Below are 46,199 nucleotides of genomic sequence, written 5' to 3' on the forward strand. Positions count from 1 at the left end.
CCCCCAAAAGCCGGCCCCAAGCCACAAGGGAAGGCAAGGGAAAAATGCAAGGCCGAAGGCCACAAGACAGAAGGCCCACAAGACAGAAAGACCGCAAGACCGAAGGACCGCAAGACCGAAGGCTCCGCCTCGGCCATCCCCCAGCAGACCCCCCACCAAACAGACCCAGCAGGGCCCACCAAACGCCCAACACCCAACGCAACCGAGCTGGGTCAGAACACCCCGCACCGTGGGGCCTGCGGGGGTCGCCCCCGCAACAAAATGACGGCCGACCCGGCGAGCTTGCACCGCAAGCGAGCAGGGTCGGCCAGAGGTCGTGGAGGTGCCGGGAATCGAACCCGGGTCCTCTGTCGCTTCAACAAGGCTTCTCCGTGCGCAGTTCACCTTGCCTCTACTCGGCCCCGCCGGTCATGTGAACAAGCCGGTGTGACGGGCCCAGCCGCTGTGGGTGTCCCATCTCGGGTCCGCGGCCGACCCGAGACAGTGAGCCTCCTAGCTGATGCCGGCAGACCGGGTCGGAGGCGACCCCGGGCCGACAGACATCGCTACTCGCTCAGGCGGCGAGAGCGACGTCGCGCTGGGAATTAACCTTGGCGCTTATTGGTTTGCGGCGACGCTTGAGGTGGCCATCCGCCTGCACCTGCACGCTTCCCTTGAATCAACGTCCAGAGTCGAAACCGTTCACCCCCTCGTGGTGACTATGTCCCACTCAGTTTAACCCGCGCGGGCCGCCGGATCATCCCGGTTACCCCGAGGTAGGGAAAACCCCACCCCGAACTCTGCGGTACACCGCATGGTCCCCGCCCTCCCGGCCCGCCATCCTGGTCTCATCACCCCTGAAGGAGACCAGCCATGACCACCACCCAGCGCGACGGCACCCGGCCGAACCCGCCACTCCTGGGCTCGCTCGCGTACCTGGCGATGAACCTGCCGATCGGGATCGGAACGTTCGTCTTCGTGGTGACGAGCATGTCGATCGGCGTCAGCACGCTGATCATCTGGGTCGGCCTCGCCGTACTGGCGGTCGCCATGCTGGTCATGCGCGGCCTGGCGACCCTGGAACGCCTTCGGGTGCACGCCCTGCTGGGCACCTACATCGCCTCCCCGTACCGCCCGGCGCCGGAGAGGGGACGCTGGACCAGCCGCGTCAAGGACCCGGCCACCTGGAAGGACATGGCCTACCTGGTCCTGATGCTGCCGATCGGTATCGCGGAGTTCGTGATCACCCTGGTGCTGTGGTCGGGGAGCCTGTACCTGGCGCTGCTGCCCCTGTACTGGCCCTGGCTCCCGGCGGACTGGCACGGCGTGCTCTGGGATCACACGTTCGTGGCGCCGGACTCCTGGGTCGGGACGCTGCCGTTCGCCGGTCTCGGGGTTCTGTTCCTGGCGCTGGCGATCGTCGTCACGAACGCGCTCGGCACGGCCCACGCGGTGTACGCCCGCACGCTGCTCGGCCCCAGCCAGCGCCGCATCTCGAAGCTGGAGGGCCTGTCGACCGCCGGTGCGATCGACTGGAGCGACCCCTGGCCGCCCAACACCGCGCCGATGTCCTACGGACCGGTGTCCCGATGACGAGTCCCGCCCCGAAGCCACCGATCTACTTGGTCCAACCCAAGGTTCCGGTAGATGCTGACGAGGTGGCACCACACCCCGAGAACCAACCGCCGCCCGCCCAGGAGGTCACGGCTCACACGGAGCCGACCGTGTGGCCGAGCGCACCCACCTTCCCGAGTGGCCCGGCGCCTGCTCAGCCGACCCTGGACATGCCGCCCGCCTTCGCCACGCCGCTCGCCCAGCCCCTGACCCAACCACTGTCCCCGGCCGCGCCGACCCAGGTCGTCCAGACCACCGCCCGACCGGAGGACGGGGCCGAGAAGCCCCGTCCGACGCTGGTCAGCCGGGGGATCCGCGCGGCGGCGTTCATGATCGCCGGGTTCCCGCTCAACCTGGCGGCGTTCATCTTCATCGTGACGTTCTTCTCGATCGGGATCAGCACGCTGGTGATCTGGCTGGGCCTGGTCGTGCTGCTGATCGCGACCAAGACGGTCTTCGGGTTCGCGGCGGCCAACCGGGCGTTGATCCGGGGCACGCTCGGCGTGCACATCCCCACGCCGAAGATCTCCTACGGCGACACGGGCTCGTTCTGGCAACGCTACTTACGCCGGCTGACGCACCCGCAGATGTGGCGCAACCTCGCCTACCTGCTGCTCGCGTTCCCGCTGGCGTGCTTCGAGTTCCCGCTGGCGCTCGTCGGCGCGATCATCCTGCCGGTCGGCGTGTTCGTGCTGCCCGTGGTCGCCGCGGTGCACATCCTGCTGGCGCGGGCGCTGCTCGGTCCGAACGAGAACGAGGAGCTCACGCAGAAGGCCGAGCACCTGCAGGCCTCCCGGGCCCGCGGGGTCGACGCGGCGGAGGCGGAGCGGCGGCGCATCGAGCGGGACCTGCACGACGGCGCGCAGCAGCGGCTGGTCGCGGTGGCCATGGGCCTCGGCCGCGCGAAGACGAAGATGGACGCCGACCCGGAGGGCGCCAAGGCGCTGGTCGACGAGGCGCTCTCGGACGCGAAGCTCGCGGTGTCGGAACTTCGGGACCTGGCCCGCGGCATCTACCCGGCGGTCCTGGGCGACCGCGGTCTGGACGCGGCGCTGTCGTCGCTGGCCGCGAAGTGCCCGATCCCGGTCGAGGTGAACGTCCGGATCGACCCCCGCCCACCCGCTGCGGTGGAGTCCACGGCGTACTTCATCGTCGGCGAGTGCCTCACGAACATCGCGAAGCACGCCGGCGCGACCGAGGTCAGGGTCAACGCGTGGCGGGAGGAGCGGCCGACCGGCGACCTGGTGGTCGTGGAGATCACCGACGACGGTCGCGGCGGCGCCTCGATGCGGGCGGGTGGTGGGCTGTCCGGCCTCGCGGACCGGGCTGCCACGATTGACGGCGTGATGACCGTGGTGAGCCCCGTTGGCGGGCCGACAGTGATCAGGGCGGATCTTCCATGCGTGTGGTGATCGCGGAGGACTCCGTGTTGCTGCGGGCGGGCATCCAGCGCCTGCTGGCCGACGAGAACATCGAGACGGTGGCGGCCGCCGAGGACGGCGACGGGTTGCTGATCGCCGTCAGCGAGCACCGGCCGGACCTCGCGATCGTGGATGTGCGCATGCCCCCGTCGTTCACCGACGAGGGCTTGCGGGCGGCGTTGCGGGCGCGGGAGCAGCAGCCCGGCCTGCCGGTGCTGGTGCTGTCGCAGTACGTGGAGGAGCGCTACGCGGTGGAACTCCTCTCCGGCGGCGCCGGCGGAGTCGGCTACCTGCTCAAGGAGCGGGTGGCGGACGTCGCGGAGTTCGTGGACGCGGTGCACCGGGTCGCCGGGGGCGGCACCTGCATCGACCAGGAGGTGATCGCACAGCTCATGGCACGCGGTCGACGAAATCCGATCGACGTGCTCACTCCTCGGGAGCGTGAGGTGCTCGGGTTGATGGCGCAGGGGCTGACCAACGTCGCCATCGCGAAGACGCTCACGGTGTCGGACGGGGCCGTGGAGAAGCATGTCGGGAATATCTTTTCCAAGTTGGGGCTAGAACCCAGTGCCGAGGAGCATCGCCGGGTCCGGGCCGTGTTGACGTTCTTGGAGCGCGCGTAGCCGCCCCCGCACCCGTCAAACTTTCCGGATCGGAAAGTTTGCAAAGTTGGCAAGTTTGGGTACTGTGGTGGCATGGTCGGGCTTCGGGAGCGGAAGAAGCGGGAGACGCGTCTCGCGCTCAGCTACGCGACCATTCGCCTGGCCATCGAGCGTGGCTGGGACAACGTCTCGGTCGAGGACATCGCCGCCGAGGTGAATGTCTCCGAGCGCACCTTTCGAAACTATTTCGCCAGTAAGGCCGAGGCCGTCGTGGCCACGCATGTCGAACGGGGCCAACGCATTGCCGAGGCACTTCAGGCGCGGCCGGCCGAAGAGGAGATCTGGGACGCGCTCGTCAACGCCGTGCTGTCGCAGTTCGAGTTCGCCAGTCGCCCACCGGAGGATCGTTACGCCGCCGGACTGCAGAAGCTGCTCGCGGAACCCGCCGTCCAGCACGAGGTCTTCCGGGCCCACGCCATGGCGCAGGACGAGCTGACCACCGCGATCGCCGAGCGCACGGGCACCGCGGCCGATGACCTCTATCCGCAGCTCGTCGCCTCGGTCGTCAGTGCCGGGCTCGGTACGGCGCTGACCCGTTGGACCAGGAACCCCGTCGGCACGATCACCCCATTGCTTCGCGAGGTCTTCGACCAGATTCGTGCCGGGCTTCCCGGCGCGCGCTGAACAACACACCCAGAAAAGGGCTGCTTTGCCATGCCCGAATTCGCCATGCGCAAAAGGAGAGTCACCATGGATGTCGTCATCGTCGGTGGCGGACCCAACGGTCTCATGCTTGCCTGTGAGCTGGCCCTCGGCGGCGTTCGGCCCGTCGTGATCGAGCGGCTTACCGGGCCCAGCAAGGATCCCAGGTCGAACGGTCTTGTCGGGCAGGTCGGCCGCATGGTCGACCGCCGCGGTCTGTTCGAGAGACTCGGTGGACAGCCCGGACCGCCGGTGCCCAACAGGGCCTACTTCATGTTCGCCGCTTTTCCGCTCGACCTCAGCCTTCTCGACGACAGCCCGGTCTACAACCTCGCCTCACCGGAGGTCAGGACCGTGCAGGTGTTGGAGGAACGCGCCAGGGAACTGGGTGTCGACATCCGCCGGGGGCACGAGTTCGTCGGGTTCACCCAGGACGGTGACGGTGTGACCGTGACCGTCAAAGGCAACGATGAGTACGAGTTACCCGCCAAGTACCTCGTGGGCGCTGACGGGGCGCACAGCCCGGTTCGGAAGGCCGCCGGTATCGGCTTTCCTGGCATCACCCTCAACCGGCTCACCAGCCGCCACGCGCATGCCACCGTGCCGGCGGAATGGCTCGATCCGGCGAGCGGCACGCTCGACGTCCCCGGTCACGGGCCCGTCCGGCCGTTCCTGCCGGTCCGCACCGACCACGGCGGGTTCACCTACGCCCCGCTCCCCGGTCGCCCGGCCCTGATCGCCACCAGTGAGTGGGACGAGCCGGCATCCGACGAGCCCATGACCCTCGACGAGATGCGCGCGAGCATCAACCGGGTGCTCGGTGCGGACGTCCCCATCGGACCGCCGCCCGGTGACGGACCCCACGTGCTCCGGCGGCTCCAGGGCGGCAACAGCCGCGTCGCCGAGCGGTACCGCGACGGCCGGGTGTTCCTCGTCGGTGACGCCGCGCATGTCTTCGTCGCCGGTGGCACCGGGTTGAACCTCGGCATGCAGGACGCCATCAACCTGGGGTGGAAGCTCGCCGCCGCGCTCACCGGCGGCACGGACGTCCTCGACACCTACGAGACCGAGCGCCGCCCGATCGCCGACCGGACCATCATGTTCTCCCGGGCCCAGACCGCCCTGCTCGCACCGGGCGACGAGGTCACCGGACTGCGCACGCTGTTCGGCGAGTTGCTCGGTCAACCCGCTGTCGTGCGGGCGGTCGCGGACCTCGTCGCCGGGGCGGACGTCCGTTACCCGGTCGGTGCCGGCGCGCACCCGCTCGCCGGGTGGCCCGCACCCGACCTCGACCTCCGCACCGCACAAGGGACCGTTCGGCTCGCCGAGCTGGTCCGTGACGCGAAGCCGTTGCTGATCGACCTCTCCCGAGGTGACCTGAGCGCCGACGGCGTCGACACCGTGCACGCCACCGCCGACACCGAGATCACCGCGCTCCTGCTCCGCCCGGACTCCTATGTCGCGTGGGCCTCGACCGATCCGCACCCCGACTCGCGGGCGCTCCGGCGAACCGCCCGCGAGTGGTTCGGGGTTCCCGTCAACGCATAGGAAAAGGCCCTCGCCGAACCCGGCGAGGGCCTCTCCACCAACTCAGGCGGCCACCGTCGCGGCGGTCGTGGCCGGGCCGAGTGCCACGGCCAGCACCTCACGGACGTCGGTCGCCAGGTGGACGGTCAGCTCGTCCAGCACCGCCGAAGGCACGTCCTCCAGGTCCGGCTCGTTCCGCTTGGGCAGCACCACATCCGTGATCCCGGCGCGGTGCGCGGCGAGCAGCTTCTGCTTCACGCCACCGATCGGGAGTACCCGTCCGGTCAGCGACACCTCACCGGTCATCGCCACGTCCGACCGCACAGGGCGGCCCGACAGCAGCGACGCGAGCGCGGTCGTCATCGTGACGCCCGCCGACGGCCCGTCCTTCGGCACGGCACCCGCCGGGACGTGGATGTGCACGCCCTGCTCGGCCAGTGACGAGACCGGGACGTCCAGGTCGGAGCCGTGCGAGCGCAGGTACGACAGCGCGATCTGCGCCGACTCCTTCATCACGTCGCCCAGCTGTCCGGTCAGCGTGACCCCGGTGGCGCCGGAGTCCTTCGACGCGACCGACGCCTCGACGAACAGCACGTCACCGCCCGCGCCGGTCACCGCGAGACCGGTGGCCACACCCGGCACCGCCGTGCGTTCCGCCGACTCCGGCGTGAACTTCGGCTGGCCGAGGTAGGTCCGCAGCGAACCGGTGTCCACGGTCAGCGGCAGCGACTCCGAGTCGAGCGCGAGCGACGCGGTGATCTTGCGGAGCACCCGCGCGATCGACCGCTCCAGCTGCCGGACACCGGCCTCCCGCGTGTACTCGCCGGCCATCAGCCGCAGCGCGTCGTCGGTCAGCTTGACCTCGTCGGCGCCCAGCCCCGCACGTTCGAGCTGCCGCGGCAGCAGGTGGTCGCGGGCGATGACGACCTTCTCGTCCTCGGTGTAGCCGTCGAGCCTGACCAGCTCCATGCGGTCGAGCAGCGGCGCCGGGATCGACTCGATGACGTTCGCGGTCGCGAGGAACACCACGTCCGACAGGTCCAGCTCGACCTCGAGGTAGTGGTCGCGGAACGTGTGGTTCTGCGCCGGGTCGAGGACCTCCAGCAGCGCGGCGGTCGGGTCGCCCCGGTAGTCGGAGCCGACCTTGTCGATCTCGTCCAGCAGCACCACCGGGTTCATCGAGCCGGCCTCGGCGACGGCCCGCACGATCCGGCCGGGCAGCGCGCCGACGTACGTGCGCCGGTGCCCGCGGATCTCGGCCTCGTCGCGGATGCCGCCGAGGGCGACGCGGACGAACTTGCGGCCCATGGCCCGCGCGACCGACTCACCCAGGGACGTCTTGCCGACCCCGGGAGGACCGGCGAGCGCCAGCACGGCGCCGCTGCGCCGTCCGCCGACGACACCCAGGCCACGCTCCTCGCGGCGCTTGCGCACGGCCAGGTACTCGATGATGCGTTCCTTCACGTCGTCGAGCCCGGCGTGGTCGGCGTCGAGGATCTCCCGCGCGCCCCTGATGTCGTAGGCGTCGTCGGTCCGCGTGTTCCACGGCAGCTCCAGCACCGTGTCGAGCCAGGTCCGGATCCAGCCCACCTCGGGTGACTGGTCGGACGTGCGCTCCAGCTTGTCGACCTCGGCCAGCGCGGCGTCGCGCACCTTCGCCGGCAGGTCGGCGGCCTCGACGCGGGCGCGGTAGTCCTGCTCCTCGGTCTCGGGCTTGCCGTCCAGCTCGGCCAGCTCCTTGCGGATGGCACTGAGCTGCTGGCGCAGCAGGAACTCCCGCTGCTGCTTCTCCATGCCCTCCTGGACGTCCTTGCGGATGGTCTCCGCGACGTCCATCTCGGCCAGGTGGTCGCGGGTCCATTCGAGCAGCTTCTCGAGCCGTTCGGTGGTGTCCAGCGTCTCGAGCAGCCAGAGCTTCTTGTCGTTCTCGAAGTAGGGCGCGTAGCCGGCCATGTCGGCCAGCGCGGACGGGTCGGACTCGGACTGCACCGAGTCGATCACCTGGTACGCGCCACGCTCCTGAAGCATGGTGATGACGAGCGCCTTGTACTCCTTGGCCAGCTCGTTCGTGCGGCCGGTCGCCGGGGCCGGTTCGGCCACCTCGACCTCGACCCACAGCGCGGCGCCGGGGCCGGTGGTGCCGGCGCCGATGCGTACGCGCTCGGTCCCGCGGACCACGGCGGCCCGCTCGCCACCCGGCATGCGGCCGACCTGCTCGACGATGCCGAGCACACCGACCTTCGCGTACTTCCCGTCCAGGCGCGGCACCATCACCACGCGTGGCTTCTCCCCCGCTGCCTGGCCGGTCGAGCCGGCCTGCGCGGCCTCCACCGCGGCGCGGACGTCGGTCCCGTCGGTGCCGGCCATGCGGATCGGCACGACCATCCCCGGCAGGAGCACCGTGTCGTCCAGCGGCAGCACCGGGAGCGTCAGCGACTCTGCCATGAGTTCACCCTCCAAAGTTGAGTCTGTTCTGCTCAACCTCCGGCGGGCCGTGGTTGTTTCCTAGATCCGTTCGCTGTGAGCAAAGCCCGGCATCAGGACAGGGCGAGCAGCCGTCGCGGGGTGTCCCACAGCACCGCGCGCAGGAACGGCTCACCCAGCCGGTCGTCGGCGAAAGCCCAGGTGGCGATGGCCCTGAGCTGGGTGGCGTAGTCGTACGGGATGCTCGGGAAGTCGGTGCCGAGCGCGACCCGGTCGGCGATTCCGGCCAGCCGCGCTGGCCAGTCCGCCGGCAGCTGCTCGGCCGCCCCGTTGAACGGGACGCCGACCATCGTGGTGTCGATGTGCACGCCCGGATACCGCGCGACCAGGTCCAGCGCGAGCCCGATCTCCGGGGTGCCGGCATGTGCCAGCACGGCCACGAGCCGCGGGTGCCTGCGCAGCACCTCCTCGAACACGTCGAGGCCCGTGTGCTTGCCGGGCACCGGCCCGTGCCCGCAGTGGATGACGACCGGCACACCCGCCTCGGCGAGCAGTCCCCACGCGGCGTCGAGCAACGGGTCGCGCGGGTCGTAGCCACCGACCTGGACGTGCGACTTCACGCAGCGAACGCCCTGGTCGAGGGCCTGTGCCAGGTAGTCGCCGACGCCGGGTTCGGCGAAGAACGTGGCGGTCGGCACGGCCTCCGGCACGGCCGCGGCGAAGTCCCGCACCCACTCGTTGAGCCACGCGGCCATGTCCGGCTTGTGCGGGTAGACGAGCGGCGCGAAGTTCCGGACGCCCAGGTCACGGAGGACCCGCAGGCGCTCGTCGACCGGCAGCCGGTAGTGAATGGGCCACTCGGTGCCGTAGTGCGCGGCGGCCTCGTCGAAGTACGCCCAGACCTTGCGCTGGACCGGGTCGGGCAGGAAGTGCAGGTGCAGGTCGGTCAGCCCGGGAAGTCCCAGCGACTCGGTGAACGCCGGCACCTCCTGGTCGGCCCCGGGAGTCAATACCGCCCCTTGAGCGCCCGCCCGTGCGCGCGCGAGATCTCCCGCTCCGCGTCCCGCTTGGCGAGCGACTGCCGCTTGTCGTACTCCTTCTTGCCCTTGCCCAGCGCGAGCTCGACCTTGACCTTGCCGTCCTTGAAGTACAGGGACAGCGGCACCAGCGACAGGCCACCCTCACGGGTCTTGCCGATGAGGCGTTCGATCTCGCCCCGGTGCAGCAGGAGCTTGCGGGTGCGGCGCGGTGTGTGGTTGGTCCACGTGCCGAGCACGTACTCCGGGATGTGCAGGTTGCGCAGCCACACCTCGCCGTCGTCGACCGTGGCGAACGCGTCCACGAGCGACGCCCGGCCGAGGCGCAGCGACTTGACCTCGGTGCCCATCAGGGCGATCCCGGCCTCGTACGTGTCCAGGATCGTGTAATCGTGCCGAGCCTTGCGGTTCTGCGCGATTACCTTCTGGCCACGTTCCTTCGACATGATGACAACTCTACGTGTCCACGCACGCCGTTATCACTGGCGCACGTACAGGCGCAGGGTGACATAGCCGGTGACCGCCGAGATGCCGATGGCGGTGAGCAGCAGCCACGGCGATATCAGCAGGATGTCGATCCCCTCGATCGGTCTGATTACCCCGGCCGCGAACGGTCCTGCGAGCAACGAGTCGAGGAACCAGAGCTTCGCGAGCACCAGCAGCCCGATCGCGAGGACGGCGCCGATGACGCCGGCGACCACCGCTTCCAGGAGGAACGGGAGCTGGGTGTACCAGCGGGTCGCGCCGACCAGGCGCATGATGCCGACCTCGGTTCGCCTGGTGAAGGCGGAGACCTGGACGGTGTTGGAGATCAGCAGCAGCGCCGCGACGGCCTGGATGAGCGCGACCACGAACGTCAGGTTCCGGACGCCGTTGAGCGCGTCGAAGAAGCGGTCCAGGAACTCGCTCTGGTCGGCGACCGACTCCACGCCGACCCGGCCGGAGAACGTCTGGATGATCACCTGCGGCCGGTCCGGGTTGACCAGCTTGACGTTGAACGACGCCGGCAGCGCCTGCGGCCTGGCGAGCTTCACGAGCTCCGGCTGCGAGGCGAAGATCTCCTTGAAGCGCTTGTAGGCCTGGTCGCGGTTCTCGTACTGGACCGTCTCGACCGCCGGGTCGTTCTCCAGGGCGGATCGCAGGCCCTTGCACGGGTCGTCGGCGCAGCCCTTGTCGTTCGCGCTGATGTCGTCGGTCAGATAGACCTGGACCTGCAGTTTGTCCTCGTAGACAGCCTGGGTCTTGTCGATCATCCGCACGACGAGGAGGCCGCCCCCGAGCAGGAGCAGCGAGACCATCGTGGTGAGGATCATCGCGACGGTCATCGTCACGTTCCGGCGGAGGCCGGTGAGGACCTCACTGAGGACGAAGCTGGCACGCATCGGGAGAAAGCGTCCTTAGTTCGGGGCGGGAGGGGGTGTGGGGGTCCAACTAACGGCCTACGCCGTAAACCCCTCGTGAGTCGTCACGCACGACCTGGCCGAGGGACAGTTCGACCACCCGGCGCCGCATGGAGTCGACGATCGAGTGGTCGTGGGTCGCCATCAGCACGGTCGTGCCGGTTCGGTTGATCCGCTCCAGCAGCAGCATGATGTCCTGGCTGGTGTCGGGGTCCAGGTTTCCGGTCGGCTCGTCGGCGAGCAGCATGAGCGGCCGGTTGACGAAGGCGCGCGCGATCGCGACGCGCTGCTGCTCACCACCGGACAGCTCGTGCGGCATGCGGTTGGCCTTGCCCTCGAGCCCCACCAGCTCGAGCACCTCGGGCACCACCTTGCGGATGGTGTTGCGCGGCTTGCCGATGACCTCGAGCGCGAACGCGACGTTCTCCGCGACGGTCTTGTTGTGCAGCAGCCGGAAGTCCTGGAAGACGCAGCCGATGGACTGGCGCAGGCGGGGGACCCTGCGCCGGGACATCCGGACGACGTCGAAGTTCGCCACGTAGACCCGGCCCTTGGTGGGCACCTCCTCACGCAGCAGGAGGCGGAGGAAGGTCGACTTTCCCGAGCCGGACGCGCCGATGAGGAAGACGAACTCACCCTTGTCCATCTCAACGGAGACGTCCTCCAACGCGGGTCGCGTGGAGGTCTTGTACACCTTCGAAACGTGCTCGAGCCGAATCACGAGGCGGGAGTCTACCTCCGACCGTTATCGAGCTGTTGCATTGGTAGTCCCCTGCCGTGACCAGCGACGATCGCCGGTAATTTACCGGCCGTGCGCACGGACGACTGGTTGGCCGACACCCGCACCTCCTACGACACCGTCGCGGCCGACTATGCCGACGTCGTGCGGGCCTCGCTCGCCCGCGACCCGTACCTGCGTGGGGCACTGGCGATGTTCGCCGGCATGGTCGAGGACGGGCCGGTCGTCGACGTGGGATGTGGCCCAGGTCACGTCACAGCCCATCTGCGGGACCTGGGCGTGGACGCGTTCGGTGTCGACCTCTCCCCCGGGATGGTGGCGGTGGCCCGCCGGAACCACCCCGGCCCGCGGTTCGAGGTCGGCTCGATGACGGACCTGGACCTGCCCGACGCCTCGGTCGCGGGCCTGCTCGCCTGGTGGTCGCTGATCCACGTGCCCGACGAGCTGGTGGCGACCGTCTTCGGGCAGTTCCGGCGCGTGCTGCGACTCGGCGGCCCGGTGCTGCTCGGCTTTCACGTCGGCGACGAGTCGCGGTTGAAGACCGAGGGTTATGGCGGCCATCCGATGAAGGTGCACGTCCACCTCCGCCGGCCCGACCGGGTGGCCGGCTGGCTGCGTGACGCCGGGTTCACGGTGGAGGCCCGGCTGCTGCTCGGCACCGATGAGCAGCCGAGTGCGTTGCTGTTCGCGCGGCTATGAGTCGGAGCTGGTGCGGCGCCAGCGGATGCCCGCCTCCAGGAAGCCGTCGATCTCGCCGTCCAGGACGCTGGAGGGGTTGCCGACCTCGTACTCGGTCCGCAGGTCCTTCACCATCTGGTACGGGTGCAGCACGTAGGAACGCATCTGGTTGCCCCACGACGAGCCGCCGTCGCCCTTGAGCGCGTCCATCTCGGCGCGCTCCTCCTGCCGCTTGCGCTCCAGCAGCTTCGCCTGGAGGACCCGCATGGCGGCGGCCTTGTTCTGGATCTGCGACTTCTCGTTCTGGCAGGACACCACGATGCCGGTCGGCAGGTGCGTGATGCGGACCGCGGAGTCGGTCGTGTTCACGCTCTGCCCACCGGGGCCCGACGAGCGGAACACGTCGATCCGGATGTCCTTCTCCGGGATGTCGACGTGGTCGACGGCCTCGACGAACGGCAGCACCTCGACCCCGGCGAACGAGGTCTGGCGGCGGCCCTGGTTGTCGAACGGCGAGATGCGGACGAGCCGGTGCGTGCCCTGCTCGACGGACAGCGTCCCGTACGCGTAGGGGGCGTCGACCTTGAACGTGGCCGACTTGATGCCCGCCTCCTCCGCGTAGGAGGTGTCGTAGACCTCGGTCGAGTAGCCGTGGCGCTCGGCCCAGCGCAGGTACATGCGCAGCAGCATCTCCGCCCAGTCGGCGGCGTCGACTCCGCCGGCCTCGGAGCGGATGGTGACGATGGCGTCGCGCTCGTCGTACTCGCCGGACAGCAGCGTGCGGACCTCGATGGAGGCGATGTCGGCACGCAGCCGCTCACGCTCCGTGTCGGCCTCGGCGTGCGTCTCACCGTCAGCGCCCTCTTCCTCGGCGAGCTCGTAGAGCACCCAGAGGTCGTCGAGACGCTGTCGCAGTTCTTCGATTTTTCGCAGCTCACTCTGCTTGTGCGAGAGCTGGCTGGTGACCTTCTGCGCTGACTCGGGGTCGTCCCACAAGTCGGGACGGGCAGCCTGCTCCCCCAGGTCGGCGATCTGCTTGCGCAGGCCGTCCAGGTCCAGGACCGCCTCGACACTCGCGAGGGTCTCGGACAGTTGGGTCAGGTCAGCTGCGACGTCCGGGTTCACGTTATGAGAATCTACCGTGAACCCGCACGCCGCCCGCTTGTGGCGACCGGTTCAGGAGGTCGGGATGGAGTCGAGCAGCTTGAGCACCGCTCGCGCACGAGCCACACCGAACTCCGCGATCGCCTTCGAGTAAGCGCCGTCAGCCGACTTGACCGCGGTCTTCGCCGCCTCGTGCTCGTCGGAGTAGACCTTCTTGGCCGACTCGATGAGCGCGGCCCGCTGCTTCGCCGTCAGGGCGTCCGCGTGGACGAGACGGAGGATCAGCGGGCTGCGAAGGTGGTCGGGGCCGGGCTCGCTGCCGAGCCAGGCCTTGAACGCCTTCTTGCCTGCGGCGGTCACCAGGTACTGCTGGCTCGACCGCGGCCCCTGCTTGCCGAGCCGGACGAGGCCGGCGTCGGCGAGTGCGGGGAGCTCGCGGTAAACCTGAGACCGGGTGACACTGAAGAACGACCCAAATCGATCACGGGCAGCCGAGACCAATTGCCCACCAGTAGCCGGACCTTCGTGCAGCAGCCCCAAGAGGGCCGCCGCAGTTGCATTCAGTTCAGACACCTTACCACCGTGCCACGAATGGGCGGCGCTGTCCACAGTGGCCGAGCATCTGTCCACTGTGGCTAGTAGGCCGTTTGACCGTCTGTTGAGCCGTGTTCTAGTCGCACAGTATGCCGGCGGAGACCGATCCCCAAGGGAGCCAAGGAATCCTTCGCATCGCAAAGCACCTTGCCCTTACACACCACCAGCAAGCCTCGTACCAGGGCAAACAACAAACCACGGTCGGCGGCGAGGTCGCACCCGAACCCACAAACGCGACGAACGAGCCTTGATCAGCGGTGGGATCCCTTCGCACATTTTGGACTTCCTCGACCGTTCCGAGACCGATGATCGGCCCAGAATTCAGCGCTACTCCATCCGGGTAAAGATGTATGAGATGCCGAGAAGAGAATGCTCCGTTCGCGACAGATCCGGCCACCACACCGGACCCCGGGTAACGTCGAGTCCAGTGTGGACTCCGGGTGGACAGTCCTGCACGCAGACAGGTGCACGTGCAGGCGACGCGTGCAGTGAGCGAAAGAACCCAAGCGGCAGAACACCTACACCGCCAAACGGTCTACAGAGCCGGTTGTCCAAGCCGGACTGGAAAATCGCGAGTACCAAATTCCGCGTTAAGTCGAGACTTTCGGACCACCAGGTCCGCCCAGGACAACACCCATCACCCGGAGAGACCCGATCCATCCGGGTGAGACAGACCATCTTGGGACGAACCCGGCCCGCGAGTGGTTCAGACCTCCCGAAACCCGTCCCGGGACCACCCAACTGGACGCTCGCGACCCCCTCCCGACTACGCGTCCCCTCATCTCCCCCTCCCCCACCCGGCTGTTCACCTCTGACACCCCCATCCACTCGTCCGTCGACACCACACAGCGATCACCGCACAGCGCCCAGCCAGGCATGTTTGCCCAGGTCAACCCCAATAAGACCCCCCGGTGAAACCCCTTCGTCAACCCCGCGTATAGTTACAAACACAACGACGCGGGGTGGAGCAGCTCGGTAGCTCGCTGGGCTCATAACCCAGAGGTCGCAGGTTCGAATCCTGTCCCCGCTACAGAGTAAGAGGGCCCGATCTGCAGGTGCGCAGACCGGGCCCTCTTTCTATTCCTGTGGGAGCGCCCCCTCTGCCCCACCCTCTGCCCCCGGCCGACGCCTTCACCCTCGAACCCCTCATCACCGCGTCTGCCGATCCACCCCAGCGTCCCTTTGTCGCCGTCCCCTCATGACGCCTCACAAGCCGGGATAGGCAACTCTCCTCATCCACCCAAAGCGCCAGCACCTTCATCCCATCCGGGCACTGCCCGGGGGTGATGACGCACGCTCAGACGTCCGTGACCCGCCTCCGTCCCATACGCCGACTCCCATACCCACCCCGACTTCCCCACCGCGGCGCCCTCGTCCGATATCCGGCTCCTCTGCCGCCTTCCCCAGTGCGCCCGTCCCCAGCTCCGGTGTGGTCCCTTCTCAGGGGTCCGTTCCATACCCCGATCCGCTCCCTTCCCTCTTCTCTCCCGACCGGTCTTCCAACGCTCCGCTCGCATACCGCGATTTTCGCTTTCGATGCCTCTCATTCCCGCCGCCCGCGCGATCCTCTCCACCGCGGATCAGGCCAGCCGGAAGGCGTCTTCTCGACCATGTCGACGGATCTTCCTTCGACACACATCCTCACCGGCGATTCGGGCTGGTCAGAGGGCTTATCCACCCCCGACCACCCTTCCGGGATCCCCTCGACCAATTCAGCCGCGCCCGGGAAATGACCTGGACAGCCACCCGTCCCATTCCGGGTGCGTCCCCACTCGGTCGCGTCTCTCCGCTGGAGGGCTCAACGGACGTTCATTGGTATCCATGCCGCCGAACAGCCGCACGTTCGCCGGGTCTCCCACCCCCATCTACCAGCACCTATCCCCTCGTTGAGGTCGACAGGTCGCCGTCGCCGGAGCCCTTTACCCGCCCGGTCGGTGCGCAAGGTCACAGTCCCTCTCCTTTGGACTCGACCGAATTGAGGCCCTGGTGAATTGAATGCGCCAGGCAGCCGAAAACGACTGCGGGGAGCGCTCACGTAGGCGAGTCGCGATCGGACTGACGGGGGCACTGGTCGTCCCGTTCGTTTCGGGCGCGGCACCATTCTTTGCTAGTGTGCCGACACACAAACCAACGGGGTTGCACGTATCACGTATGTCGTGGTGCAACGGCGTCCAAGGGAGAGCAGCCAGATGGCGCAGAAGGTATTGGTACAACTCGTCGACGACCTGGACGGCACCAGCGCGGAGGACGTCGCGACGGTCCTGTTCGGGTTGGACGGCGTCAGCTACGAGATCGACCTCTCGGACACCAACGCCGAGCGGTTGCGGGACAGCCTGGCCGAGTTCGTCGACTCGGCGCGGCGTACCGGCGGTCGGGTCAAGCGGGGCGTCCGGCCGGCGCAGTCCGGCAAGGCGAGTGGTTCTGGCGAGGCGGGGCAGATCCGCGAGTGGGCCCTGGAGAACGGCTTCGAGCTGGCCGGACGCGGCCGCATTCCATCGCACGTGGTCGAGGCCTACAAGGAGGCCCAGGAAGAGGCGAAGGCGACCACCAAGGCCGCCCCGAAGCGGCGGACTCGCGCGAAGAAGAGCTGAACTGACGAGCGCGGATGCTGGGAGCCGCGCTCGTCAGCCACCTGACACCGGTTGTCGCGGTGTCACGGCGCCGATCGTCCACAGTGGATAACTGGCTCTCCCCGACCACCGTCGCGATAGCGCCCGATGTCCCATGACGCGAAGCACGGTCTCCTGACTGCTGGAGACCGTGCTTTTTTTGCGCTCCCGAAAACTTGCGCTCGGCAAATGTCGGACCGCCCTGATCGACACCCCGTCGCCGGACGCTGGACCATGCGCTTGGAAAGCCGCACTCAACGCCTTCGACCTCGCCTTCGACGGACGCCCGTCCACCAGCGTGGCCGAGTTGATGGCCCAGGCCTTGGTCCTTGCGGACGAAAACGCGGTCTTCCCGATCAGGCTCGGGAAGACCGCGCATCCGGTCAAGGCTCAGCGGCCGCTCTTCGCCGCCTGGTAGTCGTTGATGGCCTTCTGCAGTGCCGCCAGCGCTGTGCCCTGGGCGCCGAAGTCACCGGACTGCTGCGCCGCCTTCAGATTGTCCAGCGCCTTGCCGATGTCCGCCACCGCCTGGTCTAGCGCCGGGTTGGCGCCGCCGCTGTCCGGTGGCGGAGTCGTCGTGCTCGACGGCGGCGGCGTGGACGTGCTGGTGCCCGACTGCCCGTCCGGTGGTTCCGTGGTGTCGGAGTTGGACTGCTGGAACGCCTCCTTTATCGCGCCCTCCAGCGTCGGCTCGAAGCCGACGTGCCCCGCGAAGTACACCAGCACCCTGGCCAGCTGCGGGAACGCGTTCTCGTCCCTCTGCTCGATGTAGATCGGTTCCACATAGAGCAGCCCGTCGGCCACCGGCAACGTCAGCAGGTTCCCATATCTGACGTTGACGTTCGGGTTGTTGAACAGCGTCCGGTTCTCGGTCACCTGGTCCGTGGTCTCGAACTCGTTCTGGACCTGGACCGGCCCCTTGGGTTGTTCGTTCGTGGGTAGTCGTAGGACCTTGAACTGCCCATAGCTCCCCGGATCCGATGACACGGACACCCATGCCGCGAGGAACTGCCGGTTCAGCAGGGTCATCGCGCTCGTGAGCTGGAACGTCGGTTGCGAGTCGCCGGGTGCCTGCGCCAGCACGTAGTACGGCGGTTGGTTCGGCGCCGTCCCGCCGGCCTCGTTGTTGTTGACCGTCGGGTCCGGCGGCACGCTCCAGAACGTCCGCGTCGAGAAGAACTGCGCCGCGCGGTCCTTGCCTTCCACGTGGTACTGCGCGAGCAGGTCGCGCTGCACCTTGAACAGGTCCTCCGGGTAGCGGAAGTGCTCACTCAGCGACTTGGGGATCGCGCCGTGCTTCACGGTGCCGGGGAAGATGCTCTCCCAGGCCTTGAGCACCGGGTCCTTGTCGTCGATCGAGTACAGCGTCACCGTGCCGTCGAACGCGTCGACGGTGGCCTTCACGGAGTTCCGGATGTAGCTGATGTCCCGGTTGTCCTGCCGCGCCACGCCGGTCAGCGTGTCGGAGGTGACCTCGCCGAGCGGGGTGCGCTGCGCGTACGGGTAGTTCTCGAGCGTGGTGTAGCCGTCGACGATCCACTTGATGCGGCCGTCGACCACCGCCGGGTACGGGTCGCCGTCGACGGTCAGCCACGGTGCGACCTTGCTCACGCGGGTCCGCGGGTCACGCTCGTACATGATCTTGGAGCCCGGGCCGATGTCCCCGTTGAAGAGGATGTTGGGCTCGCCGTAGTGCGCGTAGAAGACCAGGCGGTTGAACCAGCCGTCGATCGGCACGCCGCCCTTGCCCTTGTAGCGGTAGTCCTGGTCGGTGGACGTGTCGTACTCGCCGCGGGCGTTGACGATCGCGTAGTCGGTGGCGAGCTCGCCGTAGTAGACCCTCGGCTCGGTGACCGGGATGTCCATCTTCTGCTTGTTGTTGAGCGCCTCGAGGTCGCTCACGGTGAAGACCGGGTAGCCGCCCTCGCCGCTGCCGCCGGACTCCTCGCTGTAAGCGCGGTTGATCTTGTTCGCCGGTGCGGCGACGAACCCGTTGCCGTGGGTGTAGACCATGTGCTTGTTGATCCACGACGTCTGGTTGTCGACCAGCCGGGCAGAGTCGAGCTCGCGCGCGGCGACGATGTAGTCCTGTGTCTTGACGCTGCCGTCGTCGCCGCGGACCGCGTAGCGGTCGACGTCGAGCTTGGTCGGGAAGCCGTAGAAGTTCTCGCCACCCTCGCGCTGGGTGAAGGTGCGGGACAGGATGCTCGGGTCGAGCAGGCGGACGGTCGGGTCCGGGGTGTCGAGGCGTAGGTCGCTGCTGACCTGCTTGAAGGTGTTGGCGCTGACGGTCGCGTCGCCGGCGTAGTCCTCGAACTCGATCTTGTCGTCGCTGAGCCCGAACGCGTACTTGGTGGCCGCGATGTTCCGGTCGATCGACTTGGCTTCCTTGGCCGCCTCGTTCGGCTTGACGGAGAACTGCTGCAGCACCGTGGGCCATGCCCAGCCGACGAGGATGCTGGACAGGATCAGCAGCACGATCGCGATCGCCGGCAGCTGCAGGTTGCGCACGAACGCGCCGACGAAGAACGCGACCGCGCAGAACGCCGCGATGAACATCAGGATCAGCTTGGCCGGCAAAACCGCGTTCAGGTCGGTGTAGGTGGCGCCGTCGAACAGGGAGTTGCGGGTGGAGAACAGCAGCTCGTACCGCTCGAAGAAGTAGTCGACGGCGAGCACGACGACGAACAGGCCGGCAGTGACCGACAGCTGCACGCGGGCGGGCACGGAGAAGTTGTCACCCTTAACGCCGAGCCGGATGCCGCCGAAGATGTAGTGGGTGATCAGCGCGCCGATGCCGGCGATCGCGATCGAGACGAACAGCCACGTGATCAGCCAGCTGATGAACGGCAGCGTGAACGCGTAGAAGCCGATGTCCTTGCCGAACTCGGGGTCGGTCTGGCCGAACGGCACGGCGTTGAGCATGAGCTGCACCGGCTGCCAGTCCCCCTGGCCGGCCGCTCCCGCGATGGCGCCGACGACGACGGGGATGCCGATGCCGAACAGCCGCACCCGCTGCACGATCGTCGACCGGTACCGCGCGAGCGGGTCGTCGGTGCCGGAGACCGGCACGAACACCGGCCGCGACCGGTAGGCGATCCCCAGGCTCACCGCGAGCAGCCCGCCGACGAGCAACCCGAGCGCGAAGAACAGGATGATCCGCGTGACGATCACGGTGCTGAACACCGACCGGTAGCCGACCTCGCCGAACCACAGCCAGTCGACGTAGGTGTCGAGCAGCCGGGCGCCGACGATCAGCACCAGGATGAGCACACCCGCGATACTCAGCAGAATCTTCGCACGCCGGGATAGTTTGGGCATACCGATCGGGGGCCTGGTGGCCACGGTGTACTCCCTGTGTTGACCAGTGTTCTCCGCTGGACAGCTGTCCTAGATGTCCAACTCTATTCCGAGCCTGTCAGGTTCCCGTTCGGGTAGGTCGAAATAGCCGAACGCGAGAATAGGTGAGGATGGCACGCATGTCCGCGAGCCATGCCCAACACCTGTCCGCCGTAGCCCGTGAGGTCGAGGACTTCGTGTCCACGGCCGGGTGGGACCAACCGCCACAGCTGTTCGCCCTGGTCCCGACCGCTGAGCTGCTCGATGCCCAGCCCGAGTTGGCGGGCCAGGTCGACGTGGGTGCGCCGCTCACCCCGGTGGCGCAGGACGCGCTGCCGAGCGAGGACCTCGCCGAGGCGCTCGGGGGCATCATGTGGCCCGAGGCCGTGCAGGGGTGTGCCATCGCACAGGAGATCGTCGTGCTGCCGCCCGAGGTGGAGGACCGGTTGCCGGCCGGCGAGGAGACGGGCGACCAGGCCGTGCTCCAGCGCATCGCGGCCGAGCACCCCCGGCGGCGTGAGGCCCGCCTGGTGGCGGCCGTCCTGCGGGACGGCACCGCGGCGTGTGTGCTGCGCATCCGTGGCGTGAACGGCGAGGACGAGGTTGTCGAGCATCCGGAGCTGGCCCCGAACCTGACGGACGCCCTGCTGGCGACCCTGCGCTGACGGCGGTCGGGTGGCGCCGTCGCCCCGAGGGGGCGGCGACGCCGCCGACTGGTTGATCGAACGTGTGTTCCATGGCGCTCAGTCAACCAGCGATCGCCGACATGCGCGACGAAGGCGGTCCTGGTTGTGGATAACTGGGTCGGCTGTGGATAACTCAGCAGTGCGGTGGAGTGCGCCCCGCGTCGATGTCCTTCAGTGCCTCGACCGCACCGGCCAGGTTCTCGACCTTGACCAGGTCCATGCCGTCCGGCGCGTTCGACTCGGCCTCCGCGCAGTTGTCGGCCGGCACCAGGAAGGTCGTGGCGCCGTCCTCGTGGGCGGCGATGAGCTTGAAGGGGATGCCGCCGATGGGCTGCACGTTGCCCTTGACGTCGATGGCGCCGGTGCCGGCGATCGTCCGGCCGTCCTCCATCGCGCCGGGGGTGAGCGAGTCGACGATGGCAAGCGCGAAGATCAGCCCGGCCGACGGCCCGCCGACGTCCTCGAGGTGGATGTTGATCTCGAAGTCGACGTCCGCGCGGTCGGCGGGGGCGAGCCCGAGGAAGCCCTCCGGCCGGTCGTCGCTGCCGAAGTCGCTCGCCTTGCCGAGCTTGATGTCGACGGTCTTCTTCGGCTCGTTCTCGTGCTGGAAGGTGACCTTGACGGTCTGCCCGGGCTTGGTGCCCTTCAGCGCGTTGCGCACGTCCTCCTGGACGTTGATCGGGTGGCCGTTGATCTCCCACAGGCGGTCGCCAGGTTGGACGATGTTGTCGACGGGCGCCTTGCGGGTGATCTCCTGGGCGATGACCTTCACCGGCTTGTCGAGGTACCGCAGGGCCGCGGTCTCGGCGGCGCTCTGCGAGTCCTGGAACATCTTGGTGTTCTCGCGCTCCAGGTCCTCCTGCGTCTGGCCCGGGCCGAAGTACTCGTCGCGCGGCGCGAGCGCGTAGCGGCCGCTGACCCACTTGCCGAGCGCGTCGAACAGCGTGACCTCGTCGTTGATCGACACGGTGGTCATCCGCAACTGCCCTGTCGTCGGGTAGGTCTTGGTGCCGTCGACCTCGACGATGAGCTGTTTGTCGACCCTGCCGAGCGTGTTGTAGGTCGGGCCGGGTCCCAGCGACACGTACGGCACCTTCACGAACCCGCCGACCAGCGCCAGCACCGCGACGACCGCGAAGCTGGTCACCATGGTCCAGCCGCGGCGGGTCAGTCCGCGCGGCCTGTCCGTGCCCGGTTCATAACCGATTGTCCGGGGCGCTTCGGCCTGGGGCTGCGGAGAGTCACTCACGGGGTGACAGGGTACGGCCTGTTCTCCAGAAGCGAATCACCGCGCGTTACTCACGTGGCCCACCCGCGTACCGTGGACGTATGACCGAGTTTCCGTTTGGCTTCGGACCACCGAACCCGGACGACCGTGGCAAGAAGGAGTCCTCCGGCGGGGAGAACCCCGCGGAGGCGTTCAACCAGCTCGGCCAAATGCTCAGCCAGCTCGGCCAGATGCTCAGCCAGGCGGGTACTTCGGCCGGCCCGGTGAACTACGACCTGGCGAAACAGATCGCCATGCAGCGCCTGACCTCGGGTGACGTCGGGTTCAAGACGTCGACGGAGTACCAGGCCGCGGTGACCGACTCGCTGCACCTCGCCGAGATGTGGCTGGACCCCGTGACGATCCTGCCCGCCGGCGCGACGGCGGTGAAGTCGTGGACCCCTCGGGACTGGGTGGAGAACACGCTGGCGACCTGGCAACGCCTCTGCGACCCGGTGGCCCGCCGCGTGTCCGGGGCGTGGGTGGAAGCACTGCCGGCGGAGGCGAAGCAGGCAGCCGGTCCGCTGCTGTCGATGGTCGGCCAGATGGGCGGGATGGCGTTCGGCTCGCAGTTGGGCAACGCGCTGGGCCAGATGGCGTCCGAGGTCCTGACCTCGACCGACATCGGCCTGCCGCTCGGTCCCCCCGCGACGGCCGCCCTGCTGGGCGCGAACATCGAGGAGTTCACCAAGGGCCTGGAGCGTCCGAACAGCGAGGTGATGGTGTTCCTCGGTGCCCGCGAGGCCGCTCACCAGCGCCTGTTCACACACGTGCCGTGGTTGCGCCAGCGCCTGCTCGCGACCGTGGAGGAGTTCGCGAGCGGCATCCGGGTCGACACGTCCGCCCTTGAGCAGCTGGCCACCTCGATCGACCTGGAGAACCCCCAGTCGATCGAGGAGGCAATGCGCTCGGGCATGCTCGAGCCCCAGACCACCCCGGAACAGCAGACGGCTCTGACCCGGCTGGAAACACTGCTGGCCCTGGTCGAGGGCTGGGTGGACGTGGTGGTCGGCGACGCCGTGACCGATCGTCTCCCCGGCGCCGACGCCCTACGCGAGACGCTGCGCCGCAGGCGCGCCAGCGGGGGGCCGGCGGAGCAGACCTTCGCCACGTTGGTCGGCCTGGAGCTCCGCCCCCGGCGCCTTCGCGCGGCGGCGGCCCTGTGGCGTCTGGTGGGCGACCAACACGGCCTGGAGGCCCGCGACGGCATCTGGGCACACCCGGATCTCGTCCCTACCGCCGAGGACCTGGACGATCCGATGGACTTCGCGGACCGCATGGGCCGGAAGCCGGGAATCGACGACGACCCGATCGCCGCTCTGGAACGCGAGTCGAAGTCCGACGAACCCCGCACCGAGGACAAGACGGACGACAGTCAGGACTGAGCCTGCTCTGGAAGGGGTCTTTGGGCATTGCCCAAGGGCCCCTTCACGTCATTGCAGGACCCCTCACACACCCCGCCTCCAGCAGTCCCACCCAGATCCATCTACTCCCCCATCCCCCGCCGAGCAACGGATCAGTCCTCGGCCACCACTCCCAGCCCGGCAGCCGCCGACAACCCCTCCAGGTAGCCGATCGCCCGCTCGGTCCTCGGGTACTCCCGAACCAGCTCCCAGAACTTCGCATTGTGCGCAGGCACCAACAAATGCGCCAACTCGTGCACGAGTACGTAATCGAGGACCCATCCCGGCACCGACCTGAGGTGCTCACTCACCCGAATCGTCCCGTCCCCGGGCGTGCAGGATGCCCACCGCGTCCGCATCGGCGGCACCCAGCGCACGCTCTTGGGCATGGCCAGCCCTCGCAGGTGCTTGGCCGACAGTTCGGCGCAGCGACGTAACAGCGTCTCGTCCGACTGCTTCGTCGACGGCAGCTTCCGCGGTTCACCCTTCAGCAGTTTGCGCTGCATCTCGGCGACCCAATGAGCCTCCTCGGCCTTGGACAGCCGGGCAGGGATCAACACGACCAGCGTGTCGCCGTCGCGGTACGCGGTCACGGTGCGCGTGCGGCGCTTGCTGCGCCGCACCTCGACTCTGGATTCGGCCACGGCTGTCACGTTACGACTCCCCGCCGACAATTCGGAGTGGCTTCCCCGACATGGCCTTCGGTACCTGGGCAAGCCTGTGGATAACGATTTCGTCGCCGCCGGATCGTGGGTGAACCTGTCCACATGACGAAACGACTGCCGGCCCGTCCGCGTGTGGTGGGCGGTCTGCCGGTCCTCCGCCGCAAGCAGGGCGAGCTGCAGATCGGGCTCGACCCGCGGCATGCCACGGTGGTCGGCGGCCTGCCGGACACGGTGGTGGCGGCCGCCCAGCGGCTCACCGGTCACCGCACGACCACCGACCTGCTGGACGGCTTGGCCCCGGCTGATCGCGACGGCTTCACCGCGCTCCTCCAGGTCCTGTTCGAACAGGGGTTTCTCGAGGACGCGGCGGGAGTGCCGCCACGCCGTCCCGGTGAGGCGTGCGCGTCGGCGGTACAGGCGCTGCACACCGACGTCCCCCCGATCGAGCGGGCCGACCTGGGGCTCGTCGTGCGTGGTGACGGCCGGCTGGCCGTCACCGTCGCCTCCCTGCTCGCCGGCGCCGGTGTCGGCTGGGTGCACGTGTCCGCGTCGGGCTCGGTCCAGCCCGAGGACGTCGGCACGGGTTACCTGCCCGACGACGTCGGCGTGCCGCGCCGAGTGGCCGCGCGGCGGGCGGTGCGCCGGGCGTCGCCGAACGTGCGCACCGCCCCGTTCGGGTCCGCGCACAGCCCTGATCTGGTGGTGCTCACCGATGCGCTCGTGCCGCGGCCGGAGGAGGTCGACATGTTGACCACCGCGATCATGCCGCACCTGCTGGTCCGCGTCCGGGACACGACGGGCATCGTCGGCCCGTTCGTCGTACCCGGGCTCACGAGCTGCCTGCGCTGCGCTGACCTGCACCGATGCGACCGCGACGAGTGCTGGCCGCAGCTGGCCGTCCAGCTCGCGGGCCAGGCGCAGCTCACCGATGTGGCCGGCACGCACGCGACGGCGGCGTTCGCGGTCACGCAGGCGCTCGACGCGGCGGCCTGGCTGCGTGGCGGATCACAGCCGCCCGCGACGTGTGAGGTGAGCATAGAATTGGATCTACGGGGCGTGACCGTGCGGCATCGTGGCTGGTCACCGCATCCGGGATGTGGGTGTGGGGTGGCCAGCAGACGGTCCGGCGATCAGTCGCACTCCACCAAAGTTGCTGCGGACACTGCCGAGGAGTTGAGACAATCGGATCGTGACGGAGATGCCTCGTAAGACGGCGGCGCGTACCGCGCGACTCGCCAGCATCCCGCTCGGAGTGGCCGGCCGAGCGGTCGGCGGGTGGGGAAAGCGCCTGGTCGGGCAGAACGCCGACCAGGTGAGCGCCGAGCTGTCCGCCAAGACCGCCGAGCAGTTGTTCGCCGTGCTGGGCACCCTCAAGGGCGGCGCGATGAAGTTCGGCCAGGCTCTGTCCGTTTTCGAGGCGGCGATCCCGGACGAAATGGCCGAGCCCTACCGGGAGGCCCTGACCAAGCTGCAGTCGGCGGCCCCGCCGATGAGCAGCCAGACCACGCATCGGGTGCTCGCGGAGCAGCTCGGCCGCAAGTGGGCCGAGCGGTTCAGGTCCTTCGAGGACACGCCGGCGGCGGCCGCGAGCATCGGGCAGGTGCACAAGGCGGTCTGGCACGACGGCCGCGAGGTCGCCGTGAAGGTCCAGTACCCGGGCGCCGACCAGGCCTTGATGTCCGATTTGCGGCAGTTACAACGCTTCAGTCGGTTGTTCCAGGCGCTGGTGCCGGGCACCGAGGTCAAGCCGCTGTTGCAGGAGCTGACCGACCGGATGAGCGAGGAGCTCGACTACCGGTCCGAGGCCGGGCACCAGCGGGCGTTCGCTAAGGCGTTCGACGGTGACCCGCACGTCGTGGTGCCGAAGGTGGTGGCCAGCGCCCCGAAGGTACTGATCACGGAGTGGATCGACGGCAAGCCACTGGCGGCGGTCATCCGCGACGGCGACCGCACGGAACGTGACCTGGCCGGTTACCGGCTCGCCGAGTTCCACTACTCGTCGCCGGCCCGGGTGGGGATGCTCCACTCCGACCCGCATCCCGGCAACTTCATGCTGACCGAGGACGGCCGGCTGTGCGTGATCGACTTCGGCGCGGTGGCGCAGTTGCCGGACGGTCTGCCGCCCGCGCACGGCCGCATGATGCGGCTCGCGCTGGAGGGCCGGTCGTGCGAGCTGCTTGACCTGCTGCGTGAGGAGCACTTCATCCGGGCGGACGCACGGCAGCAGCCCGAGGCCGAGCACGTGTACGCGTACCTCGCGCCGTTCGTGGAGCCGCTGCAGTCGGAGACGTTCCACTTCACGCGGCGGTGGATGCAGAAGCAGGCCTGGCGGGTGAGCAACATGCGTGGCCAGGACTTCCGCACGGGCCGGTCGTTGAACCTGCCGCCGCAGTACCTGCTGCTGCACCGGGTGCTGGGCGGGTCGACGGGGATCCTGTGCCAGCTGGACGCCGAGCTGCCCGTACGCGAGTTGATCACGCGCTGGCAGCCGGGCTTCGCGGCCTGACTCGCACGAAAGTCCCATTCGCTCGCACTCGTCATCCCCATCCCCGCCCCACCCCTTCAGCCCGCACCCCCGCACGCCGACGACCCAGGCATGCACGACGACCTCTCCCCCGCCGACAAGGTGATCACCATCGCCGAGCTGCGGGCACACGGAATGACCAACCACGCGATCAGCACACGCTGCCGGCCGTCCGGCCCGTGGCAACGCATCCTCCGTGGCGTCGTGCTGATGAGCGCCACCCAGCCGACGCGCCGCCAGCGGTTACGGGCCGCGGTCGCGTACGCGGGTCCGGAGTCGGTCGTCTCCGGAGTCGACGCCATGCGCGCCCACGGTGTCGATGTGCCGCCGTCGGCGGACGTACTGGTCCTGGTTCCCGCCCGCCGGCGGCTCGCCAGCAGCTCGTATCTGGCGGTCGAGCGCACGATCAGAACACCGAGGCCGGTGATCCTGGCCGACCTGCCGTACGCGCCGCTGCCCCGTGCCGCGCTGGACGCGGCAAGACGGGCGGCCAACTCCGAACAGCTGCGCGCACTGCTGGCCGCGGCGGCGAGCCTGTGCCCCGTGGCCGCCTTACGTGCCGAGCTGAACGCGGGCAGCCAACGCGGCACGGCCGAGGTCCGCAAGCTAATGACCGACGACCTGATCGAGACGACCGACGTGCTCCCAGTGGCGGACGCGCTGGCGAAGCGAGCGCTGCGGTCGACGGCGTTACCGCCACCTCGCTGGCACGTGCCGGTCTACGACCACACGGGGATGCTGCTGGGCATTCCGGATGCGTGGTGGCCCGAGATGTCGGTGGCGTGGAACGTGGTCACGCAGGCCCGTCACCACGACCCACGCATCTGGGCGGCGGGCGGCGTCACCCTCGTGCGCACCGACCCGCAGCACCTGCACGCCAACCCGGCCAACGCGACCTCGGAACTGCTCGCGGCCTACGCGAAGGCCGCGGCGAACACCCGACGCCGTGCGAGCTAACGCTGTGACCGGTTGCGTTCACCGCCTTGTCGGTGTGACTGGTCGGCATGGCTTGCCGGTGTGGCTGGTCGGGGTGGCGGTGTGGCTGGTCGGTGTGGCTGGTCGAGCCGGTGGCCAGCGCGGCCGTGCGCTCAGCCGCTTCCGCGGGGCGCGATGCTCTGACGGCGCCTGGTCGGTTGGGAAGTGGGCCTTCCGGCAGCCCTTGGGTGGCAGGCGGCCGGGACGGATCAGGCGCAAATACCGCCAGATCACTTGGAGGAACTCCGGCATCGCTTCCGCGGCGGCGAACGGTCGAAGACCGAGACCGCGTCTCGGGCCGACCCAACCGACTCGTCAGCATTCTCCACGGATGCCTAACCCGACACCGTCTACGACAAAGGCCGCCGCATGCCTAATCGCACCAACAACGCCACAACTTGACGTCTACACCCCTTTGAAAGACGAAAGCCCCACCGGTTGCGCGTAAGGGCCGGGCGCACAGCTGAATTGCGCGACTGCCCAGCTGTCCCGGACAACGACCAGACCTGATGAACCTTCGCGATCAAGCACTATCCGTTGCCTGTTCTCACGATTGGAGACGACATGATTCACCAGTACTCGTCGGGGAGCTTTCCCTCGATGTTGCGCACGTGGGTGCGCGCACACGCCAGGCACAGCCAGCTGAGACCGCCCTCGTCGTGGGTCATCACCCAGGCGAGCGCCTCCGCTGGTGGCGCATCGGCGCGGGACCGGTCGCACCGTGCGCAGCGCACGGGTGCCGGGTCGGGCTCGTCGACCATGGCATGCAAGCCTACGTCAGCCGGCCTTCTGTCCGAGGTAGACAGTCGAGGCACCGAGAATGAACACGTCGTCCCGGGCACCGACGTACGCATCGTCCGCGGGGTCGAGCAAGCGGGCCACCGTCGCGTGGTCGGACTCGGAGAGCCCGTCCTCGCCAACCCCGGACATCCAGGTCAGCCAGTCCACAACGGACTGCCGGACCTCCGCCGAGGCAGGGGCGGGGTGGTCGATGACGTAGCTGAACGAGGACACCCCGGTCAGTCCGGCGGCTTCGAGTGCCTTGTTCCAGCCGACCGGAAGAGACTTCACACCGGGCATCTCGGCACGCATGCCGACGAACCAGACGTCGCGTGCCGCGGTCAGCCGGCTGCCGAGCCCCGGCTCGCCGATACCCAGGTCCCATGGCAGGCACCTGGTGGCGAGCCCACCCTCGGACAACGCCAACCAACCACCCGGCGCGAGTACCCGCGCCAACTCGTCAATGGCCAACTGCTGGTCAGGGAGGTGATGCACCACTCGTGATGCCCACACCAGGTCGGCCTTGGGCAACAAGTCCGCCAACTGGTCACTTGACGCGTCCGCGCGAACGGCGTCGACGGCCACCGGCGTGCCGGCGGCCACGTCGCGCACGTGTGCCGTCGCGGCGTCGAGCAGTTCGGGGACCGCATCGCTGAGCACGACCCGGCCACCGCCATGAGCGGCGAGCGCACCGGCGAACGCGGCACTCATGCCACCGCCACCCGACCCGATGTCGACGATGACCGGTTCGGCGGTGGCGGCGAGGATGCCGACCAACCGGCCCGCGACCTGGCGGTCGGTCTCGGCGTCGATGTCGTCGGCCCGCCGCATCGAGGCGAGTCGGGTTGGCCAGTCGATGTTGTCGTGGGTATGCGCCATGAGCTCGACGCTATCGGGCACAGCGTGGCGACCGTGTCTCAAAAACGACGCGGTAGAAGGGTGACGTCACACAACGACGTCGTCAGAGGCCGCGCAACCCGACGAGTACGCGCCGCATGAAGTCGAGGTCGGGCGCACCGTCACCGGTAGACCCGGCGGTCGGGTGCACGACAACGAGACCGGCGGCGGCGAGGTCGCCCAGGAGCACGCGTGCAACCCCGAGCGGCACCGACAACAACGCGGCAACCTCGGCGACCGACCGCGGCTGGAGGCACATGTCAACGATCATGCGCCGGTGGTGGGTGGTGAGCACCTCGTCGAGCGCGGCGAGGCTGGGCTGCCCACTGGTGGACACAAGTGCCTCGAGAGCGAGGTCATGGCTGGACCGGGTGCGCCCACCGGTGTGCGCATAGGGGCGAACCAACGCCCCGGCCCAGGGCATGACGATCTGGACGGTGCGCTCCGCGGACTGCTCCGGCGTGGGCTCGCCCGGCGGCGTTGGAGGCGGCGCGTCAACGACGACGGGCGTGCTGCCGGTGTCGTTCTCCTTGGCGTGCCTGGCTTTACGCCCGGAGTAAGGCCCGAACCGAGCCCCAATGGGTCCGGCGACGTCCTCGTCGCCCGCACTGCCGGCATCACTGCCGTCCACGCCGGCGGACGAGCCCGAGGCGTGCCCGGAGGCGGCAACAACCTCAGAGGCAGAGGCGAAGACGGAGGCGGTGGTGGAGGAGGGGGGCGGGGCGGGGGCGGGGGCCCGGTGGGAAGTCGAAACCGCAGGGGTCCCGGTCGGCGAAGAAGTTGCGGAAGCCGGATGGGTCTCGGAAGCCGGATGGGTCTCGGGAGCCGGGTGAGTCCCGGAAACCAAGTGGGGTGCGGAAGCCGAGCCGGTTGTGGCGGGAGGGTGGGTTGCCGAAGCGGGGTGGGGTACCGAAGCAGAGCGGCTTGCGGAGGCAGTGGGGGTGGCGAAAGCCGATTGTGTGGCGGAACCGGCGGACGGCGGGTCTGACGTGCGAGCCTGCTCGGCGATCCAATCGGCGGCCGGAGTGGGAGCCCACTCAGGGGTTGGTGCCGAGACCTGGCCGGCTGGTGCGGTCCGATCGGCAGGTGGCCAGTGTCCCTGCGGTTGAGGGCCGGGCCGGGCTTGGGCGCTGTGCGTCTCCGCGGCGGGCGGCTGCCAGTCGGTGTCCGCCGTCGGACGGTCGTCGGCGGTGAGGGCGGTCGGGTCGGTTTGCTCCAGTACGTGTGCCGACGGGAATCTGGCTCCGGTGCGGCCCACCACGGTGGTTCGCTTCTTTTTGGTGTGCCGCCGGTTGGCGGTCGTCACGTCTCGAGCACTGTCGTCTCGTGTCATCCCCGCCCCGCTGGGAGCAAACCTCGAGCTTCGAACCAACCCGCACGATACGGGCGATGGGTCCTCGGTCGGTGACGGGAATGTTTCCGGCGCGTTCCGCGCCCGAAAACGGGCCCACGAAGCGGATCGCCCGCCCCGGGCCGGAGCCGGGGCGGGCGATCAACTTTTCTTTGGCCGTACTGGTTGAACTAGAGCAGGTCCTCGGCGCGCTTGGCGCGTCTGGCCGCCCATGCCGAAAGCCTTTCCCAGCGCTTGGCTGCGTTCAACCGGCGGACCAGGCGCTGCTCAGCAGCTTCCTGTTCCGCCTCGCGCATTCGTTCTCTTGCTAGATTTTCGTAGAGCAACATTGTCCTGTTTCCCTCTGGGTTCATCAGGTTTCGATGGTTGGTCGGCTGGTCGACTCGCCGCGGGTTCATGCCGCCGCCTCCTGGGCGCGGGCCGCACGCTCGGCCGCCTCGCGGGCGACGTCCTCCTTGCGCGGACGGCCACGTGGCCGCTTGCGGGCGATCACGACCCCACGCTCGAAGATCTCGCCACCCCACACGCCCCACGGCTCCTGCCGTGCCAGCGCGCCGGCCAGGCACTCCGCGCGGACCGGGCAGTCCACGCACAGTCCCTTGGCCTGCTCGAGGTCGGCCGGGGTGTCGGCGAACCACAGGTCGGGGTTGTCGCCCGAGCGGCAGGGCAGGTCGAGCCCGGCCGTCTGGGCGGCGTCGAACAGCTCACTCACTCCGAGCAGATCCGGTGGTGCCCCACCCGAGAGTGGAACAGTCGCGGTACTCATCAGGGTTGACTCCTTGATCGGTTTTCTTCTCTTGTCGCGGTTACCTGAAAAAACACGAAGGCCGCGGATCCGTTTCCGGGTCCGCGGCCTTCGTGAGCCTTGGGTCTTGACCTGTCGGTCAAGGCCTTCGCTCATGAGTTGGAGCGGACGCATGTGACGGGTAATCGATGGCCTGGGTGTGCACCCGAACAACGGTCAGTTCCGTACGGAACCGCTTGCGCTCGACAGCCTTGGCACCATTACCGAGGACGGCGCCGGACACACTGGTCCCCCAGAACGCGGGCATGGGCGGCGTGGTCATGGGGTGACCCGGGGTGCACTTGATGAGAGTCAAGTTCCTCACGATGGCCACCTCCCCACTGTCCTCGATGATCTTCAGGCCTCCCGGCCTGGCTACTGTAGGCTATTAGGCCCGGTCAGGTCCGTGCAACCAGTTTTTCGAGACTTCGCACAAATCTGTTACTCGTCACCCGATGGGGCAGCGCCGGCCAGCAACGCCAGGACCTCGGAGCCGAACTTCTCCAGCTTGCTCGCGCCGATACCGGCGATGGTCACCAGCCCGGCCGAGTCGGTTGGGCGCTGCTCGGCGATGGCGGTCAGCGTGGCATCGGTGAACACCACGTACGCAGGCACTTTGAGGGTCCGCGCCCGCTTGGCCCGCCACTCCTTCAGCCGCACCAGCAGCTCCTCGTCGACGTCCGCGGGGCACGACGAGCACCGGCCGAGCTTCGTCGCGAGCGTGCCGACGAGCTGTCCGCCACACACTCGGCACCGCGCGGGTTCGACACCGCGTTGTTGACGGGCGCGTGTCAGTCGCGAGGTCGGGTGGTCCTCCGGGATGAGCCCGTAGAGGAACCGGCTGCGCCGCCTCGGCCGGCGGTTACTCTCCGAACGCGCGATAGCCCACGAGAGCGACAGGAACTGCCGCGCCCTGGTGACCCCGACGTACAGCAGGCGCCGCTCCTCCTCGATCGCGGCGTCGTTGCCGTCGGCGTGCAGGATCGGCACCGTGCCCTCGACCAGGCCCACGAGGAACACCGCGTCCCACTCGAGGCCCTTCGCCGCGTGCAGGGACGCGAGCGTCACGCCCTCGACGGTCGGCGGGTGCTGCGCGCGGGCCCGCATGTCCAACTCGACGACGTACTGCTGAAGGTCCGCACCCTCGACGGTCGCCGAGAGCTCCTCGGCCAGCTCGACCAGCGCCAGCAGTGACTCCCACCGCTCGCGGGCCGAGCCGCCGGCGGGCGGCTCGTCGGTGAGGCCGAGCGGCGTGAGCAACTCGCGGACCAGCTTCGGCAGCTCGCCGGTCGGCGTGCGTGCGCTCGCGGTGCGCAGCGCGGCCATCGCCTGCCGGACCTCCGCGCGGGCGAAGAACCGCTCGCCGCCGCGCACCAGGTAAGGGATCTCCAGTTCGGACAGCGCCTGCTCGAAGCTCTCTGACTGGGCGTTCACCCGGTACAGGACGGCGATCTCGCTCGCTGGGGTACCGGCGTCGAGCAGCTCGGAGATCTTCCTCGCGACCGCCGCGGCCTCGGCCGCCTCGTCCTCGTGCTCGGCGAACGCCGGGTCGGGCCCGGGCGCGCGCTGGCCGATGAGCCGCAGCCGCGACCCGGCGGGCCGGTCACGCGCGGCGCCGATCACCCGGTTGGCGAGCGACACGACCTCGGGGGTGGACCGGTAGTCACGTTCCAGCCGCACGACGGTGGCGTGCGGGAAGCGGCGCGCGAAGCCCAGCAGCGGCTTCGCGGACGCGCCCGCGAACGAGTAGATGGTCTGGTTGGCGTCGCCGACGACGGTCAGGTCGTCCCGCTCGCCGAGCCACGCGTCGAGCACGCGCTGTTGCAGCGGCGTGACGTCCTGGAACTCGTCGACGACGAAGCAGCGGTAGCGGTCCCGAAACTCGTCGGCGACCAGCGGGTGCTCCTCCAGCGCGGCCGCGGTGTGCAGGAGCAGGTCGTCGAAGTCGAGCTGGTTGGCCTTGGTCTTGAACGACTCGTACCACCGGTAGACCGAGGTGACCTGCTCGGCCGGGATGGGCGGCTGCCGGTGCAGGCGCGCGACCTCGGCGGCGTAGTCGTCGGGGCTGACCAGTGACGCCTTGGCCCACTCGATCTCGGCGGCGAGGTCACGCAGCACCTCGGTCTCGGTGCCGGCGCCGGCCTTGTGCGCGGCCTGGCTGACCAGCCGCAGCTTGCCCTCCAGCAGGTCCCACTGCTGCCCGCCGACCACGCGCGGCCAGAAGTACCGCAGTTGGCGGAGGGCGGCGGCGTGGAAGGTGCGGGCCTGGGCGCCGTGGATGTCGAGCGCACGCAGGCGGGTACGCATCTCGCCCGCGGCGCGGGACGTGAACGTCACCGCGAGCACCTGACCAGCGGCGACGTGTCCGGAATGGATGAGGTGCGCGATGCGATGCACGATCGTGCGGGTCTTGCCGGTGCCGGCGCCGGCGAGGACGCAGACCGGGCCGCGGGGTGCGTGGATGGCCGTCAGCTGATCGGGGTCGAGGCCGGCGGTGTCCGTGGCAGCGATCGCTAAGGCACCCATGGCGGATCATCCTTACAGATCGTCATGCGCATGGGTGCGATGGACACGAGGTCGGCCCCGTATCCTGGTGGTTATGGCTCAGAAGGTGGACAAAGCGGCAGCCGCCGAGGCGAAGAAGGCTCGGAAACAAGAGTCCAAGGCCAAGCGGAAGCAGATCTTCCAGGCGTTCAACATGCAACGCAAGGAGGACAAGGCGCTCATCCCGATCATGCTCGGCGCCTTCCTGGTGGTCGCCGGCGTGCTGTTCGGGCTGGGCTTCGTCTGGGGTATCCAGTGGTTCCTGCTGCCGGTCGGCATCGCGCTCGGCCTGCTCGCGGCGGTGATCCTGTTCGGACGGCGGGTGCAGAAGAACGTCTACACCAAGGCCGACGGCCAGCCGGGTGCGGCGGCGTGGGCGCTGGAGAACATGCGTGGCCGCTGGCGCGTGACGCCGACGGTCGCGGGCACGACGCAGCTGGACGCCGTGCACCGGGTACTGGGCCGCCCGGGTGTGGTGCTGGTCGCCGAGGGTGCGCCGCACCGGGTGAAGGCGCTGCTCGCGCAGGAGAAGAAGCGGGTGTCCCGCGTGATCGGCGACACGCCGATCTACGACTTCATCGTCGGCAACGAGGAGAAGCAGATTCCGCTGCGGAGGCTCCAGCAGACGATCATGAAGCTGCCCAACAACCTCAAGCCGGCGGAGATCGACACGCTCGAGAAGCGGATGTCGGCGTTGGCGGCTCGTGGGGCTCAGATGCCGAAGGGACCTCTCCCTCAGGGCGCCAAGATGCGGAACGTGCAGCGGACGATTCGCCGTCGCTGATTTCGCTGGTGTGGGGGCTGGGTGGGTGCCGAGGGGTTGGTGGGTGCCGGGGGTGAGGTGTGGCATGGGCTTGGCGTCGGGCTGGGGTGGGCGTGATGGGTTGGGGCTGTCAGGCGTTCGCGTGGCTTGGCATCGGGGTTGAGGTTGGGCGTGGCTGGTTGCGGCCCGTCGGGCGTTGACGGGCTTGGAGGCTGGGTCAGGCAGGGCGGGTTGCGGCTGCAGGGCGTTCGCATGGCTTGACACCGGGGTTGAGGTTGGGCGTGGCTGGTTGCGGCCGTCGGTGTTTGGTGCTCTGGCGCGGGCTTCGTCGTCGAGGGTGGCTTCGCCGTCTCGGGGTCAGCCTTGGCCGGCTGGTGTGATCAGGGGGAGGACCGCCTGCACGGCTGTGCCGTCGTTGCCGCTGCGGAAGGAGAACTCGCCGGCTATCTCGCGGGCTCGTTGGGCCATGAAACGCATGCCCATGCCGTGCCTGCCGGCGTCCGTGGGGACGCCTACGCCGTCGTCGGTTATCTCGACCAGTAGGCAGCCGCCGTCCATTCGGACTGTTACCTCGGCTCGGGTGGCCTGTGCGTGGCGGACCACGTTGGTCAGGGCCTCGGCCACGATGCGGTAGGCCGCCACCTCCACCCGCTTCGGCAGTGCCAGGTCCGCGGGCAGTGCCGTCTCCACTCGCATGGACGGGCCGGACAGGAACACCGCCAGTTCCTTCAGTGCGCCCGACAGCCCCAGCGCGTCCAGCTCCGGTGGGCGTAGGCCGTGTACGACCCTCCGCAGTGTTCTCAGTGCCTCGTCGATGCCTTCCACCGCGCGGTCCAACAGGCCCAGTCCGGTGGAGTCCGCCGGTAGCGAGGTGCGTACCGACTCGATTTGTAGGCGGGTGCCGGCCAGGGTTGGGCCCACGTTGTCGTGCAGTTCGCGGGACAGCCTGGACCGTTCCTCCTCGCGTGCGGTGACCACCTGCTCGCGGGAGCGCAGCAGCTCCTCGTCCAACCGCAGTGCCGCCAGTACCGGGGCTATCTGGTCGGCCAGGGACGCAAGCGCTTGCGCCATCGTCTCGTCCAGGTAGTCGGCCGTGGGCAGGACCGCCAGCTGCCCTACTTCCAACCCTCGGTGCCGCAGTTCGAAGGTGCTCAGGTCGGTCCCGTCCGCCGGTCCCACCTGGGCCAGGCGTCGTCGTCCCGACTCCGTGGACAGGTCCAGGCGGGCCATGCGCAGCGGTAGCGACCGCACCACCTGCTCGCACACCGCCGCCGGCACCTCGGTGGCGTCCAGGTGGTTGCGCATCCGGTTGCCCAGGCCCACCGCCAGCTCCACCACATCGACCCGTCGGCCCCAGATCACCGATCGCACCCAGCGGATCAGCAGCGCCGCCACCGGAAACAGCAGGGCACCCACCACCCCGCCGGCCAGCGTCGATGGCGGCACGACCGTCGTCACCGCCGCGAATCCGAGCAGGTAGGTCGCCAGGAGTGTCCCCGTCACCGCTACGCCTACGATCGCGCGTCGCACGGTCAGGTTCAGGTCGTACAGGCGGTCACGGGTTACCGCCACCGCGATCGCCAGCGGCACCAGTACGAACGCCACCACCTCCAGGCCGCGGTCCAGCACCGGGGGCAGCCCACCCGAGACGCTCTCCCGCACCACCGCCTGCGCGGCGCCGAACGCGAAGGCGCACAGCAGCAACGTGATCCGCCGGCGGCGGACGCCGGTCGCGTGCAGCCAGCGCGACAGGAGTCCAGCCACGGCCAGGGCGGTCGTGAACAGCAGGACGTACTGGCCCGTCGTCAGCAGCGGGGCCGCCAGCGCCGGGCGTGCCAGCGGGTTCGACACGACGTACCTGCCGGCGAAGTCTCCGTCGTCGAAGGCCAGGCCAACGCAGTAGACGGCCGTGCCGGCGACGGTCAGTCCCACCGCCCACCACCAGCGGTGGCTCGGCAGGCGGCCGTCGGGGTAGATCATCGGCAGCAACGTGGTGATGGCCCAGATCGGCGGGGCCCACAGCCAGGACTGGATCCACATCAGCGTGCCCACGCCGGGGGCGGCCGGCGACTCGAACGATCCGGTCAGGACCGTGACGAGCAGGCCCACGCCGTCCCAGGCGGCGATGCCCAGCATCATCCAGCCAAGGACGTTGTCCGGTTTGTGCCAGATGACCAGGACGCCCATGGTCGAGAAGAACACCGCGACGGCGATGTTCAGCGGGACCGGGTCATAAGCGGAGTAATGCCAGGCGTCACCCACCTGGGTGATCACCGCTGAGGTGATCGCGGTGCCCAGGCCTAGCAGGGCAAGAGTCAGCGCGACCCCATGCCCTCGATGGTGGCCAGGCATGTCCGGCTCCTCCGGGGCGGCGGGAAAACTCGGCCGTCGGTCGCACATCGTAAAGGGGGCAATAACTCCCGGTCAGCGGCCTAACGGGTACGGACGACCACCGTTCCGGTGACCTTGTCATGCAGGCCCCGGCCGTCGGCGTCGGCCAGCGCGGCCGGCACGACCAGCGCGGTCAGCAGCGTGCGGGGGATCGCACGCAGCAGGTTGACCATCGCGCTGCCGTCCACCCGGACGGCCCGGAGGCCGAACAGCAGCTTGCCGGGAGTGAAGCCGAACAGGCCGATCATCACGACCGTGAGCACGAACCACACGATCAACGCGATGTAGTTGAACTGCTGCATCTGCGCGGTGTCGTTCGCGTCGAACCGGACGAACAGGCTGGTCGCGAGCGCCGTGAGGACGAAGTCGACCAGCAGCGCGCCGAGCCGGGCGCCCCGGCCGGCCACCGCGCCGGGTCCGTCCTTGGGCAGCCCGAGGCGCTCACCCGGCCACTCCTGGTCCACGCCGCCCGGCTCGCCGACTCCGCCGGACAACCACGAACCAGTCACTCTGCTCACACATCCAGGGTAGAACCTCGTGCTTCTAGCCCATTCAGCTGGCATGCTCAACCGCGGCTCGCGTATATCCGACGTCGTTAACATCGGCGAAACATTGAGGTGATGGTCGGGCAACACCACACTCATAGCTTGACCGCGAGCGCCCCGGCAAAGCAGAGGTAAGGAGCCTACGAGCGTGTTCAACAATTCCGACGAGGTCCTGAAGTTCATCTCTGACGAAGAGGTGAAGTTCATCGACGTCCGGTTCTGCGACCTCCCGGGCATCATGCAGCACTTCACGGTACCGGTGCAGTCGTTCGACGCCGGGACGATCGATGAGGGTCTCGCCTTCGACGGCTCGTCGGTGCGCGGGTTCCAGGAGATCCACGAGTCGGACATGCTCCTGCTGCCCGACCTGGCCACCGCGCGGGTGGATCCGTTCCGGGTCGAGAACACGCTCATCCTGAACTTCTTCGTGCACGACCCGCTCACCCGCGAGGCCTACAGCCGGGACCCGCGCAACATCGCGCGCAAGGCCGAGCAGTACCTGGCCGAGTCCGGCATCGCCGACACCGCGTACTTCGGCGCGGAGGCCGAGTTCTACGTGTTCGACTCGGTGCGCTTCGACAGCGCGGAGAACGGGTCCTTCCACGAGATCGACTCGATCGAGGGCTGGTGGAACACCGGCGCCGACGAGGAGGGCGGCAACCGCGGGTACAAGACCAGGTACAAGAGCGGCTACTTCCCGGTGGCGCCGACCGACCACTACGGCGACCTGCGCGACGAGATCACGCTGAACCTGATCGGCTCCGGCTTCACCGTCGAGCGCGCGCACCACGAGGTGGGCACCGCAGGCCAGGCCGAGATCAACTACAAGTTCAACTCGCTGCTGCACGCGGCCGACGACCTGCAGCTGTTCAAGTACATCGTCAAGGGCACGTCGTGGGAGAACGGCAAGACCGCGACCTTCATGCCCAAGCCGCTGTTCGGTGACAACGGGTCCGGCATGCACTGCCACCAGTCGCTGTGGAAGGACGGCGAGCCGCTGTTCTACGACCAGAGCGGCTACGCGGGCCTGTCCGACGCGGCCCGCCACTACATCGGCGGCCTGCTGCACCACGCGCCGAGCCTGCTGGCGTTCACCAACCCGACCGTGAACTCCTACCACCGGCTGGTGCCGGGCTTCGAGGCGCCGGTCAACCTGGTGTACTCGCAGCGCAACCGGTCCGCCTGTGTGCGTATCCCGATCACCGGCGCCAACCCGAAGGCCAAGCGCATCGAGTTCCGCTGCCCCGACTCGTCCGGCAACCCGTACCTCGCGTTCTCCGCGATGGTGATGGCCGGCCTCGACGGGATCAAGAACAAGATCGAGCCGCCAACGCCGATCGACAAGGACCTCTACGAGCTGCCGCCCGAGGAGGCCAAGGACGTCGCGACCGTGCCGGCGTCGCTGGACGCGGTGCTGAACAGCCTCGAGGCCGACCACGACTTCCTGCTGGAAGGCGGCGTCTTCACGCCGGACGTGATCGAGACCTGGGTCAGCTTCAAGCGTGAGAACGAGATCGACCCGCTGCGGCTGCGCCCGCACCCGTACGAGTTCGCGCTGTACTACGACGTGTAGTACCCCGAGGCGACGGCCCCGTCAGTCGAGGAACGACTGGCGGGGCCGTCTCCATGAAACCGTCACAGCGCGTCGGCGGCCGCCAGGTCGAAGTCGCCGTAGGCGCTGCCGAGGCCCTGCGCGACGAGTGCCGCGGCCGCACAACCCAGCACGGCCGCGTCGTGTGGTTCGCGGCCCTGCTTCGCGCCGACGACGAACCCGGCGGAGAACGCGTCGCCGCAGCCGGTGGTGTCCACGACCTTGACGTCGAACGCCGGTACGTCCGAACCGCCCGCGGCGGTGACCACCCGCGCGCCATCACCGCCGCGGGTCACCGCGACGACGCCGACGCCGGCCGCCACGAGCTTCGCGCAGCCACCGTCCAGACCGGACTCGCCGGTGAAGCCCAGGACCTGGTCCTCGTTGGGCAGGAAGTAGTCCACGTACGGCAAGAACGGCTCGATCAACGCGAAGCTCCCGAGCGAGCCCGGCGCCAGCAGGTCGACCGACGTGCTCACGCCGTGCTCGCGCGCGAACCTCAGGATGCGTGTCGCGTTGTCCGGCCCCAGCAGCTCCGGGCCGCCGAGGTGCAGGTGGTCGGCCTCGGCGAGCGCGTCCCACGGCACGTCGTCGGGGCTGTAGGTCGGGTTCGCGCCGAGGAGGTGGAAAGCCGGGCGGTCGCCGTTCGGGCGGATGGGCAGGACCGAGGCGGACGTGGGCACGCCGTCGCGGCGGACGAGGAACTCGGTGTCCACATCGGCCTTGCGCAGCAGGTTCACCAGCAGGTCACCGGTCGGATCGGTGCCGATCGCGCCCGCGGTGCGGACGGTCGCGCCCAGCTTGGCGAGGGTCAGCGCGGTGCCGCCTGCCGTGCCGGCCGCGGACATCTCGATGCCCTCGACCAGCACGCTCCCCTGGCCGTCGGGAATGGCCTCGACCGGTCGCACGAGTACGTCCAGCACGTGGACGCCCATCGTGATCACGTTCATTCGTCGTCTCCGTTCACCGGTTGCGGCTTTCCGTACCGCAGAGTCAACGCGACCTCGATGATCGCCTGCTGCTGGGCCAGCGTCAGCACCTTCGGCGTGCCCAGGGCGGACGCATGTTCGTAGAGCGTGCATCCCCATTCGAGGAGGAACGTGCGCTCCAGTGCCTCGGCGAGGGTCGCACCGCGGGTGACCGCGCCGTGGTTCGCCATCAGCACGGCGTTCTTGTGGGTCATGGCCTCGGACACGGCGCCGGCCAGCTCGGGCGTGCCGAAGGGATGGAAGGGAACCACCGGCACCGCGCCGCCCAGGTCGAGCAGCTGGTAGTGGATCACGGGCAGCTCGTCCAGCACGCACGCCAGCGCGGTCGAGGCGGGCGCGTGGGTGTGGACGATCGCGCCGTCGCCGAAGCGGCGGTGGACTCCCAGGTGCAGTCCCGCCTCCGAGGTCGGCCGCAGTCCACCCTCGACGATCTCGCCGGACAGGTCCACCACGGTCACGTCGGCGAGTGTCGCGTCCGCCATCACCAGGCCCGTCGCGGTCAGCGCGACCAGGTCGCCCTGCCGCACGCTGAGGTTGCCCGCGGTGCCGGGCACCAGGCCCTCGTGTGCCAGCCGGTGGCACGCGGCCACGATCTGGCCGCGAATCTCGTCCATGCCGGGGCTAGTCGTTCATCGTCGCGACGTCGAAGCCGGCCGACGCCAGCACTTCGCGCGGGTCGGCGTGCAGCTTCCGCGCGTCCAGGTCCATCATCCCCATCACGCAGTAGACCTCGGCGGACAGCGTGCCGTCCGCCTTGGTGATCAACTGTTCGAGGGTGAAGGTCTTGCCGTCGCCGAACTTCGCCGCACACGACACGTCGAACTCCTCCTGGTCGCGGAGTTCGCGGCGGAAGTTCACCGTCGTCGACAGCAGCACCGGGGCGGTCCGCCGCTTCGTGTAGAGCAGGTCCCAGTCGCAACCCGCGACCAGGAAGCCCTTGGTGCGAGCCACTTCCGCATACTGGTGGTACACGGCGTGGTTGACGTGCCCGAGCGCGTCGAGCTCGTAGCCCCGCACCTCCAGTCGCATGCTGAACGCCACCGGTCCCCTTTCAGTCCTCGTAGAAGAGTCGTTCCACCACACCGCGGGCGCGGCGCAGCGTGCGCCGGTAGGAGTCGAGGAACTCACCGGGCTCGGCCTCGACGTCCCGGCGGATGACCGACGCGACCGCCGCGAGCTCCCGGCCGGACGTGGGCGGCTGGTCGGTGAACTTGCCGCGCACCAGTGTCGCCGCGTTGCGCACACGGGTCACGAGCAGCCACGCCTCCCGCAGCTCCGCGGCGTCCCCGGGGGCGACGAGGCCGGCGTCCACCGCGGCGGTCAGACAGTCCACCGTGGAGGTGGTGCGGAGGCTGAGGTGCTCGTGCGCGTACCGCAGCTGCAGCAGCTGCAGTGTCCACTCGATGTCGGCGAGGCCGCCGCGACCGAGCTTCGTGTGCGTGGCCGGGTCGGCGCCCCGCGGCAGCCGCTCGTTGTCCACGCGGGCCTTGATGCGCCGCACCTCTCGGATCTGGTTGGCGTTCAGGCCGCCGTCGGGATAGCGGACCGGGTCGATCATCTGGATGAACCGGGCGCCGAGGTCCTCGTCGCCGGCGATCGGGCGGGCACGCAGCAACGCCTGCGCCTCCCACACCTCCGACCACTGGCCGTAGTACGCGCGGTACGACTCGAGCGTCCGCACGATCGGGCCCTGCCGGCCCTCCGGCCGCAGGTCCACGTCCACGTGCAGTGCCGGGTCCTGGCTCGGCGAGGACAGCAGCCGCCGCACGGTCTGCGCGACGTGCGACGCGTACTTGATCGCGTCCTCCTCCGACGCCCCGTCCGCCGGCTCGCACACGAACAGCACGTCCGCGTCCGAGCCGTACCCCAGCTCCGCGCCGCCGAGCCTGCCCATGCCGATGACCGCGATGGTCGCGAGCCGCGTCCCGTCGGCGGCCGCCTCCGCCCGGTCGACGACCGCGAGCGTCGCCTGCAGCACCGCCGCCCACACCGTCGACAGCGCATGGCACACCGTCAGCGTGTCCATGAACCCCAGCAGGTCCGCGGCCGCGATGCGCAGCAGCTCGTGCCGGCGGAACGACCGCGCGGCGGTGACCGCGTTCGGCAGGTAGCTGTGGCGGTTCACCGCCTGGCGCAGTGAGCGCGCCGACTCGTCGGGGTCGCGGCCGGCGAGCCGGTCCTGGTCGCCGAGCAGCTGCAGCACCTCGGGTGCGCGGATCATCAGCTCCGGCACCAGCTTCGACGTGCCGAGCAGCATGGCGAGCCGCTCGACGACCGCCGGCTCGTCCCGCAGCACCCGCAGGTACCAGGGAGTCGCGGCGAGCGCCTCGGACACCCGCCGGTACGCGAGCAGGCCGCCGTCCGGGTCGGGGGTGTTGGCGAACATGTCGAGCAGTGCCGGCAGCAACGCGCTCTGGATGGCCGCGCGCCGGGACACCCCGGCCGTCAGCACCTCGATGTGACGCAGCACGCCATCCGGCGCCGTGTAGCCGAGCGCGGCGAGCCGGGCCTCGGCCTGCTTAGCGGACAGCCGCAACGCTTCGGTCGGCACGCGGGCGACGGCTTCGAGCAGCGGGCGGTAGAACAGCTTCTCGTGCAGCCGGCGGATGCGGCGCAGGTGCCGACGGAAGTCCTCGAGCAGCACCTGCGACTCCGGCTTGCCGCGTGCCGACCTGACGCCGGCGGCGCGGGCGAGCCAGCGCAGCTCGTCGGTCTCGTGGTCGGCGGGGAACAGGTGCGTGCGGCGCAGGCGCTGGAGCTGGAGCCGGTGTTCGAGCAGGCGCAGGAAGCGGTAGCTCTCCGCCATCTCGGCGGCGTCGGTGCGGCCGACGTAGCCGCGGTCGCCGAGCATGGCGAGTGCGTCCACCGTGGACCCGAGGCGTAGCGCCTCGTCGGTCCGGCCGTGCACGAGCTGCAGGAGCTGGACGGCGAACTCGACGTCCCGCAGGCCGCCGCGGCCGAGCTTCAGCTCGCGGTCGAGCAGCTCAGACGGCACGTGCTCCTCGACGCGGCGGCGCATGGCCCGCACGTCGTCGACGAAGTTGTCCCGGTCGGCCGCCGTCCACACCATGGGGCGCACGGCGGCGAGGTAGCTCTGGCCCAGCTCGATGTCGCCGGCGATGGGCCGTGCCTTGAGGAGCGCCTGGAACTCCCAGGTGCGGGCCCAGCGCTTGTAGTAGCTGACGTGGCCGTCGAGGTTGCGGACCAGCGGGCCCGCCTTGCCCTCCGGGCGCAGGGCGGCGTCGACCTCGAAGCACGCGTTGGTGGCGACCCGCATCATCGAGCTGGCGATCCTGGTCGCGACGTCGAGGTCACCGTCGGCGACGAACAGCACGTCGACGTCCGATACGTAGTTCAGCTCGCGGCCGCCGGTCTTGCCCATGGCGATCACGGCCAGCCGGCACGTTCCGCCGGCCGCGCCGGCTTCGGCCTCGGCGGCGGCGAGCGCGGCACGGATGCCGGCCTCGGCGAGGTAGGTGAGGCGGGCGGTCGTCTGCTGGTAGTCGGGCACCGGGAGGTCCGGCTCGATGAGGTGCGCCAAGTCGTCGGCGGCGATCTCCAGCAGGAGGCCGCGGTAGGCGGCACGCAGCTCGCGGACCGGCTTTTCGTTCGCGACGGCGGCGAGCAGCGTGTCCGGGTAGGTGGCTGGCGGGCTCTGCCGGTCGGTGAGCAGGCGGCGCCACTCGCCGGGGTGGGCGACCGCGAAGTCGCCGAGGGCGGTGGACGCGCCGAGCACCGACAGGAGGCGGGCCCGTAGGCCGCGGTCGGTGGCGAGTGCCTGGTTGAGCCCGCGCCAGCCGGCCTCGTCGCTGGTACGCATGCGGTCGAGGGTGCGGAGGGCGAGATCCGGGTCGGGGCTGCGGGACAAGGCGACGAGCGTCGGCTCGTACTCGCCGACCGGTGCGTCCGCACCCCACCAGCCAGCGGCGCGTAGGTCGTCGCGGGCGCGGTCGTCGGTGAGGCCGTAGCGGGCGATGGAGACGTGTGAGCGGACGGGGTCGGACATGTCAGTGCTGGATGAGCGGTAGCGGCGTGGTGGCCGGCGAGAGCTCGCCCGCGGCCAGCTTGACGAACAGGGCCGCGAACGGGCGCCAGGTGTCCTCGATCTCGGCGTGGACCTGGACGAGACGGTTGTGGTCCAGGTCGCCGGGACGCGCGAACTCGGCGGTGTCGGGTGCGCCGGCGGCCCAGGCCTCGATCTGCTCGGCGGTGGTCTCGATGTGGAACTGGAGGCCGTAGGCGCAGCGGCCGACCCGGAACGCCTGGTTCGGGTAGAGCGTCGAGGAAGCGAGCAGCGCGGCGCGGGCGGGCAGCCGCTGGATGATGTCGGCGTGGAACTGCATGACGTCCGGCATGAACGGCATGTCGGCGAAGAGCGGGTCCTGCCAGCCGACGTCCCGCTTGGCGACGAGCAGCGGCCCGACCTCGGGACCGTCGGGACCTTTGGTGACGAGCCCGCCGGTGGCGACGGCCAGGAGCTGCGCGCCGAGGCAGATGGCCAGGGTCGGCAGCTGGCGGGTCGTGGCCTCGGCGAGGAGGCGGCGCACGTCGGCGAGCCACGGGAAGTCGAGGTCGTCGGTGGCGCCCATCGGCCCGCCGAGACAGACGAGGCCCTCGTACCCGGCCGTGCTCTCCGGGAGGTTGTCGGGGCCACGGGTGTCGAGCGTGGCGCCGGCGCCGGTGAGCCAGTCGCCGAGCGGACCGATCGGGTCCTGGTCGTCGAGCTGGATGACGAGCAGGTGAGGCAGTGTCACGACCGCGCCTCGCCCTCTCCTCGTCGGCTCTCGAGGGCCGTGCGCCGGTCGTTGCGCCGGTCGTTCGGTGTTCGATGGTTCGCTCCGCAAGCTCCGCTCACGTGGTCGAGGGTAGCCGGGCGAAGTGAAGCTCCGACGAGTCGTACACCGGTCGGTAGCCGATGTTCTGGTAGATGGAGTTAGAGGTGGGGTTGGCGAGGTCGGTGAAGAGGATCACGTCCCGGGCGCCGGCGTCCCGAGCGTGCCGGGAAACGGCGGCGGTGACGGCCGAGCCGTAGCCGTGGGCCCGATGTTCGGGTGGGGTGTAGACGGGCCCCACACGGGACATGCCGTCGATCGGGCTGGAGGCGCACGCCCACGAGACGGGTTGGCCGCGGTCCTCCCAGAGGATGACGCTGTCGCCCAGCTCGAGCAGCCGCCGGATATTCGCGGCGTCCTCGGTGTGGTCGCGTTGTTCGGGTAGGGCCTCGGTCGAGAAGGCGTTCCGCCACTTGATCAGCAGGTCGATGTCGTCCTCGGTGGCGACCCGCGGCCGGCCGGGGACCGTGGGCTCCAGGAGCTGGTCGAGCCGGTAGAGCCGCCCGGCGAGGACCTCCTTGGTTGTGCCGCCGGTCACTCGGGTCCAGGCGGTGCCGAGCGCCTCAACGTTCGTCCGGGGACCGCTGGCGCCGGGAAGCCCCGGGTCGATCTCCAGCCATCGGGTGAGGAAGGTCTCGAGTAGTGCGGGGTCGGCGGGCAGGCCGCTGGAGACGAGCGGCCACGGTGGGGTGCGGAAGACAACACCGATGAGGTCGCCGTCGTCGTGAAGTGTCGCCATGAATGGCGCGTGGGCACGTGTCATCGTGAGGAACCGAGCCATCACGGTGAGGGCGACGGTATGCCAGAGGGTGTCCCGGCGGTAGAAGGACTCGGCGATGGCCATGAAGGCCTGCGGGTCCTCGTGGCGCTGCACGTCCATGCCCAAGGTTGACGCGACACACCGGACGGAATCCACCGAATTTGCCGCCCGTCCTGAGTTGGCGGGCACCCAAGCGACGCGGCCATGCGGCCAGCTGGCAGCAACGTCGAGCTGGATCCGCGGACCCGGCCAGGCCGGCGACCACACGGAAACAAGGCGCGAGGCACGAGGCCCGAGCGACACTGGCGACCGGGACCGACCCGAAAAGCTCGCTGCCCGGCACGATCGACATCGAGCCGGGCAGACACATGCTCTTGGTTTGCCAAGGCGCTCGGCAGCAGCCGAGATCAGCAATGGTGGTATCTGATTGGTGCTGGGCGAATCATTCACGCCCAACAGCCATCCACGCCCGGCCAACAGGGCGCGCTCAGAAAGATGCATGAAATGCCAAGACGGGCCCCGCAATACGGGGCCCGTCTTGAAAGTATGTCCGGCGGTGTCCTACTCTCCCACACCCTGGCGAGTGCAGTACCATCGGCGCTGGAGGGCTTAGCTTCCGGGTTCGGAATGGGACCGGGCGTTTCCCCACCGCTATCGCCGCCGAAACACTATGAAACAACCAC

The 46,199-nt window shown here is 69.1% G+C and carries 38 protein-coding genes, 1 tRNA gene, 1 rRNA gene and 1 other RNA gene; 15 read left to right on the top strand and 26 right to left on the bottom strand.

Annotated elements, in window-relative coordinates; translation table 11 throughout:
• Positions 1-314: 314 nt before the first annotated feature.
• Positions 315-689: a transfer-messenger RNA gene (ssrA, locus tag VET29_RS12810) on the bottom strand.
• A 163-nt stretch (positions 690-852) separates the two neighbouring features.
• Between ssrA and VET29_RS12815 the strand changes: the two genes are divergently transcribed.
• The 5 genes from VET29_RS12815 to VET29_RS12835 all read left to right on the top strand — a co-directional run bounded on the left by VET29_RS12815 (position 853) and on the right by VET29_RS12835 (position 5,866).
• Positions 853-1,572, top strand: coding sequence for a sensor domain-containing protein (locus VET29_RS12815; RefSeq protein ID WP_324919497.1), 720 nt, complete (start codon positions 853-855; stop codon positions 1,570-1,572).
• Between the two features lie 350 nt (positions 1,573-1,922).
• Entirely contained in the window at positions 1,923-3,005 is a 1,083-nt protein-coding gene (locus tag VET29_RS12820; protein WP_324919569.1) for a sensor histidine kinase, read from the top strand.
• Positions 2,993-3,637, top strand: coding sequence for a response regulator transcription factor (locus VET29_RS12825; RefSeq protein WP_324919499.1), 645 nt, complete (start codon positions 2,993-2,995; stop codon positions 3,635-3,637). The genes VET29_RS12820 and VET29_RS12825 overlap by 13 nt, the downstream gene beginning before the upstream one ends.
• A gap of 72 nt (positions 3,638-3,709) precedes the next feature.
• Complete coding sequence (locus tag VET29_RS12830; protein WP_324919501.1) at positions 3,710-4,300, top strand: TetR/AcrR family transcriptional regulator; 591 nt, start codon at positions 3,710-3,712, stop codon at positions 4,298-4,300.
• A gap of 66 nt (positions 4,301-4,366) precedes the next feature.
• Complete coding sequence (locus VET29_RS12835) at positions 4,367-5,866, top strand: FAD-dependent oxidoreductase (protein ID WP_324919503.1); 1,500 nt, start codon at positions 4,367-4,369, stop codon at positions 5,864-5,866.
• A 42-nt stretch (positions 5,867-5,908) separates the two neighbouring features.
• Here the strand turns inward: VET29_RS12835 and lon are convergent, their stop codons facing one another.
• From lon to ftsE, 5 genes are all read right to left on the bottom strand, one after another.
• Complete coding sequence (gene lon / locus VET29_RS12840) at positions 5,909-8,290, bottom strand: endopeptidase La (protein WP_324919505.1); 2,382 nt, start codon at positions 8,288-8,290, stop codon at positions 5,909-5,911.
• Positions 8,291-8,382: 92 nt separating this feature from the next.
• Positions 8,383-9,279: an amidohydrolase family protein gene (locus tag VET29_RS12845; RefSeq protein ID WP_324919507.1), complete on the bottom strand. Its 897-nt coding sequence runs from the start codon at positions 9,277-9,279 to the stop codon at positions 8,383-8,385.
• Positions 9,276-9,752 carry an SsrA-binding protein SmpB gene (gene smpB, locus VET29_RS12850; RefSeq protein ID WP_324919509.1) on the bottom strand — a complete coding sequence of 159 codons (477 nt, stop codon included), beginning with the start codon at positions 9,750-9,752 and terminating at the stop codon, positions 9,276-9,278. Before smpB ends, VET29_RS12845 begins: the two co-directional genes overlap by 4 nt.
• A 33-nt stretch (positions 9,753-9,785) precedes the next feature.
• The gene (gene ftsX, locus VET29_RS12855; RefSeq protein WP_324919511.1) at positions 9,786-10,688 is read right to left on the bottom strand and encodes a permease-like cell division protein FtsX; all 903 of its coding nucleotides are present in this window, start codon (positions 10,686-10,688) and stop codon (positions 9,786-9,788) included.
• 49 nt (positions 10,689-10,737) lie between these two features.
• Positions 10,738-11,427: a cell division ATP-binding protein FtsE gene (gene ftsE, locus VET29_RS12860; protein WP_324919513.1), complete on the bottom strand. Its 690-nt coding sequence runs from the start codon at positions 11,425-11,427 to the stop codon at positions 10,738-10,740.
• A 90-nt stretch (positions 11,428-11,517) separates the two neighbouring features.
• On the opposite strand from ftsE, the gene VET29_RS12865 reads away from it, so the two are divergent.
• Positions 11,518-12,144, top strand: coding sequence for a class I SAM-dependent methyltransferase (locus VET29_RS12865; RefSeq protein WP_324919515.1), 627 nt, complete (start codon positions 11,518-11,520; stop codon positions 12,142-12,144).
• Here VET29_RS12865 and prfB read toward each other — a convergent pair.
• Both prfB and VET29_RS12875 read right to left on the bottom strand, forming a co-directional pair.
• Positions 12,139-13,248: a peptide chain release factor 2 gene (gene prfB, locus VET29_RS12870; RefSeq protein WP_324919517.1), complete on the bottom strand. Its 1,110-nt coding sequence runs from the start codon at positions 13,246-13,248 to the stop codon at positions 12,139-12,141. The genes VET29_RS12865 and prfB overlap by 6 nt on opposite strands.
• 51 nt (positions 13,249-13,299) lie before the next feature.
• Positions 13,300-13,800, bottom strand: coding sequence for a PadR family transcriptional regulator (locus VET29_RS12875; RefSeq protein ID WP_324919519.1), 501 nt, complete (start codon positions 13,798-13,800; stop codon positions 13,300-13,302).
• Between the two features lie 977 nt (positions 13,801-14,777).
• Here VET29_RS12875 and VET29_RS12880 point away from each other — a divergent pair.
• Positions 14,778-14,851: transfer RNA gene (locus VET29_RS12880), tRNA-Met, on the top strand.
• Between the two features lie 1,159 nt (positions 14,852-16,010).
• Positions 16,011-16,412 (top strand): Lsr2 family protein, encoded by a 402-nt coding sequence (locus VET29_RS12885; RefSeq protein WP_324919521.1) that lies wholly within the window; start codon positions 16,011-16,013, stop codon positions 16,410-16,412.
• A gap of 408 nt (positions 16,413-16,820) precedes the next feature.
• Here the strand turns inward: VET29_RS12885 and VET29_RS12890 are convergent, their stop codons facing one another.
• Positions 16,821-19,775, bottom strand: coding sequence for a UPF0182 family protein (locus tag VET29_RS12890; RefSeq protein ID WP_324919523.1), 2,955 nt, complete (start codon positions 19,773-19,775; stop codon positions 16,821-16,823).
• A 134-nt stretch (positions 19,776-19,909) separates the two neighbouring features.
• On the opposite strand from VET29_RS12890, the gene VET29_RS12895 reads away from it, so the two are divergent.
• The gene (locus VET29_RS12895; protein ID WP_324919525.1) at positions 19,910-20,434 is read left to right on the top strand and encodes a PPA1309 family protein; all 525 of its coding nucleotides are present in this window, start codon (positions 19,910-19,912) and stop codon (positions 20,432-20,434) included.
• Between the two features lie 154 nt (positions 20,435-20,588).
• On the opposite strand, the gene VET29_RS12900 is transcribed toward VET29_RS12895, so the two are convergent.
• Positions 20,589-21,704 (bottom strand): PDZ domain-containing protein, encoded by a 1,116-nt coding sequence (locus VET29_RS12900; protein WP_324919527.1) that lies wholly within the window; start codon positions 21,702-21,704, stop codon positions 20,589-20,591.
• A gap of 80 nt (positions 21,705-21,784) precedes the next feature.
• Here VET29_RS12900 and VET29_RS12905 point away from each other — a divergent pair, with 80 nt between their 5' ends.
• Complete coding sequence (locus tag VET29_RS12905) at positions 21,785-23,107, top strand: zinc-dependent metalloprotease (RefSeq protein WP_324919530.1); 1,323 nt, start codon at positions 21,785-21,787, stop codon at positions 23,105-23,107.
• A gap of 131 nt (positions 23,108-23,238) precedes the next feature.
• Here the strand turns inward: VET29_RS12905 and VET29_RS12910 are convergent, their stop codons facing one another.
• Complete coding sequence (locus tag VET29_RS12910; RefSeq protein ID WP_324919532.1) at positions 23,239-23,769, bottom strand: M48 family metallopeptidase; 531 nt, start codon at positions 23,767-23,769, stop codon at positions 23,239-23,241.
• 123 nt (positions 23,770-23,892) lie between these two features.
• On the opposite strand from VET29_RS12910, the gene VET29_RS12915 reads away from it, so the two are divergent.
• From VET29_RS12915 to VET29_RS12925, 3 genes are all read left to right on the top strand, one after another.
• Complete coding sequence (locus VET29_RS12915) at positions 23,893-24,999, top strand: TOMM precursor leader peptide-binding protein (RefSeq protein ID WP_324919534.1); 1,107 nt, start codon at positions 23,893-23,895, stop codon at positions 24,997-24,999.
• Entirely contained in the window at positions 24,989-26,296 is a 1,308-nt protein-coding gene (locus VET29_RS12920) for an ABC1 kinase family protein (protein ID WP_324919571.1), read from the top strand. The genes VET29_RS12915 and VET29_RS12920 overlap by 11 nt, the downstream gene beginning before the upstream one ends.
• Before the next feature lie 90 nt (positions 26,297-26,386).
• Positions 26,387-27,271, top strand: coding sequence for a hypothetical protein (locus VET29_RS12925; protein WP_324919536.1), 885 nt, complete (start codon positions 26,387-26,389; stop codon positions 27,269-27,271).
• A 587-nt stretch (positions 27,272-27,858) separates the two neighbouring features.
• Here VET29_RS12925 and VET29_RS12930 read toward each other — a convergent pair.
• From VET29_RS12930 to VET29_RS12955, 6 genes are all read right to left on the bottom strand, one after another.
• A complete protein-coding gene (locus tag VET29_RS12930; RefSeq protein ID WP_324919538.1) occupies positions 27,859-28,050 on the bottom strand; it encodes a hypothetical protein in 192 nt (63 codons plus the stop codon).
• Between the two features lie 16 nt (positions 28,051-28,066).
• The gene (locus VET29_RS12935; RefSeq protein ID WP_324919540.1) at positions 28,067-28,948 is read right to left on the bottom strand and encodes a class I SAM-dependent methyltransferase; all 882 of its coding nucleotides are present in this window, start codon (positions 28,946-28,948) and stop codon (positions 28,067-28,069) included.
• An 82-nt stretch (positions 28,949-29,030) separates the two neighbouring features.
• Complete coding sequence (locus VET29_RS12940; protein ID WP_324919542.1) at positions 29,031-29,597, bottom strand: DUF742 domain-containing protein; 567 nt, start codon at positions 29,595-29,597, stop codon at positions 29,031-29,033.
• A gap of 890 nt (positions 29,598-30,487) precedes the next feature.
• Entirely contained in the window at positions 30,488-30,715 is a 228-nt protein-coding gene (locus VET29_RS12945; RefSeq protein ID WP_324919545.1) for a hypothetical protein, read from the bottom strand.
• On the bottom strand, positions 30,712-31,083 hold the full coding sequence (locus VET29_RS12950) for a WhiB family transcriptional regulator (protein WP_324919547.1): 372 nt from the start codon (positions 31,081-31,083) through the stop codon (positions 30,712-30,714). The genes VET29_RS12945 and VET29_RS12950 overlap by 4 nt, the downstream gene beginning before the upstream one ends.
• Before the next feature lie 459 nt (positions 31,084-31,542).
• Positions 31,543-33,627, bottom strand: a complete 2,085-nt coding sequence (locus tag VET29_RS12955; RefSeq protein WP_324919549.1) for an ATP-dependent DNA helicase UvrD2 — start codon at positions 33,625-33,627, stop codon at positions 31,543-31,545.
• A 73-nt stretch (positions 33,628-33,700) separates the two neighbouring features.
• Between VET29_RS12955 and VET29_RS12960 the strand changes: the two genes are divergently transcribed.
• Positions 33,701-34,429, top strand: coding sequence for a DUF4191 domain-containing protein (locus VET29_RS12960; protein ID WP_324919551.1), 729 nt, complete (start codon positions 33,701-33,703; stop codon positions 34,427-34,429).
• 336 nt (positions 34,430-34,765) lie between these two features.
• Here VET29_RS12960 and VET29_RS12965 read toward each other — a convergent pair whose 3' ends face one another.
• Both VET29_RS12965 and VET29_RS12970 read right to left on the bottom strand, forming a co-directional pair.
• Positions 34,766-36,760, bottom strand: a complete 1,995-nt coding sequence (locus tag VET29_RS12965; RefSeq protein WP_324919553.1) for a sensor histidine kinase — start codon at positions 36,758-36,760, stop codon at positions 34,766-34,768.
• An 80-nt stretch (positions 36,761-36,840) separates the two neighbouring features.
• On the bottom strand, positions 36,841-37,317 hold the full coding sequence (locus VET29_RS12970) for an RDD family protein (protein WP_324919555.1): 477 nt from the start codon (positions 37,315-37,317) through the stop codon (positions 36,841-36,843).
• Between the two features lie 175 nt (positions 37,318-37,492).
• Here VET29_RS12970 and glnA point away from each other — a divergent pair, with 175 nt between their 5' ends.
• On the top strand, positions 37,493-38,917 hold the full coding sequence (glnA, locus tag VET29_RS12975) for a type I glutamate--ammonia ligase (protein ID WP_324919557.1): 1,425 nt from the start codon (positions 37,493-37,495) through the stop codon (positions 38,915-38,917).
• A 62-nt stretch (positions 38,918-38,979) separates the two neighbouring features.
• On the opposite strand, the gene VET29_RS12980 is transcribed toward glnA, so the two are convergent.
• From VET29_RS12980 to rrf, 7 genes are all read right to left on the bottom strand, one after another.
• Positions 38,980-39,885, bottom strand: a complete 906-nt coding sequence (locus VET29_RS12980) for a carbohydrate kinase family protein (RefSeq protein WP_324919559.1) — start codon at positions 39,883-39,885, stop codon at positions 38,980-38,982.
• Positions 39,882-40,538, bottom strand: coding sequence for a class II aldolase/adducin family protein (locus tag VET29_RS12985; protein ID WP_324919561.1), 657 nt, complete (start codon positions 40,536-40,538; stop codon positions 39,882-39,884). The genes VET29_RS12980 and VET29_RS12985 overlap by 4 nt, the downstream gene beginning before the upstream one ends.
• A 7-nt stretch (positions 40,539-40,545) precedes the next feature.
• The gene (locus VET29_RS12990; protein ID WP_324919563.1) at positions 40,546-40,953 is read right to left on the bottom strand and encodes an acyl-CoA thioesterase; all 408 of its coding nucleotides are present in this window, start codon (positions 40,951-40,953) and stop codon (positions 40,546-40,548) included.
• A gap of 22 nt (positions 40,954-40,975) precedes the next feature.
• The gene (locus VET29_RS12995; protein ID WP_324919565.1) at positions 40,976-43,930 is read right to left on the bottom strand and encodes a bifunctional [glutamine synthetase] adenylyltransferase/[glutamine synthetase]-adenylyl-L-tyrosine phosphorylase; all 2,955 of its coding nucleotides are present in this window, start codon (positions 43,928-43,930) and stop codon (positions 40,976-40,978) included.
• Position 43,931: 1 nt separating this feature from the next.
• Positions 43,932-44,672 (bottom strand): type 1 glutamine amidotransferase, encoded by a 741-nt coding sequence (locus VET29_RS13000; protein ID WP_324919573.1) that lies wholly within the window; start codon positions 44,670-44,672, stop codon positions 43,932-43,934.
• Between the two features lie 103 nt (positions 44,673-44,775).
• Positions 44,776-45,636 carry a GNAT family N-acetyltransferase gene (locus tag VET29_RS13005; protein WP_324919567.1) on the bottom strand — a complete coding sequence of 287 codons (861 nt, stop codon included), beginning with the start codon at positions 45,634-45,636 and terminating at the stop codon, positions 44,776-44,778.
• 428 nt (positions 45,637-46,064) lie between these two features.
• Positions 46,065-46,181, bottom strand: a 5S ribosomal RNA gene (gene rrf, locus VET29_RS13010).
• Positions 46,182-46,199: the final 18 nt, after the last annotated feature.

This window comes from Actinophytocola sp., from assembly GCF_035634895.1.
GTDB lineage: Bacteria > Actinomycetota > Actinomycetes > Mycobacteriales > Pseudonocardiaceae > Actinophytocola.

Coding starts and splice junctions, on each gene's coding strand:
- VET29_RS12935 (WP_324919540.1), bottom strand. CDS start 28,948: ATGGCGCATACCCACGACAACATCGACTGGCCAACCCGACTCGCCTCG.
- VET29_RS12965 (WP_324919553.1), bottom strand. CDS start 36,760: ATGCCTGGCCACCATCGAGGGCATGGGGTCGCGCTGACTCTTGCCCTG.
- VET29_RS12945 (WP_324919545.1), bottom strand. CDS start 30,715: ATGAACCCGCGGCGAGTCGACCAGCCGACCAACCATCGAAACCTGATG.
- VET29_RS12815 (WP_324919497.1), top strand. CDS start 853: ATGACCACCACCCAGCGCGACGGCACCCGGCCGAACCCGCCACTCCTG.
- VET29_RS12835 (WP_324919503.1), top strand. CDS start 4,367: ATGGATGTCGTCATCGTCGGTGGCGGACCCAACGGTCTCATGCTTGCC.
- VET29_RS12960 (WP_324919551.1), top strand. CDS start 33,701: ATGGCTCAGAAGGTGGACAAAGCGGCAGCCGCCGAGGCGAAGAAGGCT.
- lon (WP_324919505.1), bottom strand. CDS start 8,290: ATGGCAGAGTCGCTGACGCTCCCGGTGCTGCCGCTGGACGACACGGTG.
- VET29_RS12905 (WP_324919530.1), top strand. CDS start 21,785: ATGACCGAGTTTCCGTTTGGCTTCGGACCACCGAACCCGGACGACCGT.
- VET29_RS12820 (WP_324919569.1), top strand. CDS start 1,923: ATGATCGCCGGGTTCCCGCTCAACCTGGCGGCGTTCATCTTCATCGTG.
- VET29_RS12950 (WP_324919547.1), bottom strand. CDS start 31,083: ATGAGTACCGCGACTGTTCCACTCTCGGGTGGGGCACCACCGGATCTG.
- VET29_RS12885 (WP_324919521.1), top strand. CDS start 16,011: ATGGCGCAGAAGGTATTGGTACAACTCGTCGACGACCTGGACGGCACC.
- VET29_RS12995 (WP_324919565.1), bottom strand. CDS start 43,930: ATGTCCGACCCCGTCCGCTCACACGTCTCCATCGCCCGCTACGGCCTC.
- ftsX (WP_324919511.1), bottom strand. CDS start 10,688: ATGCGTGCCAGCTTCGTCCTCAGTGAGGTCCTCACCGGCCTCCGCCGG.
- VET29_RS12825 (WP_324919499.1), top strand. CDS start 2,993: ATGCGTGTGGTGATCGCGGAGGACTCCGTGTTGCTGCGGGCGGGCATC.
- VET29_RS12930 (WP_324919538.1), bottom strand. CDS start 28,050: ATGGTCGACGAGCCCGACCCGGCACCCGTGCGCTGCGCACGGTGCGAC.
- VET29_RS12895 (WP_324919525.1), top strand. CDS start 19,910: ATGTCCGCGAGCCATGCCCAACACCTGTCCGCCGTAGCCCGTGAGGTC.
- VET29_RS12915 (WP_324919534.1), top strand. CDS start 23,893: ATGACGAAACGACTGCCGGCCCGTCCGCGTGTGGTGGGCGGTCTGCCG.
- VET29_RS12985 (WP_324919561.1), bottom strand. CDS start 40,538: ATGGACGAGATTCGCGGCCAGATCGTGGCCGCGTGCCACCGGCTGGCA.
- VET29_RS12920 (WP_324919571.1), top strand. CDS start 24,989: ATGCCTCGTAAGACGGCGGCGCGTACCGCGCGACTCGCCAGCATCCCG.
- VET29_RS12925 (WP_324919536.1), top strand. CDS start 26,387: ATGCACGACGACCTCTCCCCCGCCGACAAGGTGATCACCATCGCCGAG.
- smpB (WP_324919509.1), bottom strand. CDS start 9,752: ATGTCGAAGGAACGTGGCCAGAAGGTAATCGCGCAGAACCGCAAGGCT.
- VET29_RS12830 (WP_324919501.1), top strand. CDS start 3,710: ATGGTCGGGCTTCGGGAGCGGAAGAAGCGGGAGACGCGTCTCGCGCTC.
- VET29_RS12980 (WP_324919559.1), bottom strand. CDS start 39,885: ATGAACGTGATCACGATGGGCGTCCACGTGCTGGACGTACTCGTGCGA.
- VET29_RS13005 (WP_324919567.1), bottom strand. CDS start 45,636: ATGGACGTGCAGCGCCACGAGGACCCGCAGGCCTTCATGGCCATCGCC.
- VET29_RS12990 (WP_324919563.1), bottom strand. CDS start 40,953: ATGCGACTGGAGGTGCGGGGCTACGAGCTCGACGCGCTCGGGCACGTC.
- VET29_RS12955 (WP_324919549.1), bottom strand. CDS start 33,627: ATGGGTGCCTTAGCGATCGCTGCCACGGACACCGCCGGCCTCGACCCC.